The organism is bacterium (assembly GCA_035529855.1).
Classification (GTDB): Bacteria; RBG-13-66-14; B26-G2; order WVWN01; family WVWN01; genus WVWN01.
Window position 1 is genome coordinate 1 of record DATKVX010000011.1, and the last position, 53,139, is coordinate 53,139.

Consider the following 53,139-nt stretch of genomic DNA (forward strand, 5'->3'; position numbering starts at 1 on the left):
GGGGAAGGCGAAGACGCTGGCGCGGGCGCTGCCGTTGGCGGCGGCCTTTTTATTGGCGGGGGTCTCGGTGAACCTCTACACGCCGTTGCGGGCGGCGCGGCAGCCGCTCTTCAACTGGAACGACCCCTCCACCGCGGCCTCGCTCTACGCCCACCTGGCCGGTGTCCAATATCAGGGTAACTTCCTCGAGGAGGGGTTGGCCGGCGTGCGGGAGGCGTGGGCGCAGTATCGCGGCGCGGTCTTGTCCAACGTCACGCCGCTGGCGGCGTTCGCGGCGGCGGGGCTGGCGTGGTTGTTCGCGAAACGCCGGTGGGCCGTCGCGCCGGCGCTTGTGCTGTATTATGCCGGGTACCTCGCCTATTGCGTCGTGTATTCTATTCCCGACATCTGGTACTACTTTATCCCGCTGCACCTCGCCGCGGCGTTCGTGGCCGCTGTCGGCGTCGGCGTCGTCGCGCGCGTTATAGCGGAGAGGTTTACGGCGGCGCGTTTGCCGGTCGCGGCGTGCGCGGCGGCGGCAATCCTCGCGGCTACGGGGTGGGCGTTCGCGACGAATTACCCGTACGGCCATCGCCGCGGCTTCATCTTCGCGGAGACGTACGGCCGGCGCCTGCTGGCGGCGCTGCCGGAGAAAGCCCTCTTCTTCCCCAGCGGCGACACGAACACCTTCATAACCTGGTACAACCTTTACGCGCGGCGCTCCCGGCCCGACGTGGCCGTCGTGGACCAGATCCGGCTCGCGAGCCGCGGGTATTTAACGGCGCTCGCGCGCCGCAACCCGGACCTGGTCGTCCCGGAAGAGGCGGAGGTGCGCGTTCTCGCCGAGCGGGCCGTGGCGCGCGGCGACTACGACGTTTCCGGAATCATCTTCCGCTCGAGCGACGACTTCATTTTACCCGAGGTCATCGCGGCCATAATTGCCGAGAACGCGGGCCGTCGCCGGATGTTCTGGGGGCTGGGCGACCGGAGCAAGAGGTTGCGGAAATATTTCGTTCCGTACGATCTGGCGTTGGAGGTGGTAACGGAGGAACCTCCCCCGGCGGAAGTGCGCCGGCGCGCCGCGGCGTCGATTCGGGCCTTCACGGCTTTGATGGCCGAAATCGAGGAAAAGGGCCGGGGCGAGCTTCGCGACCCGTTTTTTGCGCGGCTCGTCACGATATATTATTCCCGCTTGAGCAATCACCTGGCCGACCGCGGCATCATCCAACCCCAGGAGGAGTTGTTGAAGTCGTACGTCCGTCTTCTCCCGGACGACCCCGACGGCTACCAGAATTTAGCCAGCATTTATATGGTGTCGGGCCGGGAGGAGGAGGCGGTGAAATATTACCGGCGGGCGCTGGAGCTAGCTCCCGGAAGTGCCGCTATCCGCGCCAAGCTGGCGCGCGTGCTGTTCGCCGCCGGCCGGGCGGGCGAGGCCGCGGAAGTGGCCGAAACGCTGGCGGCGGACGAAACCGGCGAGGGCGGGTACGTCGGCGCCGTCATCTTCCGCGAGCGGGGCGACTTGGACAAGGCGCTGGCGGCGTTCGAGGCGGCGAAGCCGCGCCACGTCGACGACGCCGAGTTCTGGTGGGAGTTGGGGTTGACGTACGACGCCGCCGGCGACAGCCGCGCCGCGGTCGCGGCTTTCGACAGGTCGCTCGAGCTCAACGCCTACGCGTCGCGCGCGCATACCGCCCGCGGCGTGAACTTCTTAAAGTTGGAGGACGCGACTTCCGCGGCAAAGGATTTCGAGGCCGCGCTCGAGCTCAACCCGGGCGACGCCCAGGCCCACTATAACCTCGCCTGCCTGCGGGCGGGGGAGGGGCGGCCCGACGCCGCCTTGGGACACCTGGCGCTCGCCCTCGAGCTTAAGCCGGGCCGCTACGGGCCGATGGCGCGGGAGGACCCGGACCTCGCGAGCTGCCGCGACAGGCCCGAATTCCGGGCGCTGCTCGAGCGTTACCCGGCCGCGGGACCGGAGGCGGGACGATGAGGCGCATCGCCGGAAAATCCGCGTTGCTCGTCTTCGGCGCGACGTACGTCGCCGCCGCGGCGTTGTACGTCGCCTCCGCGGCCCGGGCGCCGGCCGGCGGCGACTGGGGCGATTTCGTCGCCGCGGCCTCCGTGCTCGGCATCGCCCACCCCACCGGGTACCCCGTTTACCTGCAAATACTCGCGCTCCCGCTTTCGGTGTTGCCGGCGGCGTGGGCCGCGGCCGCGGCGGACGTCGCCAACGCGTTGGCGGTCGCGCTGGCGCCGGCGCTGCTCGCGTGGGGGGCGTATCGCGTAGGCCGCGGGAACGGCCGGGACGACGTCGGTTTAGCGGCGTTCGCGGTCCTGGCCGGCGTACTTTTCGCCGGGGCGCCGTCGTTATGGCTGGAGGCCACGTCGGTAGAGGTCTACGGCGCGGCCTTCGCTTTGCTGCTCGGCGCGCTTTTAATCCTCGACTTGACGCATCGCGGCGACGGCCGGCCTTATATAGCGGCGGCGTTCCTGGGCGGCCTGGGCGCCGGCGTCCATTTGACGGCGTTCGCGTACGTTTTGGTATTGCTCGCCGTATGGGGCGCGGCCCGCCGGCCGCCGGTTCGCGTCGTTTGGTTGGCCGCGGCCTGCTGGGCGCTGGGGTTATCGGCGGCGCTATTTTTACCCATACGCGCCGTCGCCGCGCCGCCCCTAACCTGGACCTGGACCGGCATCAGCGACCTCCGGACGTTCGTCATCCACGCCACCGGCCGCCAGTTCTCCTATAACTTCAGGGCACCGACGTGGCTGCTCGCGACCTTGCGGCTGCGCGAGCTTTTCGCCGCGGTGTGGCGGAGCGGCGGGCCGTTCGTATTCCTCGCGCCCCTGGGCTTGTGGCTCTTATGGCGGCGGGCCCGGGCGGCCGCGGCGGCCGTCGTCGCGGTGTTGGTTTTGAACACGGCCTTTCTCCTCTGCTACGACATCCCGGACCTGGCGAGTTATCAATTGCCGTTCGTAGGGCTGGTCTTCGCGTGTGCGGCGTGTGGGGCGGCGGCCCTCTTCCGCGCCGCGGGCGGGAAATTGCGCGTCGCCGTGACGGCCGTTGCCGCGGCGGCCGTCGCGTTCTCGTTGGCCCGCGAGTGGCCGCGGCAGCGGCGCGACCCGGAATTCATATCCTATTACGGCCGTCAGATAGTCTTGCCGGTGGGGTATCGGGCGGTTTACGTCTCCGGCACGACGACGTCCAACTTCCTCTATTGGTTCCGCCAGTACACCCTCCGACAGCGCCCGGACGTAGAGCTCTACAACATCAACGACGAGCGCTTCGACATCGACAAACTGTCGGCGTTGATTTGGCGCGAGGTCGGCGCCCGCCCGGTATTCGTGGATTATTTCTTCCTGTACCAGACCCACCAGCGCCGCGCCTTTTGCCGGCGGGGCCGGCCGGCGGGTTTCATACTGGGGCTGGCCGACCGCGAGACCGGGCCCGAGGAGGCGTGGCCGCTGGACGCCGAGGTGTTGGCCCGGGCCGGCGCTTTCGCGACGGCCCGGCGCTACCGCAAAGGCGACCCGGACCAGGGATTGAACCTCGCCGTAAGCGTTTGGGAATACCACGGCCTCTTCTACGAGTACCGCGGCGACCCGGGCCGGACGGCGTACTATCTCGAACGCGCCGCCGCGTTCGACGTCGACTCGTCCGTGCCTTACATCAACCTGGCCCGGTTTTACTTTGACCAGGGCCGGTACGAGGAGGCGCGCCGGGCGGCGCATAAGGCCGTCGCCATCGGGGGGGAGGAGTATATGTCGTATATGGCGTACGCGTACCTGGCGATGGCCGACCAGGCCGAGGGCGACCTCGACGCGGCGCTGAAACACGCCCGCGTGGCCGTGGCGCTCAAACCCCACGACGGCAAGACCCACCGGCTGGTGGCCGCGATTTACCTCGAGCGGGGCGAGCGCGAACGCGCCAAGCGCGAGCTGGAGAATACGCTTGAGTGCGGCTACAACGACCCCGACGTCGTCCTCCTTCTGGCGGCTATGTATCGGCGGGAAGGCCGCGACGACGAGGCGTTTAAGCTGCTGGCCGAGAACGTCCACGAGTATAACGACGTGCGCTTGATGAACGCGTACGCGCTGGCGCTCATCGCCCGGGGGCGGTACGTCGAGGCCAAGGCCGAGCTTGTGCGCGCGGCCCGCATCGCCCCCCATTCGGCCGAGGTCCGCGCCAACCTCGCCCGGCTGGAGGCGATGGGGTGGTAGGGGCGGGGCCGACCGGCTCTACCGGAACAACCCCCTACGCGTTGCGCCCCTACGGCCGGTAATAATCGTCCTCGGGCCAACGGCCGGCGTTGTCGTAAATATACGCGTGGATGCGCGCGGCCTCATCGTCGTCCCTGATGATCCGTTCGTAATAATTACGTTGCCACGCCCGCGCGCCCGGCGTCCCGCGCAATAGGTTGATGCGTTTCGTTACGGCCATTTTGAACCCGGCGACGAACGACCCCAACGACCCCGGCGGCCTGTATGCCGCCGGTCGTTGTGCGTTCGTTTCGGGTAGGGGCGTAACGCGTGGGGGCGCAACACGTTGCGCCCCTACAGCGTCGTCCGTTATAATTACGATGCCGTGGACGTGGTTGGGCATAACGACGAACGCGTCCAATTCGATTTCGGGCCTGTGGGCCGCGGAACGCAACCATTCCTCCCGGGCGACGAGGCCGTAGTCGTTCAAACGGACCGCGTCGCCGTCGACGGCCCCGAACAGACGTTCCGGGCCGTACGTGCATATCGTAATGAAATACGCCCCGGCCGCCGCGTAATCGTAGCCGCGGAGGCGGATGGACCGGCGGTGGTGTTTGTGGCGGTCGAACGTCATAAAACGTTCATCGTAGGGGCGCAACGTGTTGCGCCCTTATGCGTTGCGCCCCGACGCGTTGCGCCCCTACCGGAACAACCCCTTCACCCGCCCCAGCGACGTTGGCGCGGCGGCGGCGCCGGTCATCGTTATTCGCATGTAATGTACGTAATCCTGGACGCGGCCGGCGTCGGGGTAGCCGCATTCCGGTATGCCTTTCGTCACGAAGGACACGACGCACCGCCCCATGAAGTCCCGGCCCCAGTCGGTGTAGGCGTTGGCCTCGTTCTCCTGCCCCGCCCACCACACCTCGACGATGAGGTTATCGCGGCCGTTATAATCGAACGGCGCGTCGCAGGTGAAGCCGAACCAATCGTTGAGTTTGGGGTCGAATTGTACGGGGTCGCGGTAGAAGACTTGCGCCGGCGTGTTGCCGTCGTAGTTGTCGGCGTACTTCTCGGTCAGCGCGCGCCGCGAGGTGTGGCACAGCGTAAGGCGGAACTTGAAATATTTCCCGGCCTTGACCTCCTTGCCGACGCCGAACCACTCCCACCTGGTGACGCGGCCGGCGGGAAGGGCGTCCGTTTGCAGCACGAGGTCCTGCATCCTGCAGGCCTCGCTCCCTCAACAGCCGCGGAACGGGTAGTCGCCGTCGGTCCCGCGCTCGCCGACGAGGAACTGGTCCGCCGCAGCCGGCGCGAGGCAGGCCAATATCATTACGAGGCCGAATACGCTGCGCATCGCACTACCTCCCGTTGGTAAAAGGGTTCGCGCTCTCTATGAAATTTTAAACCTTAGGGGCGGCGGCGTTGTCAAGGAAGCGGGTTGCGTTTCGTAACGGCGCCCGTGGGGCGGAACGCGTTCCGCCCCTACGGCCCGCCGCCCTCGTTCAACACCTCCGCCGTGTGCCGGGCCTCGGCCTTTGCGCCCCGGCGCCGCAGCGCCTCGTTAATATATAAGACGCAGGCCGGACAGCCGGTCGCGACGACGTCCGCGCCGGTGGCTTCTACCGCCGCGGCTTTCTCGCCCCCTATCTTCGCGAAGACGTCGTCGTACGTCAGGCCGTACGCGCCGGCGCCGCCGCAGCACGTCACGGCCCCCGGCGCCTCCAACTCGACGAGCCGGCCGATTTTACTTAAAAGCGTCCGCGGCTCCGCGGTGACGCCCAGCCCCCGCGCCAGGTGGCACGGGTCGTGATACGTGACGCGGCCGTCGTCCCGCGCCTCGATAACGTCGGGCGGGATTAGCTCGGTAAAATCCTTCACCCGCTCCTTGAAAGACGCCGCGCCCGGGACCTCCAGCACGTCGTTATAATAATACGTGAGCATCGTGCCGCAGCTGCCGCAGTCGACGACGACCGGCTCGTCGCCGGCGAGGGCCGCTACGTTCCGCGCGGCGAGCTCGCGGGCCAGGTCGACGTCGCCGTTCGCGAGCGCCGGGATGCCGCAGCACCGGCGCGCGGCGGGTACGAAGACCAGGTAGCCGGCCCGGGTGAGGAGCTCGACCACCGCTCGAGCGGTAGATGGGTAAAGGTACGTCGCCCCGCAGCCGGCGAAGTACGTGACCCGGCCGCGCCACTCGGTCCCCTCCGCCGGTATGAAGTATTGTTCCCGGGAGGCGTCGAACGGCTTCGCCTCCAGCTTGGGAAGCGCCAGCCGGGGCGGTAGGCCGAAGAACCACAGCGCGAAGGGCAGGAGGTGCGCCTGCTGCGCGACGTACAACAGCCGCGTCAACAGCGCCAGGAGCCGGGGACGGCCCAGCGCGAGGCGGTAGGCCCACGATTTGAAGAAGGGGAAGCCGCCGCGGCAGAGCCCCGCCTCCCGCGCGGCGAGGACCAACACGTCGCCGGCCACGCCCGAGGGGCAGCGCTCCGCGCAGGCGCGGCAGCTCAAGCAGTACGCCAGCGACTCGAGGAACGGCGCGCCGAACTCCTCGGCCGGGGGCTCGCCCTCCAGCGCCGCCTCCAGCAGCGCCAGCCGGCCCCGCGGCGAGAAGCGCTCCGAGGCCGTCGCGCGGAAGGCCGGGCACACCTCGCGGCACAGGCCGCAACGAAGGCACCGCGCGAGGTTTTCGCGCCAGCCGTCGATGAGGTTGTCTCGTATTTTCGCGGCCATTTACGGTTCGGCGGCAAAAAACGGTTGCTTTGGCGCGGGGTTAAAACGTAATATACGGCGTACCGAGGCGGATAGGCGTTGCACAATATTACTATAATAACGGTTGCGATAACAGCGCTAACGGCGGCGGCCGCGGCCGGCGAAAAACCGCCGCCGCCTGGGCGGGCGTTCATAGGCCTGAACGCGGCCTTCGGCCGCAGCGCCGCGGCCGGCAACCGCGTCGCGGCGTCGGGCCGGGGCGCGGCCTTCCGCGGCGAGTTCGGCTGCCGGCTCAGCCCCGCCGTCACGCTGCCGTACGTTACGGGCGGCGCGAGCTGGAGCCGGGGCGACGCGCCCGAGTGGGATATAGAGGAGTACCCCGAGCCCGCGCGGTACCTGGGCTTGTACGCGACGCAACTGACCGCCGGCGGCTACTACGGTTACCCGTTCGTGGGCGACGTTCTCGCGGCGTACGGCGGGCCGGCCTTCCTCGCCGCGTGGCCGCGGCGCGAGGTGCAGACCTGGTACGGAGGCACGATGAAGTCGAGGTCCGGCTCGGGCCTCGGTTGGGCGTTGGTGGGCGGCGTCGAGTTCGCGCCCGGCGGCGGCCAGACGCTGAGCCTACAGGTTCTGAACGGCCGGGCGTATTCGGCGTGGTCGGATTTGCCGGCCGGCGCCGACGAGGATTTCGTTTTCGAGCAGCTGCAGGTCGGCGGCGTATTTCGCTTCTTTTTGTTTTAAATGACAGGGGGCCGCGATGCGGCGTTTGACGGTGATATTTTTAATGGCTATGACCTCGGCCGGCGCGGGGGCGTCCGCGGACGCGGACCTTCCGGGCCGCATCTCTTTCGGCTTCAACGTCGGCGGCTGCCACAGCGCGAACGACCACGAGCTCTGGTCGGGGAGCGGAGCGGGGTACGCGTACTTCGGCGAGGTGGCGTACGAGCCGGCGAGCTGGCTCGTCGCACCCGAGCTGCAGTGGGGTTATACCTACGCCTCCGGCGACGCGCCGGCCCGGGAAGGGGAGGAGTATCCCGTCCCCCCTACGGAGTTGAAGGGTGAAGGTGACACCTTTTTAATGGGCGGCCGCGCGCGGGTTCCGCTGTGGCGGATGAGGCTCCGGCCTTACGCCGGCGGCGGCGCGGTTTGGACGAACTACCACCGCATCGTAATGGATAATTCCGACGTACTTTCGGATAAAGGGAGCTTCGGCACCGGCTGGGCGGCGCTCGCCGGTTTGGAGTTCTTCCCGGACCCGGCGACCGGCTTCTCTTTGGTCGTGGAGTACCGGTACGCGTCGACCCGCCAGGAATGGCGGGAGCCCGTCAGGTCGTGGAATAAAGGCGCCTTCGACCCCAAGTTCAACCTGACGGAGAAGCTGGTTACGCTGGGGGTCAAGGTATACACATTATGAACGGGGGATGATGATGGCCGAAGAATGGCAAGGACCGCTGGAGAAGGTTGACGCGTGGCGTTGGCGGCTGCCGAAATCGTACGACGGCCGCATGCGCGTCGACGGCATGATATACGCCGACGAAAAAATGCTGGGGCACTTGCGGATGGACAAGACGCCGCAGCAGGTGGCGAACGTCGCCGCGCTGCCGGGCATAGTCGGTTACTCGCTCGCCATGCCGGATATCCACTGGGGGTACGGCTTCCCCATCGGTGGCGTGGCGGCGACGCGCGAGCGCGACGGCGTCGTCTCGCCGGGGGGCGTGGGCTACGACATCAACTGCGGCGTCCGCCTTATGAGCACGTCGCTTACCGTCGACGACGTACGGGGCAAGGTCCGCGGGCTGCTGCAGGGCCTGTACGACGCCATACCGTGCGGCATCGGCACCAAGAGCAAGCTCCGGCTGAGCGAGGCCGAACTCAAAAGGGCGCTGCGGGACGGCGCGCGGTGGGCCGTGGCGCAGGGCTTCGGCGACGCGGCCGACCTCGAGCGCACCGAGGCCGGCGGCTCGCTCCCCGACGCGGACCCCGGCGCGCTGTCGGCGCGGGCGTTGGAACGCGGCCGGCCGCAGCTCGGGACGTTGGGGGCCGGCAACCACTTCATCGAGATCGGTCGGGTGGCGGAGCTCTTCGACGAGGGCGCCGCGCGAGCCTTCGGCCTCGAGCCCGACGGCGTCACGCTTATGATTCACTCCGGCTCCCGCGGCCTCGGCTACCAGGTGTGCGACGATTGGGTCAAAGTAATGCGCAGCGCGATGGGCCGCTATAAGATATCGGTTCCGGACCAGCAGCTGGCGTGCGCGCCCATAAACTCGGACGAGGGCCGGGGCTACCTGGGCGCGATGAACGCCGCGGCCAACTATGCCTGGGCCAACCGACAGATAATGATGTACTGGGCCGAGGAGGTCTTCGTTAAAGTACTGGGCGCCTCTCCGCGCGGGCTGGGGATGAACCTGGTGTACGACGTGGCGCACAACATCGCCAAGTTCGAGACCCACGACGTCGACGGCCGGCGCGAGGAGTTGCTCGTCCACCGCAAGGGCGCCACCCGCGCCTTCGGCCCGGGCCAAGCCGAGCTGGCCGACGTGTACCGGGACCTGGGCCAACCGGTTATCATCCCGGGGGATATGGGCACCGAGTCGTTCGTCTTGCTGGGCACCGCGCGCGCGATGGCCGAGACCTGGGGCTCGACCTGCCACGGCGCGGGCCGCGTAATGAGCCGCAAGGAGGCGACGAGGCGGGCCAAGGGCCGCTCCATCTCGCGCGAGCTGGAGGACCGCGGCGTCGAGGTCGTGTGCCGCTCGCCCAAGACGCTGGCCGAGGAGATGAGCGACGCCTACAAGGACGTGAGCGACGTAGTCAACGTCGTGACCAACGCCGGCATTTCGAAGGCGGTGGCGCGCCTCGAGCCGTTGGGGGTCATCAAGGGGTAGCGGCCTAAGGCGACGGCTCCCGGGATACGTTTCGGGACGTTCGGGGCGAAGCCGTTTTTGCCGGCCTTCGTGGGGCGTTTGGGGGTCGGACGCCGAAAAAAACCTTGACATTTGAAACCGGTTCTTTTAAAATCACGTTCCGTTTATTTCACCTTCTTAATGGCGCGGATTTAACCTTAGCGCGATTAGTTTTTAGGCGGGTTTGTGAAAAACGTAGCAAATTACTAAAGCTCCCGGGCGGAGTATCCCCTTTGGCCGTAAGGATACGCGATATTGCAGAAAAGCTCGGCGCCGAAGTCTTGACCGGCGAAGACGGCTTGGACCGCGACGTCGGCGTCGTGATATCCTCGGACCTCGTCAGCGACATCCTCTGCTGTAGGGACGTCGAGGCGTTTCTTATCACCGGCCTGGCGAAGATCCAGATATTACGCGCCGCGGACATGATCGACCTTATCGGTATTTGCTTCGTGCGCGGTAAGGCGCCGGAGGCGGAAGTCGTCGATTACGCCCGCGAGATCGGCCTTCCGGTGATACTTACGCCCAAGACGATGTACGAGTCGTGCGGCTTGGTCTACCAACTCGGCGCGAAGAGCGGGGCGTATATCCCACCCGGCAGAGGGGAATAGCGGCGCGCGATGACCGGCGCCGATTTTATCTGGACCCGGGAGGGAATAGACTTCGACAAGGTCAGAGGTTGCGCGGGGGTGGCGGCCGACGAGGCCATCGAGACCGAAAAAAGGATAATGGGGGGCGACTTCGCCACCGCCGGGGCCGGCGCCATCCAGATAAAGCGGCTGATAAAGAAATTGGCCATATCGCCCCAGGTGGTCCGGCGCGCGGCGATAGCGTGCTTCGAGGCCGAGGTCAACGTTACGGTCTACGCCAGGGAGGGTAACATAAAGGCGCGCGTAACGCCGCTGTGCATATACGTGGTCGTCGAAGACCGGGGCCCGGGGATACCGGATATCGAACAAGCGATGCAACCTGGTTGGACCACCGCCACCCCCGAAGTTCGCGAGATGGGCTTCGGCGCCGGCTTGGGCCTTCCCAACATACGGGGTAACGTCGATTTTTTAAAGATAACGTCGAAGGTGGGCGAGGGCACGGTATTAGAGTTTGCCATCTTGCTGAGCTGAAGTTCAACGTGAGAGTTCTAAAGCGCCACGGCGGTTCCGACATCTTTGCAGCTAAGCTCCTTCGTCGTGGCTTAAGAAAAAGCTGCGCAAATCCCAAAATTTCGGAGCTTACCGAACCGTCTAAGGAGGCCTTATGGCCGAGGTAGGCAAAGCTATTTGGCGCGAGACGCCCGACCTGGGCTTCTTGAACGAGATCCTCGCTATGCCGGGGGGCGAGGCGGTGGCGGCGTGCATCCAGTGCGGCACGTGCTCCGGGACTTGCCCCACCGCCCGCGACATGGATTATACGCCGCGCGAGGTGATGGCCCTCACCCGCGCCGGTTACCGCGACCGCGTCCTGGGCAGCAACATGATCTGGATGTGCGCCTCCTGTTACTCCTGCTACGTCAAGTGCCCCAAAGAGATCAAGCTGACCGATTTCTTCTACAAGTTAAAACAGATGGCCATGCGCGAGCGGTACGAGAACCCGGCGTCGAAGCGGGCCCGGGCGCTGGCGAAGAATTTCGCGGGCGTCGTCCGCTGGCTGGGCCGCAGCAACGAGATGTGGCTCTTGATGAGGTACTTCCTGGCCACCAACATCTTCGGCGCGTTCAAATACGCCGGGATGGGTTTGAGCCTCCTCACGACCGGCCGGCTCGAGGTGTTCCCCAAGAAATCCAAGAGCGCGAGCGACGTTAGAAAGATAATAGCGAGGTCGCGCGAAGAGGCGGCGATGCGGCCATGACGACGTACGCGTACTACCCCGGGTGTTCTATCGAAGCGACGGCGAAACCCTACGGCCGGTCGATAGAGGCCACGGCGCCGGCGCTGGGGTTGGATTTGAGAGAGGTCGAGGACTGGAATTGCTGCGGCGCTACGGCCTATATGTCCTACGACCACGTCGAGGCCTTCTCCGTCGCGAGCCGCAACCTGGCGATAGCGGAAAAGATGTCGTCCTCGTCCAACGGCGCGGTCGAGGTCGTCGCGCCGTGCAGCGCGTGCTTCGCGGTCCTCAACAACGCCGTGCACTACATGGCCGAGGACCCGAAGTTGTTCGGCGTCGTCAACGACGCGCTGGCCGCCGCCGACCTTCGCTACGAGGGCAAGGTCCGCGTCCGCCACTTACTCGACGTCTACATCAACGACGTACCGGAGGAAGTCCTCAAGGCCAAGATTATCCGCGATTTGGCGATGGTGCGGCTCGCGCCTTATTACGGTTGCCAGATCGTCCGGCCCAAGAACGAATTCGACGACTACGACCAACCCACGAAGTTCGACGACTACCTGAAGCTGTTGGGCGCCCAGGTGGCGTATTACCCGGTGAAGGCCAAGTGCTGCGCCGGGACCTTCATAACTACCCAACCCGAGATCGCGGCGCGCATGGTCGGCCTGCTGCTCAAGACCGCCCAGGAGCACGGCGCCGACGGGATCGTGACCTGCTGTCCCCTCTGCCAGTTCAACCTCGACAACTTCCAGAAGGAAGCCGGCGATTACTACGGCGAGGAGTTCAACATCCCCGTCTTATATTTTACGCAAATCGTGGGGCTCGCGCTGGGCGTCCCGCCCGGCGAGCTCGACATCGATAACCACAGGGTATCCGCTGACGCCTTGTTGGCAAAGATAGTCTGAGCCGGAGGTAACGATGGTAGCGGAAGAAGAACCCAAAACCGGCGAAGAGGAAGAACCGAGAACCGGCGTCTACGTCTGTCACTGCGGCCACAACATCCTGGGTATGGTCGACGTGCCGGCGGTGGTGGAGGACGCGGTGAAGTTGCCCGGCGTCGTCGTAGCGCGCGAATACCAGTTCATGTGTTCCGACCCCGGCCAGGAGCTTATAAAAAAAGACATCCGCGAGCTGGGCCTCAACCGCGTCGTCGTGGCCTCCTGCTCGCCCTTGATGCACGAGCGGACGTTCCGGCGCACGTGCGCCGAGGCGGGTCTTAACCCGTACCTGTTCGCGATGGCCAACATCCGCGAACACGTCTCGTGGGTTTCGGAGGACCGCGAGCTGGCCACCGACAAGGCGAAGCAGCTCATCCACGGCGAGGTGCGGCGGGTAGCGCTGCAGGAGGCGCTGACCCCCACGGTGGTGGAGGTTACGCCCGCGGCGTTGGTGGTCGGCGGCGGCATCGCCGGCATTCAGGCCGCGCTCGACATCGCCGACGCCGGCAAGAAAGTATACCTCGTCGAGCGCGAGGCCAGTATCGGCGGCCATATGTCGGTATTCGACAAAACCTTCCCCACGCTCGACTGCGCCGCCTGCATCCTGACGCCCAAGATGGTGGACGTCGGCGTCCACCCTAATATCGAGCTCCTCACCTATTCCGAAGTCACCAACGTGGACGGCTTCGTCGGCAACTTCAAGGTGACGGTTAAAAAGAAAGCGCGGTACGTCGACCTCGAGAAGTGCAACAGCTGCGGCGACTGTATGGAGAAATGCCCGCGCATACCGTACCCCTCCAAGCTTATCATCGCGATCGAGGGTACGACTATTAAGGCCAAGAAACTCGAGGAGAAAGAAAAGGCCCGGGCCGCGGCCGGGGAATAACGCCCCAGCCGGCCGGCGCCGCGGTTGCGGGAGGATACGATATGGCTATCGATATGGAACGGGCCGAGACGTTGGTGGAAAATTTCCGCCGGAGTGACGCCAGTTTAATCGAGCTGTTGTTGGATGTCCAGGACGAGTTCAACTACGTCCCGGAGAAGGTCCTCATTATGGCCGCCGAAAGGCTCCACGTTCCGCTGGAGCGTATCCTCGGCCTTTCGACTTTTTACAACGCGTTTTCCGGCGCGCCGCAGGGAAGGTCTCACGTCAAGGTGTGCACCGGTACGGCGTGTATCGTCCGCGGCGCGCAGGCGATTCTGGAGAAGGTCATCGACGAGACCGGCGTGGCGCCGGGGGAGACCTCCGATGACGGCGACGTCTCGCTCGAGAGCGTGCACTGCGTTGGCGCGTGCGCGTTAGGGCCCATCATAGTGGCGAACGAGGAATATTACGGTCACGTGACTACGACGAAGGCCGGAGAAATTATCCGGAAACTGAAAGAGGGCGCCGCGGAAGAGGAGAAGGTAACCGCAGCGTAGGCCGAGGGTCTTACCGGAGCCTGACGGACGGCTTAGGTGGTTGATATGGCGATAGCGAATCTGAAGGACCTCCACGACGCAAAGGAAAGGGGCTTGGCCGCGCTTTACCCGGCGAAGGTGCGCATCGCCGTGGGCTCCGCCACGTGCGGTAAAGCCAACGGAGCGGACCCCGTGATGTTGGCTTTGGTCAACGCCGTGCAGCGGGAAGGCTACGACGCCGACGTCGTACCTACCGGGTGCATAGGGTTCTGCGCGGTCGAACCGTTGGTCGACGTCTGGCGGCCGGGGCACTCGCGCGTAATCTATAAAAAGATTACCCCCTCCAAGGCCGAGAAGCTGGTAGCGGCACTCGCCGCCGGCGAAGACAAGGCTTCGTGGGCGTTATGCCGGCTCGAGTCCGAGGAATTCATTACCGACGGTACTATCAAGCCGTATGGCGTTTCGGCGGGCGACGGCGACCTTGCCGAAGTGCTTACGTACCAGGACCTCCCGTTCTTCAAGAACCAGTTGAAAATCGCGCTGCGGGATTGCGGGTTCATTAACCCGACGGAATTGGAAGAGTATATAGGCCGGGGCGGCTTCTTCGGCCTGTATAAAGCGCTCCACGATAGATCGTCCGAGGAAGTGATCGAGAACGTAACGAAATCGGGCCTCAGGGGCCGCGGCGGCGCAGGCTTTTCAACGGGTAAGAAATGGGATTATTGCCGGGCCGCGGCCGGGGACGAGAAGTACGTCGTCTGCAACGCGGACGAGGGCGACCCGGGCGCGTACATGGACCGCAGCGTTCTGGAGGGCGACCCCTTCGCCGTCATCGAGGGGATGATTATCGGCGCGTGCGCCGTCGGCGACTGCAAGGAAGGGTATATATACGTGCGGCGCGAGTACCCCCACGCCGTCGACGTTTTGGGCGTGGCGCTCGATAAGCTGCGCGGGGCCGGCCTGCTGGGCAAGAACATCCTCGGTTCGGGTTTGGATTTCGACGTCAAGATCGCCCGCGGCGCGGGCGCTTTCGTGTGCGGCGAGGAGACGGCGCTGTTGGCCTCCATCGAGGGCGAGCGCGGTATGCCGCGGCCGCGGCCGCCGTACCCGGCGCAAAAAGGTCTCTTCGGCAAGCCGACCATAATCAATAACGTCGAGACCTGGGCCAACGTCCCGGTCATAATGAACCGCGGCGGCGATTGGTTCGCGGGCATCGGCACGGAGAACAGCAAGGGCACCAAGGTCTTCTCGCTGGTCGGCAACGTCAACAACACCGGCCTGGTCGAAGTGCCGATGGGCATTACGCTACGCGAGGTCGTCTTCGACGTCGGCGGCGGGATACCGCGTCGGCGCGAGTTTAAGGCCGTGCAAACGGGCGGGCCGTCCGGCGGGTGTATTCCCGGGGACAACCTCGACCTCAAGATAGACTTCGACGCCTTGACCACGGCCGGTTCGATGATGGGCTCGGGCGGTATGGTGGTCATGGACAACGACACCTGCATGGTCGAGGTCGCCCGGTACTTCCTCGACTTTTTGCAGGAGGAGTCCTGCGGGAAATGCACGCCCTGCCGCGAGGGCGTGAAGCAGATGCACGACATCTGCAAGCGGATAACGAAGGGCGAAGGCCGGGAGGGCGACGTTGAGCTCCTGGAGGAGCTGGGCCGGACCGTCAAGGAGACGGCGCTCTGCGGCCTGGGCACCACCGCCCCCAACCCGCTGCTCTCGACGATACGGTTCTTCCGCGACGAGTACGAGGCCCACATACGCGACAAGAAGTGCCCCGCGGGAATATGCAAAGCGCTCATTACGTACTCGATATTGGAGGATAAATGCACCGGGTGCGGCGCGTGCGCCAAAGTGTGTTCCGAGGGCGCCATTACCGGGGCGAAAGACCAGCCCCACGTCCTCGACGCCGCCAAGTGCATCAAGTGCGCGGCCTGTTACGACGTATGTAACCAGGACGCCATAGTCCGCCGTTAATGGCAAAAGGAGTCGGTCCATGTTGAACCTCACTGTTAACGGCAAAGCGGTCGAACTGGAAGAAGGGAAGACGGTTCTGGACGCCTGTAAAGCCGCCAACGTCGACGTCCCGACGCTCTGCTACGTGGATTTTCTCGAGCCCTACGGCTCCTGCCGTCTCTGCCAGGTCAAAGTAACCGAGAAGGGCGGGGCGCCCCGGCTCGCCGCCTCGTGCGTGCTCCCGGCCACCGACGGTATGGAGGTCGTTACCGACGACGAGGACGTTCGGCGGGCACGCAAAATGGTTTTGGAGCTGCTGCTGGCCCAGGCGCCCGACGCCGAGGTCCTGCACGAGCTGGCGAAGGAGTACGGCGTCGACCGCTCGCGCTTCCCCGCCGCGGCGCGCGACGGCGACGAGCCGCGCAAGTGCATCCTCTGCGGCCTGTGCGTCCGCTTGTGCGAGCAGCGCGTCCAGGCCTACGCCATAGGCTTCGTCCAACGCGGCCACGAGGCGGAGGTGGCGCCGCCGTACGGCCGGCCCTCGGACGAATGCATCGCCTGCGGCGCGTGCGCCTCGGTGTGCCCCACGGGGGCCATCACGGCCGTCGACCGCCTCGGCCGCGCGATCGTCCACGACGAGCTGACGCTCTCGTCCAATTCGGCGATACGGGTCCCGATAAAGCAGGCCGTGCCCAACGTGCCGTATGTCGAGACTTCCGAGTGCATCCATTTCACGCAGGCCGAGGAGGGTTTGGACGCCTGCCGCATCTGCGAGGACATCTGCCCCAAGGAAGCCGTCGACCTCGACGCGGCCGAGGAGGAGCTCGAGCTCGACATCGGGACCATAATCATCGCCACCGGTTTCAAGACCTTCGACCCGCGGCGCATTCGGGAGCTGGGGTACGGCGTACTCCCCAACGTCATCTCGGGTTTGGAGTTCGAATTGATGAACCGGGCCGACGGCTACACCGAGGGCGAGGTCGTTATGGAGAACGGCGAGGAGCCGAAGTCCATCGGCATCCTCCACTGCGTCGGCTCGCGGGATAAGAATTACAACCGGTACTGCTCGCGGGTGTGCTGCATGTACTCGCTCAAGTTCGCCCACCTCATCAAGGAGAAGACCGGCGCCGAGGTCTTCCAGTTCTACATCGACATGCGGACCTTCGGCAAAGGGTACGAGGAATTCTACGACCGGGTGTTGGAGGAGGGCGTCTTCTTCGTTCGCGGCCGCGGCGCCGAGGTTACCAACGTCGCCGAGAGGCCGGAGGAGGTGGGCAAGCTCGTCGTGTGCTGCGAGGATACGCTCATCGGCGCGTATCGCCGCGTCCCGGTCGACATGGTGGTCCTGGCCACGGGGCTCGAGGCGCGCGAGGACGCCGACGAAGTCCGGCGCACCTTCGGCATCAGCTGCGGCGCCGAGGGGTTCTTCACCGAGAAGCACGCCAAGCTCGCGCCGGTATCGACCACCACCGACGGCGTCTTCCTGGCGGGCGCGTGCCAGGGCCCGAAGGACATTCCGGACGCGGTGGCCCAGGGCTCGGCCGCGGCGGCGCAGGCCCTCGTGCTCATGGACAAGGGCCTCGTCGAGATCGAACCCATTACCTCGGTTATCGACGAGGACGTGTGCTGCGGCTGCAAGATCTGCATCGGCCTGTGTCCGTACACCGCGATCTCGTTCGACGAGGAGAAGAGCGTCTCCGTAGTGAACGAGGCGTTATGTAAGGGATGCGGTACCTGCGTCGCGGCCTGCACCACCGGCGCCGCGAACCAACGCCACTTCAAAAACGAACAGATCCTGGCGGAGATCGAAGGGGTGTTGTCCTAATGGCGGAAACTTTCGAACCCAAGATCGTCGGCCTGCTCTGCACCTGGTGCGCCTACGCCGGCGCGGACCTGGCCGGCACGTCTCGCATCAAGTACCCGCCCAACGTGCGGGGCATCCGCGTTATGTGTTCGGGCCGGGTGGACCCGCAATTCATCTTGGACGCCTTTGCCCACGGCGCGGACGGCGTCCTGGTGGGCGGTTGACACCCCGGCGACTGCCATTACCAGGAAGGTAATTACAAGGCTCTCCGTCGCGTTACGTTGTTGAAAAAAGTATTGCAGCAGATGGGCGTCGACCCCGAAAGGCTCCGGCTGGAGTCGGTAAGTGCCTCGGAGGCTCAGCGCTTCGCCGAGACGGTGAAAGGTTTTACGGAGACGATAAAGAAGTTGGGGCCGATGCCCAAGGGCGTCGAGGACCCGGCCGTGGCCAAGGAGGAAGTCCATGCCTGAGAAATTCAAGTTCGCCTTCATGCCCTCCGCGAGCTGCGGCGGCTGCGAGATAGCCATCGTCGATATCGACGAGGTTATCTTGAAAGTCGCGGAACTGGCCGACATCGTATATTGGCCTACCGCGCTCGACTTCAAGGACAAAGATTTAGAGGCCATCCCCGACGGCGGCGTTACGGTGGGCTTCTTCAACGGCGCGGTCCGCAACGACCACGACGTGCACCACGCCCACCTTATGCGGCGCAAGAGCCAGGTCCTCGTGGCCTTCGGCGCCTGCGCCCAAATGGGCGGCATACCCTCGCTGGGCAACTTCTGGACTACGGAAGAGATCGCGCACCGGATGTACGACACCGTCCCGTCGGTGGTGAACCCGGACGGAACGCGGCCCCAGACGACTTTCGAGGTCCCGGAGGGCGAGTTGACGCTGCCGCGCGCGATGGAGCGTGCCTACGCCCTCGACCAGGTCGTCGACGTCGACTACTACATCCCGGGCTGCCCGCCGCAGCCGAAGTGGGTAATCGCCGCGGTCGAGGCCGTGGCCTCGGGCGAGCTCCCGCCCAAGGGGACCGTAATCGCCGGGACCAAGGCCGTGTGCGACGAGTGCCCGCGCGAGCGGTCGGAGGAGAAACAGGTCACGGCGTTCAAACGTATCCATCTCGTCGAGAACGACCCGGAGAAGTGCCTGCTCGAGCAGGGCATCATATGCTGCGGGCCGGCGACGCGCGACGGCTGCGAGGCGGCGTGCATCGTCGCGGGCCAGGCGTGTCGCGGCTGCTTCGGCCCCACCGACAACGTCAACGACATGGGCGCCAAACTGGCCTCCGCTATTGCCTCGATAGTTGTCGCCGACACCCAGGCCGAGGCCGACAGGATATTAGGCCAATTGGACGACCCCGCCGGTTACTTCTACCGCTTCGGCCTGGCGAAGTCGTTGTTGGGGGTGCAGCGCGGCGAGCGCAAGGAAGGCGACGAGTAGCGCCGCGCGAAGCGCCGCTCGTTTAATATAAGCTCCTAACGGAACCAGCCCTTACGGAGTATAGTTATGAAGAAAATCGAAATCGACCCCATCTCTCGCCTGGAAGGGCACGGCAAAATAGCCATCTTCCTGGACGACAACGGCGACGTCGCGAACGCGTACCTCCAGATCCCGGAGCTGCGCGGCTTCGAGCAGTTCTGCGTGGGCCGGCCGGTGGAGGAAGTCCCCCGGATCACGCCCCGCATCTGCGGCGTTTGACCGCTCGTCCACCACTTCGCAGGCGCGAAGGCATGTGACGCGGTCTACAAGGTAGAGCTGCCGCCCAACGGCGAGAGACTCCGGCGGATGATATACAACTCCTATTTCTTCTACGACCACCTCCTGCACTTCTACTACCTCGCCGCGCCGGACTTCGTCGTAGGGCCGACGGCCGACCCGGCGGAGCGCAACATCCTGGGCGTCGTGGCCAAGGTGGGCCTCGAGATCGGCGCCAAGGTCATCGAGATGCGGGCCAAGTCCATCGACGTCATGAAGTACTTCGGCGGCAAGCGCACCCACCCCATTATCGCGCTCCCGGGCGGCATAACGCGGCCGCTGGACGCCGAAGCCCGCGATGAGATGCGCAAGCACGCCGAGGAGGCCGTGGAGTTCTCCAAGTTCACGTTCCAGCTCTTCGAGGACGTCGTCCTCAAGAACCAGGCGTACGTGGACCTCGTCCTCTCCGATATATACGGCGGCCAGGAGACGTACTACATCGGCCTGGTGAACGACGACAACAAGGTCGACTTCTACGACGGCATGACGCGCATCGTCGACCCGGAGGGCAACGAGTTCGCGAAGTATGAGGGCACGGACTACCTCGACTATATCGAGGAGCACGTCGAGCCCTGGACCTACCTCAAGGTGACGTACCTCAAGGGCGTCGGCTGGAAGGGCTGGGTCACGGGGAAGGACTCCGGCATCTACCGCGGCGGCCCGCTGGGGCGGCTCAACGCCTCGGAGGGGATGCAGACGCCGGTGGCGCAGGCCGAGTTCGAGAAGATGTACGCGACGCTGGGCGGCAAGCCCGTCCACGCCTCGCTGGCCTACCACTGGGCCCGCATCATCGAGGGCGCCCAGGGCGCGGAGCTGTGGCTCGACTACATGAACGACGACGACATCCTCGACGAGCACATCCGCAATATCCCGACCGAGACGCCGAGCCGCGGCGTCGGGACCATCGAGGCCGCGCGCGGCCACCTCATCCACGACTACGACACCGACGAGAACGGCATCGTCACCGCGATGAACCTCATCGTCGCGACGACCCACAACTACGCCGGCATCAACCTCGCCGTGCGCAACGCCGCCCGGGGCGTCATCAAGGGCGGCGACGTCGACGAGGGGAAGCTGAACATGGTCGAGATGGCGTTCCGCGCCTACGACCCCTGCATGGCCTGCGCGACGCACGCCCTCCCCGGCAAGACGCCGCTCGAGTTCGACATCTACGACGCCGACGGGAACCTTCGCCGCACGATCAAGCGCAACTGCTAAAGGCCCTGGTCTGCCGATTAAAAGGCGGCCTTCGGGCCGCCTTTTTTTGTTGCATATTTTACGGCTGATAATATCATAGGGGCGCAAAAGAAGGGGATGCCCGGGCCGGCCTTAGCCGGAGGTAAGATATGCCTAAGGACGCGAGAGTCTTTGTCGATAAGGACCGCGAAGTGATGAGCGCGTATTACGATTTTTGCGATTACTACGACTCGGAGGATTTTGATTACGGAACGGGCGAAAAGCTGTTACGGGAATTCATCGACGAGGACCCGGATTTCCTCGACTCTTATTTGACGCTGAGGGAAATATTATTGGAAAGAGGCAAATACGCCAAGGCGGAACGTTTATTGAACGAAGCTTACGTCCGCGCCTTGCAGCTGATTAGGGACGCCGCCGGCAATTGGCCCGACGAGCTTCCTTGGGATCGTTGGGGAAACCGGCATATTATACGCGCGTTACTCGCGAAGGCCGAGGATTTGTGGGAGGCCGGGGAAAACGAAAAAGCGCTCGATATCCTCCGTCGGCTGCTTCGAACCAACCTGAACGATAATATCGGCGCCCGGTATTATATATTAGCCATTAGACTAGGCATGGATTTTGATACTTTCTACGAGCGGTTCGAAGATGAGTACGGATATTACGACGGGAGTATTTTGGAATGGTTCAATGGAAATTACTCCTTATTCCCGGAAGATTTCTGGGGTGTGTGGGTAGAAGAAGATTTTACGGAAATGGAATGAACGAACGCGAAGGCCGTCCTTCGTCGTCGCCGTGGAAAACGCTGCGTGCTGAAAACGTTCGCGCGAGGTATTTAGCTAAAAGTCGGGACGAGGCCGCTTGCTTTCCCGTTCCGCGCCTACGCCCCCGGCACGGCTTGCGGGGCGCACAGCCTCTCCGGCAATATGCCCCTCGAGTTCGACATCTACGACGCCGACGGCGAGCTCCGCCGCACGATCAAACGCAACTGCTAAGCCAGGATACGTTTAATATAGAAAAGCGTCCGTATGGGCGCTTTTTAGTTGAAAAACTCGAAGGTTTCTATATAATAATAGCGTGAACGGTACAGACTTCGTTAGGCACCCATTCCCCATTCGTAGAGTCCGTCTTTTAACTCCGAGTGAATATATTAAGGCGGCTGGGGAAAGGCTGGACGAAGGAACTTCGTTATTCCGTGCCGGCATATATTATTCGCTAGCTGTTTATTTGGGGGGTGTTTCTGTCGAATGCGTGTTAAGCGCTTTGGTCGTGTATCGGTTAGGACACGTTGCAATACCCGTAGGTGTGGAATATCACAACCTACTAGCATACCTTAGGCACGACCCTTTATCCGTAGGCCCGCAGAGCCCTTTATTATCGCAATTAATAAGTACGAATGTGTCTGCCGTGATACGCCGTTGGAATAATTTTATAAAGTACCTTACGACGAATACGTTGACATCTCTATATCGGGAACGCGAATTAACCGCTACACGTTCTAACGATTTAGAAGGTATGCGCGAGAACGCGGATAGGTTATTGCATGCAGCAGGTAATATCTACGTAAGAAGTAAAAGACTATGCAGACATTACGGGATCGTATAGAGGAAATAATTAAAGAAGCGTTTGGGAACGGCCGCACGGGGGTCGAGCTAGACGAACTCGCCACGAACCGCATCGCGGGTTTCGTAACTTCGACCGTTTTTAAAGGGAAAGACGACCCCGAACGCCAAGAAACACTATGGCGGGTACTCCGAGATGCCGTCGCTCACGGTAAAATAACCGAAGAAGAATTAACTCGCGTTTCTTTTATAATAACGCTAACGCCCGAAGAAGACGAAGCTTATTCGGAGGTGGAAGGCGAGTAACCAATAAGGAAGCCGCGGTATATTAGTATCTTGCGGTACCATCTTACCCGGTATGGTATCGGAGGAGTCGTAATAAACAGGGCGGTTTGTTTTTTGGAGCTCGGCCTATTCGTAACGCGGTAAAATAAGCTTAGCCATGATTACCCGGCCTCGAGCCGGGTTTTTTATTCCCTCCTCGCTGGTACTAATTTTTTATGTTACAATTCACGCCCATGTCCGCCGAAATCGAGGCCAGACGCGGCAAAACGCTGGTATTGGGCATCGGCAACGAGATCCGCGGCGACGACGGCGTCGGCATCCACGTCGCCCGCCGCGTGGCCGAGTTGTTGCCGGCCGAGCTCGCCGCCCGCGTCGACGTCGACGAGGCGTGCACCGGCGGCTTCGACCTGGTGGACTACCTTCGCGGTTACGACCGCGCCGTCGTGGCCGACGCCATCAAGACCGAGGGCGGCGAACCGGGGACGGTTTATCGATTCGCGGCAGAGGCGCTCGAGCCCACGGCCCACCTCGGCCACAGCCACGGCGTCAACCTGGCCTCGGCGCTCGCCATCCTTCGGGAACTTAAACTCGGCGCGCCCCGGGAGGTAAGGGTCGTCGCGGTCGAGGCCGAGTGGTTGTACGAGTTTCGCGAGGACCTTTCGCCTCGCGTCGCCGCCGCGGTAGAGGAGGCCGCCGCAGCCGTGCTCGGAATATTAAAGGATAGCGCCCCGTGAAACCGGCAACGACGACAGCGAGGAAGAGGCTGCGCGTAGCCGGCGTCGTCCAGGGCGTCGGCTTCAGGCCGCACGTCTACAACCTGGCGCGACGCCTCGGCCTGGCCGGCTTCGTCCTCAACGACGGCGCCGGCGTCGTCGTCGAGCTGGAGGGACCGCCGGCCGCGATTGACGAGTTCGTGACGCAACTACAGGCCGCGCCGCCGCCCCGCGCGCGGCTGGACGCGGTGGAGGAGGAAGAGCTCGCCCCCGCCGGCGAGGATACGTTCGTAATAAAGGAAAGCGTCCCGGGCGAGGCGCAGACGCTGGTCTCGCCGGACCTGGCCACCTGCGGCGACTGCCTCGACGAACTGCTCGAGCCGGCGGACCGCCGTTACCGGTATCCCTTCATCAACTGCACCAACTGCGGCCCGCGCTTTACCATCATCCGGGGCGTGCCGTACGACCGGCCCAAGACGACGATGGCCTCCTTCGAGATGTGCCCGGCCTGCCGGGCCGAGTACGACGACCCGGGCAACCGGCGCTTCCACGCCCAACCCAACGCCTGCGCCGCGTGCGGGCCGCGCCTCGCGCTGTGGGACGCCGAGGGCAACCCGCTCGACGCGGACGACCCGCTCGGCGAGGCGAAGCAGCTCCTCTTCGACGGCTGCGTCGTCGCCGTCAAGGGCCTGGGCGGCTATCACCTCGCTTGCGACGCTACCTCCGCCGAGGCAGTCGAGAAGCTGCGCTCGCGCAAGTACCGCGAGGACAAGCCGTTCGCCGTTATGGCGCGGGACGTCGCCGTAGCCCGGCGGTACTGCGAAATGAGTGACGACGAACTCGAGCTGTTGACCTCCGAGAAGCGGCCCATCGTCCTCCTGCGTAAGCGCGAGCCGTGCCACCTCCCCGACGCGATCGCTCCGCAAAACCGCTACCTCGGCGTGATGTTGCCGTACACGCCGTTGCACCATTTATTGTTCGACGACGACGTCGAGATCCTGGTAATGACGTCCGGCAACCGCGCCGACGAGCCCATCGCCTACCGCGACGACAAGGTGGTCGAGCACCTCGCCGGCATCGCCGATTATTACCTGACGCACGACCGGGCCATAGGCCGCCGCGTCGACGACAGCGTGACGCGGGTCTTCCGCGGCCGAGAGTACGCCGTCCGGCGTTCGCGCGGGTACGTGCCGTTGCCGCTCGAGCTGGGCCGCACGTATAAAACGAGCGTGCTGGCGGTCGGCGCCGAGCTCAAGAATACGTTTTGCATGACCAAAGGCTCGCAGGCGTTCGTCTCGCACCACGTCGGCGACCTGGAGAACGTCGCGACGCTGGAGGCCTTCGAGGAGGGCATCGCGCACTTCCGGGAGATGTTCGACGTCGAGCCGGCGGCGGTCGCCCGCGACCTCCACCCCGACTACCTCGCCTCCCGCTACGCGGTCGCGTCGGGCTTACCGGAGGTCGTGGTCCAACATCACCACGGCCACGTCGCCTCGGTCCTCGCGGACGCGGGGTATTACGAGGGAAAAGTTATCGGCGTCGCGTTCGACGGCGCGGGCCTGGGCGACGACGGCGCCGTCTGGGGCGGCGAGTTCCTGGTCGCGGACCTCGCGGGTTACGAACGCGCGGCCCACTTGAGGTACGTGCCGCTGCCGGGGGGCGACGCCGCCGCCCGGGAGCCCTGGCGGATGGCGCTCGCCTGGCTCCGCGAGCTCTACGGCGACGACGCGCTCCGCAGGCCGCTGCCTTTTCTGGACGATATCCCCGAAGGCCGGCGCGAGATGGTGCTGGAGGCCGCGGCCAAGGGCGTGAACGCGCCGCCCACGAGCTCGATGGGACGGCTCTTTGACGCCGTCGCGGCGCTGGCGGGAATCCGCAATTTCGTCAATTACGAGGGGCAGGCCGCGCTGGAGTTTGAGCAACAGGTCGCGTGCGAAGAGGACGGCGCGTACGAGTTCTCGTACGACGACGGGAAACCGCTGGTGATAGACGCGGCGCCGGTAATCGAGGCGGTCGTAGCGGACGTGCGGGCGGGTACAGCGCCCGGCGCGATAGCGGCGCGCTTCCACAACGCCGTCGCGGCCATGGCGGCCGACGTCGCCTCCCGTCTCCGCGACGAGTACGGCCTGAGTGCGGTCGCGCTCGGCGGCGGCTGTTTTCAGAATATAACCTTGTTGCGTAAACTGGTGCCGACGCTCGAGGGCGCCGGCTTCGACGTTTTAATTCACGAGCGGGTGCCGACCAACGACGGCGGCCTGTCGTTGGGGCAGGCCGCGGCGGCGCTGGCGCGTTTGGAGAAGGATTAGCATATAATATGTGTCTGGGCGTACCGATGAAGATAATCGAGGTTAACGGGACGATGGCGACGGTCGAGATGGCGCACGTGCGCCAGGAGTGCGACCTCTCGCTCTCGCCGGACGCGAAGGTGGGCGACTACGTAATAGTGCACGCCGGCTTCGCGATAGAAATATTGGACGAGGAGGACGCGCGCGAGACGCTCGAGCTCCTCGACGAGATAGGGTTCGATACGGGGCGCGGGAGTTGAAATACTTGGAGGAGTTTCGCGACGCCGAACGCGTTCGGAAGGTCGCGGCCGCCGTGGCCGCCGTTGCGCCGGCCGACCGCGCGTTCACGTTCATGGAGGTATGCGGGACGCACACCATGGCGGTGGCGCGCTACGGCTTGAAGAAGCTCCTCCCCGCCAACGTCCGATTGATATCCGGCCCCGGCTGCCCGGTGTGCGTGACGCCCAAGGAGTACGTCGACCACGCCGTCGCGCTCGCGCGCGAGCCGGGCGTAGCGGTGGCGACGTTCGGCGATATGATGCGCGTACCCGGCAGCTCGTCGGACCTGTTGCGGCTGCAGGCGGAGGGCGCCGACGTGCGTGTCGTTTATTCGGCGCGGGACGCGGTGGCCTTCGCCCGGGCCGAGCCGGACCGCCGGGTGGTCTTTCTGGGCGTCGGCTTCGAGACTACCGCGCCCACCGTCGCGGCTACCGCGAAGGAAGCCGCGGCCGCGGGCATCCGGAATTATTTCGTCTTGGCCGCGCACAAGTTGATACCGCCGGCGATGCGGGCGTTGTGCGAGAGCGGCGACGTAGCCCTCGACGGTTTCCTGTGCCCGGCCCACGTGAGCGCGATAATCGGCGCCCGGGTGTACGAGTTCATCCCGCGCGACTACGGCCTGGCGTGCGCCGTGGCCGGCTTCGAGCCGGTGGATATTCTGCAGGGTATTTATTTATTGTTGAAGCAATACGCCGACGGCGAGCGGCGCGTCGACAACCAATATTCCCGCGTCGTCAAACGGGAAGGCAACCTGCGGGCGCAGGAGGTCCAGGCCGAGGTGTTCGACGTTTGCGACTCTCGCTGGCGGGGCCTGGGGGATTTGCCGGCCAGCGGCCTGGCGATACGCGAAGAGTACGCCGCCCTCGACGCCGCCCGGGCGCTCGAGGTCGAGCCGGAGGAGACGGTCCCCGACCACGGCTGCATCTGCGGCGACGTGCTCACCGGCGCCAAGGTCCCGGCGGATTGCCCGCTCTTCGGCGACGAGTGCACGCCGGCGCGGCCGGTGGGGCCGTGCATGGTCTCTTCCGAGGGGAGCTGCGCCGCGGCGTTTAAATTCGAATATGAGTGACGAGTTAATACAAATGGGTCACGGCGCCGGCGGCCTCCTTATGCGGCGGCTGGTGGCGGACGTCTTCGCGCGGCATTTCGACAACGCGGCGCTGCGCGAGCTCGACGACGCCGCGACGTTGACGTTGCCGCCCGGGCAAGTCGCGTTCACCACCGACGCGTACGTGGTCAAGCCGTTGTTCTTTCCCGGCGGCGACGTGGGCAAGCTCGCGGTGTGCGGGACCGTCAACGACCTGGCGGTGATGGGCGCGGTCCCGCGGTATCTGTCGGCGAGCTTCACGTTGGAGGAGGGGCTGCCGCTCGCGACGCTGGCGCGCGTCGTGGTGTCTATGGCCGCGGCGGCGCAGGAAGCCGGGGTGGAAATAGTCTGCGGCGATACCAAGGTCGTCGCCCGGGGCGAGGCGGACGGTCTCTTCATCACCACCGCCGGCATCGGCGTGTTCGACGGCGGCGGGCCGGCGCGGGCGCCGCTGGAGGCGGGCGACGCGGTCGTGCTCAGCGGCACCCTCGGCGACCACGGCGTCGCCGTCATGGTGGCGCGCGAGCAGTTTAAGCTCGAGGCGACGATAGAGAGCGACTGCGCGCCGCTGGGCGGCCTGTGCGCGGCGATGCGCGAGGCCGCGCCGGGTTTGAAGTTCATGCGGGACCCGACGCGCGGCGGCCTGGCCGCGGCGCTCAACGAAGTCGCGGCGGCGTACGGCGTCGGCGTCGAGATATACGAAGAAAATATACCGTTCAACGAGGACGTCGTCGCGGTGTGCGAGATATTGGGGCTCGACCCCCTCCTGGTAGCCAACGAGGGGAGGGTGGTCGCGGTGGCGCCGGCGGCCGAGGCCGAGGCGCTCGTGGCCGCGATGCGCAACCACCCGCTGGGCGCGCGCGCCGCGGTCATCGGCGAAGTCGTGGCCGAGCCCAAGCGCGTCTTCGTCCGCACCACGGTGGGCGGAACGCGCATCCTGGAGATGCCGCTCGCCGACCAGCTGCCGAGGATATGCTAAGATGCACGAGCTGGCGGTGGTCCACAGCCTGGTGCAGCAGCTCCGCGAAGAGGCGGAGCGGCTGGGCGTCGTCGGCGAAGTCGCCGTCGTCCACCTCAAGCTCGGCGCGCTGACGACGTTCGTACCGGAGGCGATGACGTTCTACTTCGAGGCGTTGACGAAGGGGACCGATCTGGAATCGGCGCGGCTCGAGGTAGAGGAGGTCCCGGTGGCGGGTACGTGCCGCCGCTGCGGCGAGGCGGTTACGCTGGAGGGGCTCCCGTTCGCGTGCGCGGCGTGCGGCTCGCCCGACCTCGAGATAACGTCGGGGCGGGAGTTGGTGATAGAATCGCTCGAGGTGCGAGACGACGGTGCGAGGTAGGTCCATATGGAGATAAAAATAGTTAAGAAGGTCCTCGAGGCCCACGAGAAGCTGGCCGACGAAAACCGGCAGCTGCTCGCCGCCGGGGGCGTATACGCCTTCAACCTCATCGGCTCGCCGGGCTCGGGGAAGACGCTGCTGTTGGAGCGTACGTTCGAGGCCGAGGCCGCGGAAATCAAACCCGGCGTAATCGAGGGCGACATCGCGACCACGGCCGACGCCGAACGGCTGCAGCGCTTCGACGTCCCCATCGTCCAGATAAACACCGGCCCCTTCGGCGGTGAATGTCACCTCGCGCCCAACCTCATACGCGCGGCGCTCGAGGACCTCCCGCTCGACGAGCTCAACGTCGTCTTCGTCGAGAACGTCGGCAACCTGGTTTGCCCGGCGGAGTTCTACGTCGGCGAGGACGAGAAGGTAGTCGTGCTCTCGGTCGCGGAGGGGGAGGACAAGCCGCTCAAGTACCCGCTGGCTTTCCGCGAGGCGAAGGCGGTGGTAATAAATAAGCTCGACCTCCTTCCGCATCTCGACGTGGACTTGGAGGTATTGAAGAAAAACGTCGCGGCCGTGAACGCCGGCCTGAGCGTCTTCGAGGTATCCGCGAAGACCGGCGACGGCGTCGCGGCGTGGGTGGATTACGTAAAAGGCCGGCTCGGCGGTTAGCGGTCGGGCGTAATTCGACGGCGCCCGTTCGAAAGGCGCCGAGAAGGGGCGATTATGGAACACGTGGAAGGGACCGTGGACCGGGGCGACGTTAAGCTCTACGCGTTGTCGACCTGCGTGTGGTGCAAGAAGACCCGCGCCTTGCTGGAGGAGTGGGGCGTGGCGTACGATTACGAGTACGTGGACCTGGCGCCGCCGGCGCGCCAGGACGAGATAGAGGCCGAGATAACGGCGCTCGCCGGCCGCGCGAGTTACCCCACGCTGATCGCGAATGAAGGCTGCGTCGTCGGCTTCCGGCCGGATGAGATCAAGGAATTGTTAAAACTTTAAAGGGGGTGTGTTATGGCCGAGCTCGACCCTAAAGAGGTGGACGCGCTGTACGAAAAGCTCGCGCGCGAGGCGGAGGCGAGCGGTTACCACCTAAACCCGGACCGCGAGTTCACCCGGGCGCTGATGGAGGGGCTGCTCACCAACGTCAACCGCTACGGTTACCCGGCGTGCCCCTGCCGCCGCGCGACGGGCACCCGCGAAGAAGACCTCGACGTAATCTGCCCGTGCGACTACCGCGACGCCGACCTGGGCGAATACGGCGCGTGTTACTGCGCGCTGTACGTCTCGAAGGACGTCGTCGCCGGCAAGAGGGAAGCCCGGGCCATTCCGGAACGCAGGCCGCCGAAAAAAGAAGACCGGCTTCAATATAAACAGAGGGCGCAAACGGCCGGCGGGGGGATAAAGGTGTGGCGGTGCCGCGTGTGCGGGTACCTCGCCGCGCGCGACGCGCCGCCGGAAGTGTGCCCGATTTGCAAGGCCGCGAAGGACCGCTTCGAGCCGTTCGCGTTTCCGCCCGCGTGAGCATTTTAATAAAATATCGCCGACGAAGAAGCCGGCCCGAAGGCCGGCTTTTTTCTATAGCGGCTACGTTAGCGTGGGGTTATGCGGTCACGACGTTGTCGCCGGCGTATCCCAGCCGCCGCGCGACGCCCCGGGCGTCGACGACGAGCCGCGCTTCGCGGAACACCATATCGTAATCGACGCCGGTGTGGTCGGTCGCGATGACGACGGCGTCGTATTCCCGCACGGCCTCCGGCTCGAGCTCGGCCGACGTCAGGCCGAAGTCGTACTTGCGCGTTCGGGGCAGCGCCGGCGCGTACGGGTCGTGGTAGGCGACGTCGGCGCCGCGGTTCCGCAGAAGGTCGATGACGACCAGGGCGGGCGACTCGCGCAGGTCGTCGACGTTGGCCTTGTACGCCACGCCCAGCACCAGCACGCGGGCGTCGGCGAATTTTACGCCGCGCTCGCCCAGCGCCCCCTCCAGCCGCGAGACGACGTACTCCGGCATCTCGTCGTTGACGCGGCCGGCGAGCTCGACGAAGCGGCTCTCGTGGCCGAACTGGCGCGCCCGCCACGCCAGGTAGTACGGGTCGAGGGGGATGCAGTGGCCGCCGACCCCGGGGCCCGGCGCGAACTTCTGGAAGCCGTACGGCTTCGACGCCGCGGCGTCGATTACCTCGAACACGTCGAGCCCCATCTTACCGCATATAACTTTGAGCTCGTTCACCAGGGCGATGTTTACGGCGCGGTACGTATTCTCCAGGAGCTTGGACATTTCGGCGGCCTCCGCCGACGATACTTTTATTACCTCGCTGACCACCGGCTCGTAGAACGCGGCGGCGAGCTCCGCGGCGGCGGCGTCCACGCCGCCCACGACGGTCGGTATCTCCTTCAGCGGGAACGCCTTGTTGCCGGGGTCGACGCGCTCGGGCGAGAAGGCGAGCCAAAAGTCGCGGCCCGCGGCGAGGCCTCTCTGCTCGAGGAGGGGCAGGACGAAGCCACGCGTGGCGCCCGGGTAGACGGTGGACTCTACGACGACCAGCTGGCCCGGGCGCAAGTGGGCGGAGAGCGTCTCCGCGGTGTCGCCCAGAAACAACAGGTCCGGTTCTTTATCGGCGGTCAAGGGCGTCGGGACGCATATCGCGACGACGTCGGCCTCGCCCAGCCGCGCCGGGTCGGTGGTGGGCGCGAACGCGCCCTCGGCGACGGCCGCAGCCACCCGCTCGTCGGTCACGTCGCCGATGTAGGACCGGCCGGCCAGAAGATTATCTATTTTGTCGGGGTCAACATCGTAACCGATAACGCGGTAGCCGGCGTCGACGTAGGCCAGGGCCAGCGGCAGGCCGACGTAGCCCAACCCCACGACGGCGGCGCTCGCGTCGCGGCTTCGGATTTTACCCATTAAATCCTCGTAAATCATGGCCTTGCTCCTAAACCTTGCTAATTCTCATAAAGGCTGTAACGTTTTACCGGGCCGCCGCACCAATATTTAGGACGGCAATCATAAATAATTGGTACTTTTCGGCCCCAGGAGGTGCCGATATATATATCGGAGGTATGACATGGAGACAAAGGTTTTTCCCGCGGTTAAACGGCTGACCGAGGAGGATGTTAATAAAGAAAACGTTTCGACCGCTCGAGCTCTTGACGTAGGACAGGAAGAAAAGATTGATGGACTCCAAACCCGTTTGGGCCGATTTCTGGGGCGCCTCGCCGAACGAACGGCGCTCCCTCCCGGAAGAGCGGCGAGCATACTGGAGCGCGTAAGGGAAGCGTCACGAAAATAACGCGGGCCCAATTTCCGCGTCGGGGAACGGCTTAGGCCGTTCCCTTTTTTAAACGTTTACCGGCCGCGGCGCTTTATGTTAGTATACATCAAAAAGGAGGAATTTTCCATGCCGTGCAAACACCTGATTTGGCCCCTCATATTGGCGTTGGGCATATTCTCGCTCTCGGCGTGCAAGACGAAGACGGAAAAACCCGTGCCGCCGGGCGAGGAGCCCCCGACGGCGACCGAGCCCCCGGAAGGTTTCTCGCTGATAAGCGCTTCCGAATTTAAGGTGGAAAATTATAAGGGCCAGGTCCTGGTCCTCGACTTCTGGGCGACGTGGTGCGGCCCGTGCAAGATGGAAATCCCTCACCTCATCGAGCTGCAGGAGAAGTACCGCGACCAGGGCCTGACGGTCGTCGGCATCACGCTGGACGACAACCCGGATAAAGACGTCCCGCCGTACGCCGCCGAAGTCGGCATGAACTACGTCAACGTCCGCGGCGGCGACGAGATGAAGGGCAAGTACGCCGTTATCGGCCTGCCCACCATTATCATCTACGACCGCGACGGCAACGAGGTTATGAAGCGGCCCGGGTTTATCGGGAAGGAGCAGCTCGAGGCCAAGATAACGCCGCTGCTCGCCCCGCCCTCGTCCTGATAGGGGAGCGGGTCGCGGCCCGGCAGGGCTTTTAAAACATAGTGTGAACGCGAAGGCGCCGGCCGTCGGTTTGAACGACGGCGGCGCCGTTTTCGCCGGCGGTGCGAAGGAGCACGCCGGCCTTGCGGTACAACGCCAGCGTCTCCGCGGCGGGGAATTTCGGCGAGCCGGCCTTCACGGGGAAGAAGGCCGCGCGCGGGTTGGCCGCCGCGACGAAGGAAGGGAGCGCGGCGCCCCGCGAGCCGTGGTGCGGTACCTTCAACACGTCCGCCCCCAACTCCCGGCCGGCCTCGAGGATACGTTCTTGCGCCCGGCTTTCGACGTCGCCCGTTAGTAGGGCGGCGAAGTCGCCGTACGTCAGCCGCAATACCGTCGACGAATCGTTGGATGAAAAGGCCGGCGGAACGCCGCCGGCCGGCGGCCACACCCGCGTAATGCCGACGCCGCCGACGTTCACGCCCTTCGGCGCGGCGGCGATGCGGACGCCCTCGGCTCGAGCCGAGGCGGCCAATTCCTCGAGCGCGCGACTCGGCTCCGCGTCGGCCGGGAACCACAGCTCGCCCAAGTCGAAATTTTTTACGAGATAGGCCGCGCCGCCGGCGTGGTCGGCGTCGCCGTGGGTCACGCACAGGTAATCTATTTTCGTTATACCCTTGGCGTGGAGCACCGGCGCCACGACCTGCTCGCCGGCGTCGTATCCGCGGCCGGCGTACCCGGCGTCCACCACCATCGTCTTGCCGCCCGGGAATTCCACGAGCGCGCCGTCCGCCTGGCCCACGTCCAGGAAGGTGATGCGAAGCGGCAGCTCGGGGGCGGCGAGCCTGGGCGCGAGCCACAGGCCGAGGCAACCCGCGGCCGCGGCGGCGAACGCGAACCTTATCCGCGTTCTCCGTACCGCCGTCGCTCCGATTGCGAAGACCACGAGTAAAACTAGAAACGGCGACGGCCTGGCGACCCAGAACTGTAAATCCCATCGCGGCCCCAGGAAGGGCACGCCGGCGAGTATGGGCCAGCGGCCCGCCAGCGGCTCGAGCCCCAGCGAGAAGTAATGCCCCGCGGCCGTTAGCGCTTTGGCGGCGAGCCAGGCCGCGCCGCCGAAGAGCTCGCCGAGGGCGGGCCACACGGCGCCGGTGAGAATCGTGATGAGCGCCAGCGCGACGGCGCACCCGGCGAGCGGGACCATCGCGAGGTTGGAGACCAGCGCCGTCGGCGTGAAGCGATTGAAGAAGTAGAGCTGCAGCGGCAGCACGCCCAACTGCGCGGCGCACGTCACGGCCAGCGACTCACGAACCAAACCCGGGACCGGTTTCAGGAATTTTTCTATGGGGCGGTACAAGGCCGCAATAGCGAAGACGGCGGCGAACGAGAGCAGGAACGAGACGTCGCTCACGTACAGCGGGTTGGCGATCAGGATGATCAAGGCGGCGGCGGCGAGGACGTTATACAGGTCTACGTCGCGGTCGAGCAGCGCCGCGGCGAGCGCCAATATCCCCATCAAGCTCGCGCGGACGACCGGCGGATTGAACCCGGTCAAGAGGGCGTACGCCGGAAGGAACGCCATCACCGTCAGGTTGGCGGCTACTTTCGGCACGCGCGTCCCGGCAAGGACCAGAAACAGCATGAACGCGACGAAGCCGACGTGCAGGCCCGATATCGCGAGCAAGTGCATGGTGCCGGCGCCGCGGAAATCCTCCACGATGGCGGGGTCGATTTCGGCCCGCTTGCCCAACGTGAGGCCCTTGAGGACCGCGGCCTCGTCGCCGCCCACCGCCCGGTCCAATATCGACGCGGCCTTGTCCCGGGCCGCGAACGACGCGCGCAGCACCGGGTTGCCGCGGCCGCGCGCGAGCAGCGTTACGTCTTCGGCGTCGCCGGCCGTGACGAGCGCCGTCATGCCCCGCCGCTTCAGGTACGAGCGATAATCGAAGCCGCCGGGATTGCGCGCCGGCCTGGGCGCGACCAACTTGCCCTTTATCGCGACCTCGTCGCCGTAGCGGAGGGGGACGTTCTCGTATACCGAGACGCGGGCCCGGCCGCTCGCCGGTTCGGCGTCGCCGTCCAGCGCGACGTTTTCGATTGCAAGGGGGAAGACGGTGGCGTAAGGGCGCTGCTCGGGGTCGCCGGCGACGACGCCCGTGACCACGGCCGCGGCCGGCCGGAAGCGCCGGTCCAGTTTGAAAGATATGTCGCTTGGGGCGAGGTAGTCGGCGCGGGCCGCGTACCAGCCGGCACCCCCCAGCGCCAACGCCGCCAGTACGAGCCAGCTCGAGACGCGCCGTTGGATAAAAATGACGGCCGCTAAGGCGAGGGCCGCGGCGCCGGCTATGAGCGGCCACGGCGGCGGCGAGAACAGCGCCGCTAAGACAAGGCCGCCGGCGAAGGGGGCGGCGGCCAGGCAGGCGGGGCGGTGACGGCTCGAGCCGTCCACTCCCGCCCGTTCGCGCGTCGTCGTCGGCATAACGTCAGGCCGTGAGCTCCTCCATCACCGACGTCGGGATGTCGAAGTTGGCGTAGACCGTCTGGACGTCGTCGTGGTCCTCCAGCGCCTCCAGCAGCTTCAGGAATTTGGCCGCGTTCTTGCCCTCCAGCGGGATGACGCTCTTGGGGACGAGCGAGACCTCCGCGGTGGCGAACTCCACTCCCGCCGCGCCTAATGCGTCCGTCACGTCGGCCAACCGGTCCGGCGGACAGTAGACCTCGAAGACGTCGTCGCCCGGGCGGATGTCCTCGGCGCCGGCGTCCAGCACCGCCTCCAGCAGCTGTTCCTCGGTGGCGCGGTCGGCGTCGACGATTACCATCCCCTTGCGCTCGAACATCCACGTTACCGCGCCCGCGTCCGCCATCGAGGCGCCGTACCGGTCGAGGATAAAGCGGATCTCGGGCGTGGTCCGGTTCTTGTTGTCGGTCATGACCTCGACGCACATCGCGACGCCGCCCGGGCCGTAGGCCTCGTACGTTACCTCCTCGAGCTGCGCGCCCTCGCCTTCACCCGTCCCGCGCTTGATGGCCCGGGCGATGTTGTCCGCCGGCATGTTGGCGACCTTGGCGGCCTGGACCGCGACCCGGAGCCGCGTGTTGGCCGTCGGGTCGCCGCCGCCCTGCCGCGCCGCGACGATTATCTCCCGCGCCAGCCGCGAGAAGACCTTGCCGCGCTTCTGGTCCTCTTTGGCCTTTTTGCGTTTTATGGTGCTCCACTTGGAATGGCCCGACATATGCCCCTCCGAAACGCGAAGGCCGCGGCGCCGCTTTCCCTACGCTATCTTCTCCAGGCCGTCCATATAGGGCCGGAGCGCGTCGGGTATCGTAACGGAGCCGTCGGCGTTTTGAAAGTTCTCTATGATCGCTACCAACGTCCGGCCTATGGCCAGGCCGGAGCCGTTGAGGGTGTGTACGAATTCGGGTTTGGCGCCCTTCTTGGGACGGAAGCGCGTGTTCATGCGGCGCGCCTGGAACGCCTCGTAGTTGGAGCAGCTCGAGATCTCGCGGTACTTTTCCTCGGACGGTATCCACACCTCGAGGTCTACGCACTTGGCCGCGCCGAAGCCGAGGTCGCCGGTGCTGAGGACCGCCTCGCGGTAGGGGAGCTCGAGCAGCTCGAGGATGTGCGCGGCGTCGGCGACCAGGCTCTCCAGCTCGTCGTACGAGGCGTCGGGGTGGACGATTTTGACGAGTTCCACTTTTAAGAACTGGTGAACGCGGACCATACCGCGGGTGTCGCGGCCCGGCGCGCCGGCCTCCCGCCGGAAGCACGGCGTGAACGCGGCGTACTTTATGGGCAGCTCGTCCGCGGTCAGGATTTCCTCGCGGTGGAGGTTCGTAACCGGGACCTCCGCCGTGGGTATTAACCAGTGCCCTCCCCCCAGCGCAACAGTTAAATCTTCTCTCCATTTTCGGAAATCGGATTCTTTGGTTATTGCGGGTGGTGATTTTCCATCGAAAGGCGTTAACACATGCCTAAGTTCTTCGGATTCCACCTTATACATATCAGCCGCAAACTTGGGTAGTTGTCCCGTTCCTACCATCGAAGTCTTTAGTACCATAAAAGGAACGTTAACCTCGCGATAACCCCGCTTCCGAGCTTCGTCCAACATCAGGTTTTGCAACGCCCGTTCCATTCGGGCGCCCGTGCCTACGGTCATCGCGAAGCGGGCGCCGGCCACTTTGACCGCGCGCTCGGAGTCTATGATGCCGAGCATCTCGCCCAGCTCCCAGTGGGGCCGGGGTGGGAAGTCGAACGCGCGCGGCTCCCGGCCTACGCGCCGAATCTCGTTGTACGTCTCGTCCGGCCCGACGGGCACGGAGGCGTCGAAGACGTTCGGTAAGTAAAGTAGCCGGTTGTCGAGGTAGGCTTCTTCCAAATATAATCCCGGTGTAAGTTCTTTAATCGAGGCTTTAATTTCTTCGGCTTGTTTTAGGGATTTTTCATTTTCTCGTAAAAGGGTTTTTAATTCCTTTTCTGTAATTTCGAAACGCTCCGGGTTTGCGATTCGTGCCGCTAGTTCGGCGATTTTTTTGCTTAACTTATTCTGCTCGGCCTTTTTAGCTTCGACTTTGCCGATCATTTCCCTTCGACGCGCCGCGAGCTCTAGCACCTCATCCAGGTCGAACTCGACGCCGCGGGCCGCGAGCATCTCGCGTACGCGTTTTTCGTTTTCCTCGATAAATTTCAGGTCCAGCATAAGTTCCCGTCGCCTCGGTAGGCGACCCTTGACAAAGGCCGCGCCTTCGGTTAGATTACTCGCTAATGGCCGCCGCGGAAAACGGTCCCCACTACCGCTGGAACTTCGCCTGCGCCGCCGCCAACGGCGTAATTTTCAATATATCCCTCGCCGTCCTCAACCCCGCGACGGTGGTCCCGGCGTTCGTGGGCACGCTGACGGCCAACCCGGTGTGGGTCGCCGTCGCGGGGCAGCTGGACGCGATATGCTGGCCGCTGCCGCAGCTCTTCGCCGCCTCCCGCATCCTGCACCTGCGGCGTAAGATGCCGTTCTACCGCGGGACTGCCGTCGTCCGCGGCGTCATCGTCGCCCTCCTGGCGGCGCTGCCGTTCGTGCTCGCGCCCGGGCCGGCGCTGTTGGTCGCCTTCCTCGTCGCATACGGCGCGCTTAACTTTACCGCCGGCCTCGCCGGCCCGCCGTTCATGGACGTCATCGGTAATACGATATCGTCCCGAGGCCGCGGCCTGTTGTTCACGGTCCGGCGGTTCGGCGGCGGCGTCCTGGCCGTGCTAACGGGCGTCATCCTGGTCGGGCCGGTACTACGGTCGTTGCCGTTCCCCACGTCGTACGGCGTCCTCTTCGTCGTCGCCGCGGCCGTCAGCGGGTTCGCGCTCCTCGCGATGTCTCTCAGCCGCGAGCCGGAGGGCCAGGCCGTGGTCGAGAAGCACTCTTTCCTCCAGACCGTCAGGGCCGGCTTCGGCCTGCTGCGTGCGGACGCCAACTACCGCCGCTTCGTGACCTCCCGGGTATTCATTTGTTTCAGCCGGCTGGGCGTGCCGTTCTACATCGGCCTCGCGATGTGGAAGCTCCGGGTGGGCGCCGCGGCGGCCGGGCCCTTCCTCGCCGCGCTCATGGCCGGGACCGTAACCTCCAACCTGCTCTGGGGGTACCTCTCGAGCCGGCGCGGCAACCGGGCGCTGGTGCGGGGCGGCGCGCTCCTCACCATCTTACCGCCGCTGTTATACTTCCTCTCGGCCCGGGCGGAGTGGGGCGGCATCTATCTTTTCTACGCCCTCTTCTTCCTGGTCGGCTTCGGTTGGTCCGGCGCCGAGTTCGGCAGCATCAACTACGTCATCGACGTCGCCCCCGCCCACCTTCGGCCGGTTTACGTCGGCTTCAACAATACCGTGAACGGCCTCGCCATGCTCGCGGCCATAGGCGGCGGCTTCATCTTGAAATACTCGAGCTACGACGTACTCTACGGCCTGGCCGCGGCCTTCGCCGTCCTCGCGCTGTGGTTTACGCGCCGCCTGCTCGAGCCCCGCGAGGAGGGCGCGACGCCTTCCCTCGTCGTGGGCGGCACCCGCCTCGGCTAGTTAGGCCGCGCGGCCCAGCGCCAACCCTACCGCCAGCAATATCCCCGTCGCGAAGTGGACGATTATCGTCAGCGCGTTCGCCGCCAGTAGCTTGTACGGCTCGGCGTAGCGGCGCATCAAAACCGTTACGGCCTTGACGGCGAGCGGAAGGGTGAGCAAGCCGAGCAGCGCCCACGTCGGTAGGCCGCCGACGGCGACGAAAGTAATAATCGCGGCGTACGTCAGCGCAATTAATATTATATAACCGTAACGCGCGCGTTTGGGCCCCAACAAAACGATAAGGGTCTTTTTGTTGACTTGCCGGTCGGCCTCGTAATCCGGGAACTCGTTTATGTACAGCACCGCGGCGATGAGCAGCCCCACCGGGACCGAGGCGATCAGCGCCGCCGGCGACAGGCGGCCGGCCTGCACGTAGTGGGCGCCGAGCACCGCCAGCGGCCCGAAGTTTAACCCCACGAAGAGCTCGCCCACGCCGCGGTAGCCGATGGCCACCGGCGTCGCGGTGTACAGGAAGCCGGACGCCACGCCCGCCAGCCCCAGCCACAGGACGACGTTGCCGGGCGTTACGCGCCACAGGTAGAGGCCGCAGGCAATGCCGACGGCGAAGCAGGCCAGCGAGTATACGAACATCGCCCGCGGCGAGATGACGCCGTCCTGTATTACGCGCGAGCCCCCCGAGAACGGCGTCGGCGTCAGGTTGACCCAGTCGTCGCGGGTGCGGTGGTCGAAGTAGTCGTTGGCGAGGTTGGTGCCGCCGTGCAACGCGACCAGGCCCACGAGCGTGAGCGCCGCGTGCCACCAGTTGACGGCGTAACCCTCGTAGAACGCGACGGCGACGCCGACGACCGCCGGCGCGACGGACGCGGTGAAGAACGGTACCCTTATCGCGACGAGCCATTTCTTCATAATACGGGCGGCGTACGCGGCCGGGCCGCGCGAGTGTAAGGATTTTAAATTAAAAACGAAGGCCGGGCAAGCGAAATCCCAAAATCGGGGCCACTTCCCGGCGTTGGAGGCGCAGTTATACTAGGTTACCAACAAATTATTGACAAAAAAGCCGTGGAATATTATGATTAGCCGCCATTTTGACGTGGCGCGTTTTTTTATCTCCGGCGCATGAAGTCTTTTTTACGTAAAATCGGCGGCCCCGGGCCGGCCATTATTTTCATATCGGCGTTGGCGTATCGCCTCGCGTACTTCCTCACCGTGCGCGACGACCCGCTCATGACGTACGTCGACGCCGTACCGGACGCGTCGTTGTACCACAATTGGGCCGTGGATATTATTAACGGCGTTGGCCCGGCGACGGCGTACTATATCGGGCCCGCGTACGCCTTCTTCCTCGCGCTGGTCTACAAACTATTCGGCGTGGACCTTTACGCCGTAATTTTGGCTCAGACGGTCCTGGGCGCGGCTACGGCGGCCTTGGTTTACGTCCTGGCGCGGCGCCTGTACGGCTCTTTGGCCGCGGCGGTCGCGGGCGGCGTTTGGGTCTTCTATCTCCCGGCCGTCTTCTACGATACGCAAATTTTACCGGCGTCGCTCATGCTCTTTTTGGTCACGGCGTCGCTGTTGTTGTTGGCGGTGGCGCTCGACTTCGGCCGGCGGTGGTTCGCGGCGGGCGCGGCCGCGGGGTTGCTCTTCGGCGCCGCGGCGTTAACCCGACCCAACTTGTTGCTGTTCGTACCGGCGTTGGCGTTGTGGCCGCTCCTGCGGCGGGGTGCGGCGTGGCGCGCGGTGGCCGGTTTTGCGGTCCCGGTAATATTGATTATAAGCGCGGTAACGGTCCGAAATAAAGTGGCGGCCGACGAGTGGGTCGTGGTCTCGTCGCAAGGGGGCGTGAACTTTTTTATCGGCAACAACCGCGGGGCGCCGGGGTCGTTTATGTCGCCGCCGGGGACGATTGGGAGGCCCGAGGCGCTGAACGAAATCCAGACGCGGGGCGCTGGCGGAGGCCGCGTTCGGGCGGCCGGTGACCGCGGCCGAGGCGTCGCGGTGGTGGCTCAAACGCGGCCTGAGGTACCTGGTGCGGAACCCGGGCGACGCGGCGCTGCTCTACGGCCGCAAGATTTCGCTCTTGACGAATAATTACGAGGTGACGTTGAAAGCGGACTTCCGCTTTCGGCGCAACTTCTCCTTTTTGCACCGCGTCCCGGTCCCGTACTACGGCCTGTTGTTCGCGTTCGGCGCGGTGGGGCTGGCGTTGGGTTGGCGGGGCGAACCCCGCGGAAGGCGGGCTTGGCGATATTTTTTCTCGCGACGGCGCTGTCGGTGGTGCTCTTCTTCGTCGTCGACTGGTACCGCGTGCCGCTGGCGCCGGTTCTGGCCGTCGCCGCGGGGAACGGCGCCGCTCGTATCCGGGAGGACGCGCGGCGTCGCCGTTGGAAATCGGCCGCTCTCGCGACGTCGGCCGTGGCCCTCCTGCTCGCTTTCTCCTGGGTCCCGGGCGTGGGTTGCGACCGCGACGGCGTCGCGACGCAGTCGTACTTCAACTACGGTACTTACTACCTCTTCCAAGGCGACCTTGACGAAGCGGCGGCGCACTTCCGGGAAGCCCTTACGTACAAAGACGATAATGCGTACGCCCTCGGCTACCTGGGCCTGGTTTACGAGCGCCAGGGGCGCGACGACCTCGCCCAGTACTACTACCTCGAGTCGCTCGAGATAGACCCGTTGGACGCCGAGACGAACTATTTCCTCGGCGCCAGCCTGGCGCGCCGCGGCAAGTATAACCTCGCGGTCCCCTTCCTCGAGACCGCGGTAGGGAGTTTCCCCGGTTACGCCGACGGCTGGCGCGCGCTCGGCGAGTGTCACATCAGGCAGGAGGAATACGGCGCCGCGGCCGAGGCTTATCGGCGGTTGGCAAACCTTACGCCGCGCGACGGCGGGGCGCTCGCGCGCTGCGCCGCGGTTTTGATGGAGACGGGGGATTACGACGAGGGGCTGGCGGCCGCGCGCCGGGCCGTCGAGGTTGACCCGGGGGTAGCGGGCGCCCATTTGTTGCTCGGCAGATATTACCGCAGTAGGGGCGACGTCGCCGCCGCGGTCCGCGAGCTGGAGGCCGAGCGCCGCGTTTCGCCCCGTTCGGCCGTAGTATACGCTTATCTCGCCGAGTGTTATTCCACCCTGGGAGAAACGGCCGCCGCGGAGGCGGCCTATCGCCGGTACGTCGCGCTCGGCGCCGCCGCCGAAGTAAGGCCGGAGGCGCGAAAAGAACCGGATTTGAAAAGCCCGACGGATTAAGTTATAATCGCCGTACGCTATGGTTAAAAACAAGGCCGCAACCGAGAGGAGAACCACGCGGGCGCCGTCGGCGCGTGCGGCCGTCCTGGTCGTCGACGACCACCGCGCCGCGGCGGAGGGATTGGCCGAGCTTTTACGCGCCGACGGCTACGAGACGTACGTGGCCTTCGACGTCGACGCCGGCTTGAAGATACTCGAAGACGAAGCCGTCGACGTCGTAATTGCCGATATGGTCATCCCGGGGATGGACGGCCTGGATTTCTTGATGTTGGCGCGCGAGAAGTGGCCCGCGGTTCCATTCGTCATCCTCACCGGCTACGGGACCATCGAGACCGCGGTGGAGGCCACGCGGCGCGGCGCATACGAATACCTGACGAAGCCCATCGACCCCGAGGGTCTGGGCCGCGTCGTCGATAAAGCTCTCGAGAAGCGTAAGCTCGAGCTCGAGAACCTGGAGCTCAAGACGCGGCTGTACGAGAGGTTTTCCTTCGACCGCATCATAGGCCGCTCGAAGCCGATGCAGGAGATATACGACCTCATTACGCGCATAGCGCCCACCAACGCCACCGTTTTGATCTACGGAGAGAGCGGCACCGGTAAGGAGCTCATCGCCGACTCCATCCATTACAACAGCCGGCGCCGCGACGGGCCGCTGGTGAAGCTCAACTGCGCCGCGCTGGCGGAGGGCGTGTTGGAGTCCGAGCTCTTCGGCCACGAGAAGGGGGCGTTCACGGGTGCCGTACGGCGGCACAGCGGACGGTTCGAATCCGCCGACGGCGGCACGCTTTTCCTGGACGAGGTGTCGCAGATCCCGCCGGCGACGCAGGTCAAGCTGCTGCGCGTTCTGGAGGACGGCGTCTTCCAGCGCGTAGGCGGCGCCGAGGATACCCAGGCCGACGTCCGCCTGATCGCCGCGACCAACGCCCGCCTCGAGGAAGCGGTGAGCGAGGGCCGTTTCCGCGAGGACTTATACTATCGATTGAAGGTCGTAACCGTAGACGTGCCGCCGCTCCGCGAGCGGGCCGAGGATATCCCGCTCCTGGTGAACGCGTTCATCCGCGAGTTCAACGAGAAAAACCACCTCGACATCGAGGGCGTGGACGACGACGTCGTCTGGCTCTTCCGCGCGTATAATTGGCCCGGCAACGTCCGCGAACTGCGGAACGTCGTCGAGAGTATGGCGGTGATGGCGCGCTCGAGCCGCCTGACGCGCGCCGACATCCCGCCCAACGTGCAGAAGTCGGTCGAAGAAGCCAAAGCCGACGGCATCCGGGTCGGCATGAAGTTGGCCGACGCCGAACGCTATATGATCGAAAATACGTTAAACGAGCTGGGCGGCAACCGCACCAAGGCCGCCAAAGTTTTGGGAATAGGGTTGCGAACGTTGCAGCGTAAACTTAAATCGTACGGGGTCAATTAACCGTGGGGCACGCTACCGTAGTCGACGGGAAACAGCTCGCCGCGGCCGTAAAGGAAAAAGTAAAGGCCGCCGTGGCCGAGGCCGCCGCGTCGCCCACGCTGGCGGTAGTGCTCGCCCGCGGCGAGGACGGCGCCGCGGCCTATACCGGTTCCCTCGCCCGCGCCGGCGAGGCCGTCGGCGTTAGCGTCGTCGTGCACGAGCTGGCGCCGGAGGCCGGCGAAGCCGCGCGCGTTATTGCCGACGCCAACGGCGACCCCTCGGTACACGGCATAATACTCCAAAAGCCCTTCGCCGGCAGGGATGCGGACGCCGAGCTCGCCGACGGGATATCCGTCGCCAAGGACGTCGACGGCCAGGCCAGCGCGTCGCTGGGCCTTCTGTGGGCCGGGCGGCCGGCGTTCGTTCCGTCGACCGCGGCCGCGGCGTTGTACATCCTGGACGCGTACGGCGTCGAGCTCGTCGGCGCGGAGGCGACGGTGGTGGGAAGGTCGCCGGTAGTAGGCAAGCCCGCGGCGGGCCTGCTGGTCGCGCGCCACGCGACGGTTACGATATGCCACACGCGGACCCGCGACCTGGCGGCGGCCTGCCGGCGCGCGGACGTGCTGGTCGTGGCCGCGGGCTCGGCCGGCCTGGTTACGGGTGATATGATAAAGGCCGGCGCCGCGGTGGTGGATTGCGGCTACAATTTCCTGGCGGACGGTACCGTCGTCGGCGACGTCGCGTTCGAGGAGGCGGCGGAGGTGGCGTCGCTGGTCACGCCCGCCAAAGGGGGCGTGGGGCCGGTGACGACGGCGTTGCTGCTGGCCAACGTGGCCCGGGCCGCGGGGGCGGGGATATCGTTATGAACGACGAACGCGAGTTCCCGCTTTTCGAGGCGCCCGTCGGCCCCGCCGTCTACACCGTGAGCGAGTTTACGGAAGAGGTGCGGGCGACGCTGGAGGGAGCGTTCGACGCCGAGCTCGCGGTGCGGGGCGAGATATCGAACTTCAAACATCACGCCGCGCGGCACATGTACTTCTCGCTCAAGGACGACGCCGCGGTACTGCGGTGCGTATTCTTCCACCCGGCGAACAACAGGCTGCGTTTTACGCCCGAGAACGGCCTGGAGGTCGTCGCCCGCGGCCGGGTTGGCGTCTACCCACCCCAGGGCTCGTACCAGCTCTACGTCTCCTCGCTCGCGCTGCGGGGCGAGGGCGAGCTTATGGCCGCGCTGGAGCGGCTTAAGAAGAAGCTCGCCGCGGAGGGGTTGTTCGACGAGGAGCGGAAGCGGCCGCTGCCGCGCTTCCCGCGCCGGGTGGGCGTGGTAACGTCGCCCTCGGGGGCGGCGTTCCGGGATATCAGGAACGTATTGTCGCGGCGCTGGCCGGGTATCACCATTATACTAAGGCCGGCGAAGGTCCAGGGGGAAGGCGCCGCGGCCGACGTGGCGCAGGCCATAGCCGACTTCGACCGGGCCGGCGCGGCGGACGTCCTCATCGTGGGACGGGGCGGCGGCTCGCTCGAGGACCTGTGGGCCTTCAACGAGGAGGTCGCGGTCCGCGCGATAGCGGCGTCGCGAACGCCGGCGATATCGGCGGTGGGGCACGAGGTGGACTGGACGCTGGCCGACTTCGCCGCGGACGTCCGCGCGCCCACGCCTTCCGCGGCGGCCGAGCTCGCGGTGCGGGTAAAGGAGGACGTCCGGGCCGAGGTAGAGGAGATGGGGCTCGAGGCGCTCGGCGCCGCTCGCGATTACGTCGCCGCCGCGCGCGAGGGGGTGGCGGCGGCCGGAAGGTCGTACGGCTTCCGCGCCGTTCCCGGCCGGTTGGACGAGAGGCGCCAGCGCGTCGACGAAGCCGCCGCCCGGGCGTCGCGGGCCGTAGGCCACGCCGTCGCCTCTTTCCGGGGCGGGTACGTGGAAGTGTCGCGCGCCTTTCGCGCGCTCTCGCCGGCGGCCACGCTGGAGCGCGGTTACAACGTCGCCGGCCGCGACGGCAGGACCGTCAAACGCGCCGCCCAGGCCGGAGCGGGCGAGAGGCTAACGTTACATTTCGCCGACGGCCGCCGGGCCGTGGACGTCGTCGACGGGGAGGCCGGAGAAGTTGCCCAAAAAAGATAAGCCGACGTTCGAGGACGACCTCGCGCGCCTGTCGGAGATAGTGGCCGCGCTCGAGGAGGGCCCCGAGACGCTTGACGAGATGCTCGCGCTCTACGAGGAGGGCGTCGCGATAACCAAGCGGCTGGAAGAGGTGCTGGACCAGGCCGAGACCAGGATTAAGAAGCTGTCGCGCGACGCGGAGGGCGAGCCGGAACTCGAGGACCTCGACGAGGGGGACTGAGTGAGGCGTTGACCCGAGAAGAAATAATAGAAGCTATCGAAGCGCGGGCGCGCCGGGCGCGCGAGTACCTGGCCGCGGACGACTTCCTGTCGGCGGTGGCGCCGGCGCACCTGCGGGAGGCGACGGCGGCGTACCTGAAGCGCGGCGGCAAAGGCCTTCGGCCCGCGGTGGTAATGTTTTGCTGCGGCGCGGCGGGGGGCGAGGAGGATTGGGCGCTGGCCGCGGCGGCCGCGGCCGAGGTGACGCACAACTGGACCCTTATCCACGACGACATCATCGACCGCGACGAGCTGCGGCGCGGCGGCCCGACGGTTCACAACGAGCTCGCCGCGCGCGGGTCGGCGGAGCTGGGCCTGGAGGGCGAGGAAGCGGAGCATTACGGCCTGACGGTGGCCCTGTTGGCGGGGGATATGGGGCCGTGTTGGGCGGCGCATCTGCTGTCTCGACTTCCCGAGAACGGCGTGACGACGGCCGAGACGGCCTGGCGGCTGGGGACCGAGCTCGCCGCGGCCGCGGTCCCGGCGATCCTGGCGGGCGAGACCGAAGACGTGCGATTGAGCCGGGCCCCGCTGGCGGAAGTAACGGTCGAGGCCGTGGAGGATATGCTCGCCAAGAAGACCGGCGTGTTGTACGAGTGGTGCGCCCGGGCCGGGGCGACGGTGGGCGGCGCGGCGCCGGACGTAATAGCTAAACTTGGGGCCTTCGGCCGGTCGTGCGGGACCGCGTTCCAGCACGTCGACGATACGCTCCCGTATTTCGCCGACGAAGGCAAAACCGGCAAGGCCGCGGCCTCCGATTTGCGGGAGGGCAAGCGGACCGCGGTCGTGCTGGGCGCGTACCGAAACGCCGGCGCGGGCGACCGGGAGTACGTCGAGGCGACGCTGGGCCGCGACGACGCCACCGACGAGGAAGTCGACATTTTAAAGGAGAAGCTGGCCGCGCTGGGCGGCGTTGCGTACGCTCGCGAACGGGCGCGCCGGCATCACGAGAGAGCGTTGCAGGAGTTAGACGGCGTTCCGGCGGGCGACTACCGCGACATGCTCGCCGCGTGGGCCGAGTTTTTACTCGCACGAACGTACTGACGGCGGTCGCGGCGACGTCGGCCGGCAATCGTCGTAAGGAATAGGTAATGGCTGAGATTCTCCCCCGTATAAATTCGCCCGCGGACTTGAAGGGCTTGACCGAAGACGAGCTCGAGCAGCTCGCGGACGAGTTGCGGACTTTCATCATAGAGAACGTCTCGCGGACCGGCGGCCACCTGGCGCCCAGCCTGGGCGTCGTCGAGTTGACGGTGGCGCTGCATTACGTCTTCGACTCGCCGCGCGACAAGATAGTATGGGACGTGGGGCACCAGGCGTACGGCCACAAGATCCTGACGGGCCGCCGCGAGGGTTTCGATACTTTGCGGCAGCTCGGCGGCATTTCGGGTTTCCCCAAGCGTTCGGAGTGCGAGTACGACGCGTACGGCGTCGGGCACGCGTCGACGTCGATATCGGCGGCGCTGGGGATGGCCGTCGCTCGCGACCGCAACGGCGAGGACTTCCACGTCGTCGCCGTCATAGGCGACGGCGCGCTCTCGGGCGGCTGCGCGCTGGAGGGCCTTAACGTAGCCGGCCACCGCGAGGATACCGACTTCATCGTCGTCCTCAACGACAACGAGATGTCCATATCGCCGTCGGTGGGCGCCATCGCCGACTACCTCGCGCGCGTCATGTTGTTCCCCCCTTACGACAAGTTCCGCTCCGACATGCAGGACCTCGTGAAATCGGTTCCGGCGTGGGGCAAGTCGCTCTTCGGCGCGGCCCGCCGCCTGGAGGAGTCGATAAAAAACCTCCTCACGCCCGGGATGTTGTTCGAGCAGCTGGGCTTCCGCTACGTCGGCCCCGTCAAGGGCCACGACATCCCCACGCTCGTTCGAACGCTGGAGGGGGTCAAGAAGCTCAACGGCCCGGTGCTGCTCCACGTCCTGACGCAAAAGGGGAAGGGCTACATCCCCGCCGAGAACGACGCCACGACCTACCACGGCCACCCGCCCTTCGACGTCGCCACCGGCAAGCCGCGCAAAAAGGCCGAGGCCAAACCCTATACCAAGGTGTTCGCCGAGACGCTGGTGGAGTTGGCGGAGGAGGACGAGAGCATCGTCGCCATCACCGCGGCCATGCCGGAGGGCACCGGCCTGAGCCTATTCCGCGAGCGGTTCCCGGACCGCTTCGTCGACGTCGGTATCGCCGAGCAGACCGCGGTCCTGCTCGCCGCCGGAATGGCGTGCGAGGGGTTAAGGCCGGTGTGCGCCATCTACTCCACGTTCCTGCAGCGCGCGTACGACCAGGTGAACCACGACGTGTGCTTGCAGAAACTGCCCGTTACGTTCGCGCTCGACCGCGGCGGCGTGGTGGGCGACGACGGCCCCACCCACCACGGCACCTTCGACCTGGCCTATATGCGCCACTTGCCCCATATGGTCGTCAGCGCCGCCAAGGACGAAGCGGAGCTGGCGCAGCTGTTGTACAGCGCGATTTACTACGACCTCGGGCCGTGGTCGATACGGTACCCGCGCGGCACGGCCGTCGGCGTCGAGATGGCCGGCGAGCGGCGCGCGCTCGAGCCGGGCGTCGCCGAGCTGCTCCGCGAGGGCGACGACGTGCTGTTGCTCCCGGTGGGGCGCCTCGTCTACCCGGCGCTCGAGGCGGCGGGGCTGTTGGCCAAGGACGGCGTCGAGGCGGCGGTCGTGAACGCGCGCTTCATAAAACCGTTGGACGAGGACCTGATACTCGAGTGGGGGCGGCGGAGCGGCGCCGTCGTTACCGCGGAGGACGGCTGCCTGGCCGGCGGCTTCGGCTCGGCCGTGGCGGAATTACTTATGGACCGCGACCTGGCCGGCGATATTAGGCTTGCCCGGCTGGGTTACCCGGACGAGTACGTCGAGCACGGGACGCCGCAGCAGCTGTTGGATAAATACGGCTTGAACGCCGCCGGCATAGCGGCCGCGGCCAGGGGTTTGTTGAAGCGGCGGTGAGGGCGGCGTTGGCGAAACGCAGGTTGGACGAGATATTGGTAGCCAGGGGGCTCGCCCCTTCGACCGCGAAAGCGGCCGGTTTAATTATGGCGGGGAAGGTGACGGTGGAAGGGCGGGTGGAGGAGAAGGCCGGGACGGCCGTCGACGAGCGGGCCGACGTCGCGGTCGCGGCGGGGCGCCGGTACGCGTCGCGCGGCGGCGAGAAGCTCGCCTTCGCGCTGGACCGCTTCGGCGTAGACGCCGAGGGAAAGGTATGTTTGGACGTCGGCGCGGCCGCGGGCGGCTTCACCTCTTGCCTGCTGGAGCGGGGGGCGGCGCACGTCCACGCGCTGGACGTAGGCCGGGGCCTTTTGGCTTGGGAACTCCGCGTCGACGAGCGGGTAACGGTGTGGGAAGGTTTCAACGCCCGGGAATTCGACGGCTCGACGCTCGAGCCGGCGCCGACGCTGCTCGTCATAGACGTGTCGTTTATCAGCCTCTGGAAGATACTCGAGCCGCTGGTGCCGACGCTGGCCGAGCTGGAGGAGATGATCGCGCTCGTCAAACCGCAGTTCGAGGCGCCGCGAGACGCGGTGGAACCGGGGGGCGTCGTGCGGGACGCGGCCGTGCACGGCGACGTTATCGCGAAGAACGTGAGGGTATTCGACGAGCTGGGGTTCGCCGCCGTCGGCGTCGCGGCGTCGCCGCTGCGGGGCCCGGCCGGCAACCGCGAGTTCTTCCTGCGCGGCGTGCGGGGCGCGGAAGGCCGCGACCTCGCCGCCGAGATCGCGGCCGTCGTCGCTTCGGAGAACGCTTAACGCAAACCTTTGAAAGGCGTTTCCAAAGGAGGTATTTCCATGTTAAGACGTTCGTTAACCGCGGCGTTGATTTTCCTGCTCGCCTTCGCGGCGGGGGCCTTCGCCGCCGATACCGCGGCCTACATTTACGGCCTGGTTGGCGTCTTCGCCGGGGACTACGACTCGGGCGACAGTAAAATTTACGAGAAGCTCGTCGGTTACTACGATTACGACATCAAGCCGCCGGTCGACCCCTGGCAGGAGGTCGAACTCTCGAGCACCGATTTCGCGGCTTCGCCTTTCGGCTTCGGCTTGAAGGGCGATACCTGGCGCGCGTCGTTCGCCTCGCTGTGGAACCGCCACGAGATCGACTCGATGACGGAGACGCGCCAGGTCAACAACGCGACGCTCACCGCGACCGGCGGGTACATCTTCAACCGCGGGTACTTCGAGGACAAGATGTTGAAGCCGTATTTCGGCGGGTTCTGGCGCGGCAACTGGACCAAGGCCGAGAACGTGGAAAACGGCATTATAGCCAACGGCTTCGGCCCCGACGTGGGCGCCGTGATGGAGTTCGACTTGAACCGGTCCTTCGCGCTCATAACGTTCGGGTACCAGTATAAGGCGTATATGTTGACCGGTACCAAGACGGACGACCCGACGAACCACGGCGCGGACCCGCCCCAGGCGCCCTACTATAACTACACGTACGTGCCGGAGGACGCGGTCCCGGGTAGCGGCTCGAGCTTCTACGTCAGCGCCAAGAGCTCGCTCCAACTACACCGGCGCGTAGGCGCCGAGGTTGAAGTGCGATACGACCTGGACCTGGGCGACTCCTTTATGAACGGCCTGACCTTCGCCGCCGGCCCGAGCCTCTGGCTGTAGCCGGCGCTTAAATCGCTACCCGGGCGGCGCCTCGTTGCTCCGACTGCCGCGTGGGCGGCAGTTTACCCGATGCGTCCAAGAGAGCCTTAGATGTTCGAACGTTACCGCAACGCCGACCTTACGTCCGGGTCCTTGATAAAGCCGATCCTTTGGCTCGCCGTTCCTACCGTCGCCGGGAACCTGCTCCAGAGCGCGTTCAACATCGCCGATATGTACTTCGTAAGCCGGCTGGGGACCGCGGCCATCGCCGCGGTCTCCTTGGCCGGCCTTGTTATCTGGCTGGTGTGGACGACGATAATGGGCGTCGCCATCGGCTCCCAGGCGCTGGTCACGCGGTTCCACGGCGCGCGCGACGGCGCGAGCCTGCGAAAGGCCATGGCGACGACGCTGGCGGCGGCCGCCGTTCTCGCCGTTTTAATGGCGTCGGCCGGGCCGCTTGTGGGGAAACCGTTATTGCAAATATTGGGCGCCGAAGCCCACGTCGTCGACCTGGCGTACGGATACATCACCATATTCTTCTTCGGCGGATTTGCGTTCGTATTTATGGTGATGATCAGCGCTATGCTGCGCGGTCTGGGCGATTCGGTTACGCCGACCATTATCGTCGCCGGGGCCGTAACGGTAAACATCCTCCTCGACCCGGTTTTTATCTTCGGCCTGGGGCCCGCGCCGGAGCTGGGGGTGCAAGGCGCGGCGCTGGCCACGGTGTTGGCGTACGCCGTCGGGTTGGCGGCGGCCGCGGCCGTGTTCACCCGCCGGCATCTGCCGTGGCGGTCTTTCGTGCCCGCGAATTTGAGCGGCAAGATAGCGTGGCAGATATTGACGATCGGCGTACCGGCCAGCACGCAGATGTTGATCCGGGCGGCGGCGGCGATGGTCCTGGTGGGTTTCGTGGCGGCGGCCGGGACCGGGGCCATCGCGGCCTACGGCATCGGCGGCCAGTTGACGGGCCTGATATTGATGCCCGGCTTCGCGCTGGCGATGTCGGCGGCCATCCTGGTGGGGCAGAACCTGGGCGCCGGCAAGAAGGAGCGCGCCGAGCGCACGGCGATGGCCTCGGTGGGGATATACGCGGCCGTCGCGGCGGTGATGATAGTTGTGCTTTTGGCGTTCGCGCGGCGGTGGGTGGCGATATTCGACCATACCGCCGAAGTGGTCGGGTTGGGCGCGCTCTACATATATATCTGCGCGCCGGCCTTTATATTCGTGCCTTTGGGGATGGTGCTCTCGCGGGCGATGAGCGGCGCCGGCGTCTCGGTGCCGCCGCTCGTCGTGACGGCGGTGGTGTTGCTGGGGGTACGCATACCGATGGCGTACGTGTTTACGAAGGTCCTCGGGATGGGGGTGGCGGGGGTGTACTGGGCGATTACGATCCCGACCGTACTCGAGGGCTGCATTATGTACGCGGTATTCAGGACCGGCATTTGGAAGCACAGGAAACTTTAAGGCGAGCGGCGGCCCGCAAAAGTAAAGCCCGGCTCGAGCCGGGCTTTTTTACGTCGCCCCGTTTTTTATTACGCTAACGTAACGGACGCCCGAAGACCTCCTTCGCGGCCCGGGCCACGCGGCAGTGTTCGCGCGACGCCCTCCGTATGTCCCCCTCCTCCAACAGCGAAAAAGCCGGGCACCGGAAGCAGTAGCGGTCGAGCTCGCACCGGGCGCACTCTTCGGCGGTTTCGTCCACGAGGGCGCGGACGCGCTCCGCCTCCTCGCCGTGCCATATCTCGTCGAACGGCTTTTCGCGGATGTTTCCCAGATCGTACGGAAGCGAAACGCAAGGCCAAACGGTGCCGTAGGGGTCGATGGAGCAGTTGTTGAAGCCCGACATGCAGCTGAGCGCCCGGCCGTTGTAGCGGACCGGCGTCGAAATATCCTCGTCGCACGCGTCCGCTTCGCTGGGCGGCAGGCCCACCCAGTCCTTGACGGCTTGGAAATATTCCCGCAGCTGCTCGTCGGTCATCCGCAATCCGAGCGGCTCCCGGCCGCCGTCGTTCGTGACCGAGACGTACGGCGAGTAGCGGAAGTCCGCGCCGAAGGACTTGGCGAGGTCGTGCAGGGTTCTCACCACGTGGTAGTTGAAGTTCATGACGTTCATTTTAATTATGACGTTGACGCCGAGTCCGGCCAACCGACGAGCGGCGGCCATGGCTTTGTCCCAGGTCCCCTCCCGCCCCACGAAGCGGTCGTGGAGCTCGGGGGTGGCGGCGTGTATCGAGATCTCGACCGCGATGGGGTGGAGGGAGGCGATATCGGCGGCCAGGCCCTCGTCGAGCAACGTGCCGCCGGTAAAGATGCGGACGGCGAAGTGTCGCGCGCGCGCCGCTGCCAGGATGTCGACGAAGTCGGTCCGGCAGAGCGTTTCGCCGCCGGAGAGCGTCAGGAAAAGGGTGCCCGCGGCCGCGAGCTGGTCGAAGAGCGATATGTATTCGGCGAGCGTGAGCTCGTCGCCGCCGGGCCGGGCGTCTACTACGTAGCAGTGTTCGCACTCGAGCGGGCACCGGTACGTCAGGTTGCACATCACCGCGATCGGAATCCGGTCGGCGGCCGCCGCGTAGGTCAATTTCCGGTAAAGGCTCTCTTTTTGTTCCAAGGCAGAAAAAACGCCGACGACTTCCGCCCTCGGCCAATTCGAGAGCGACGGCGGCTAGCCGTCGTTCCGGGTTAATATTCCCTTGGCCTCCAGTTCGGCCAGGAACGACGCCAGGTCGGCCTCGACCTCGGCCGCGGGGGCGTCGTACTCGTCGAGCAGCAGGCGCAGGATTTCGTCTTCGTTCTTGCCCTCGTCGAGGAGCTCTACGACCCGAACGCCCGCGCCCTTTACGTTGTGGAGGGTGCTGTCACTCGTCGTAAGGACGAAGTATTCGTCGCCGATTTTACGGTAAGCGATTTCTTTTTTCTTCAGGACGTAGGTCATAGATCGTCCGTAGCCGCGCTTCTTTTTAAGAGTAGGGGACGGGGGGCCAGGTTAATTCGGGGCACTCCGCGTTCCGGATTTTATACGGGGAATCGCAGAATCCCTCGTACTTGAAGCCGTCGGCGCACACCCCCGGAGAGGCTTCGTTTACGCCGCAGGCCTGCGACGTCAATTTGAACACTTGTTCGCTACCGATGGAGGGTTTATCGTACTTCTTTTTCAATTTTCCCCGTCCTTAACGTTGCGGCGTAGCTTCGCATAGCGCCGGGTTTTTCCAGACGGATTTGATTTGGGGCGAATGACGGGCGTAAAGTACCCCGGCCCTTTTTAATACGGGCGTTTCGACCGCGATCGGTTTTCTATATTACCCCCGAGGCGACGGCCGTACCCGCGGCG

General features: G+C 65.3%; 50 protein-coding genes. 39 read left to right on the forward strand and 11 right to left on the reverse strand.

Translation table 11 applies throughout. From position 1 onward, the window contains the following. The coding region (locus VMX79_01090) for a tetratricopeptide repeat protein (GenBank protein ID HUV85688.1) at window positions 1–1,972 on the forward strand (1,972 nt) is incomplete at its 5' end. Further along, window positions 1,969–4,200: a tetratricopeptide repeat protein gene (locus VMX79_01095; GenBank protein ID HUV85689.1), complete on the forward strand. Its 2,232-nt coding sequence runs from the start codon at window positions 1,969–1,971 to the stop codon at window positions 4,198–4,200. The genes VMX79_01090 and VMX79_01095, both read left to right, overlap by 4 nt. A 49-nt stretch (window positions 4,201–4,249) precedes the next feature. Here the strand turns inward: VMX79_01095 and VMX79_01100 are convergent, their stop codons facing one another. The 3 genes from VMX79_01100 to VMX79_01110 all read right to left on the reverse strand — a co-directional run bounded on the left by VMX79_01100 (window position 4,250) and on the right by VMX79_01110 (window position 6,906). Next, window positions 4,250–4,813: a transposase gene (locus VMX79_01100; GenBank protein ID HUV85690.1), complete on the reverse strand. Its 564-nt coding sequence runs from the start codon at window positions 4,811–4,813 to the stop codon at window positions 4,250–4,252. 66 nt (window positions 4,814–4,879) lie between these two features. Further along, window positions 4,880–5,398, reverse strand: coding sequence for a hypothetical protein (locus VMX79_01105; protein HUV85691.1), 519 nt, complete (start codon window positions 5,396–5,398; stop codon window positions 4,880–4,882). Between the two features lie 263 nt (window positions 5,399–5,661). Then, window positions 5,662–6,906, reverse strand: a complete 1,245-nt coding sequence (locus tag VMX79_01110) for a (Fe-S)-binding protein (GenBank protein HUV85692.1) — start codon at window positions 6,904–6,906, stop codon at window positions 5,662–5,664. A gap of 78 nt (window positions 6,907–6,984) precedes the next feature. Between VMX79_01110 and VMX79_01115 the strand changes: the two genes are divergently transcribed. The 24 genes from VMX79_01115 to VMX79_01230 all read left to right on the forward strand — a co-directional run bounded on the left by VMX79_01115 (window position 6,985) and on the right by VMX79_01230 (window position 29,729). Continuing rightward, the gene (locus VMX79_01115; protein HUV85693.1) at window positions 6,985–7,626 is read left to right on the forward strand and encodes a hypothetical protein; all 642 of its coding nucleotides are present in this window, start codon (window positions 6,985–6,987) and stop codon (window positions 7,624–7,626) included. A gap of 16 nt (window positions 7,627–7,642) precedes the next feature. Further along, the gene (locus VMX79_01120) at window positions 7,643–8,299 is read left to right on the forward strand and encodes a hypothetical protein (GenBank protein ID HUV85694.1); all 657 of its coding nucleotides are present in this window, start codon (window positions 7,643–7,645) and stop codon (window positions 8,297–8,299) included. 13 nt (window positions 8,300–8,312) lie between these two features. Continuing rightward, window positions 8,313–9,770: an RtcB family protein gene (locus tag VMX79_01125; GenBank protein HUV85695.1), complete on the forward strand. Its 1,458-nt coding sequence runs from the start codon at window positions 8,313–8,315 to the stop codon at window positions 9,768–9,770. Between the two features lie 251 nt (window positions 9,771–10,021). Beyond that, window positions 10,022–10,396, forward strand: coding sequence for a DRTGG domain-containing protein (locus VMX79_01130; protein ID HUV85696.1), 375 nt, complete (start codon window positions 10,022–10,024; stop codon window positions 10,394–10,396). A 9-nt stretch (window positions 10,397–10,405) separates the two neighbouring features. Further along, on the forward strand, window positions 10,406–10,906 hold the full coding sequence (locus tag VMX79_01135; protein ID HUV85697.1) for an ATP-binding protein: 501 nt from the start codon (window positions 10,406–10,408) through the stop codon (window positions 10,904–10,906). Between the two features lie 133 nt (window positions 10,907–11,039). Beyond that, complete coding sequence (locus VMX79_01140; GenBank protein ID HUV85698.1) at window positions 11,040–11,630, forward strand: 4Fe-4S dicluster domain-containing protein; 591 nt, start codon at window positions 11,040–11,042, stop codon at window positions 11,628–11,630. Further along, window positions 11,627–12,514: a CoB--CoM heterodisulfide reductase iron-sulfur subunit B family protein gene (locus VMX79_01145; GenBank protein HUV85699.1), complete on the forward strand. Its 888-nt coding sequence runs from the start codon at window positions 11,627–11,629 to the stop codon at window positions 12,512–12,514. Before VMX79_01140 ends, VMX79_01145 begins: the two co-directional genes overlap by 4 nt. Before the next feature lie 13 nt (window positions 12,515–12,527). Further along, window positions 12,528–13,433, forward strand: a complete 906-nt coding sequence (locus tag VMX79_01150) for an FAD-dependent oxidoreductase (protein ID HUV85700.1) — start codon at window positions 12,528–12,530, stop codon at window positions 13,431–13,433. Window positions 13,434–13,474: 41 nt separating this feature from the next. Next, window positions 13,475–13,969: an NAD(P)H-dependent oxidoreductase subunit E gene (locus VMX79_01155; GenBank protein HUV85701.1), complete on the forward strand. Its 495-nt coding sequence runs from the start codon at window positions 13,475–13,477 to the stop codon at window positions 13,967–13,969. Window positions 13,970–14,014: 45 nt separating this feature from the next. Continuing rightward, window positions 14,015–15,928, forward strand: a complete 1,914-nt coding sequence (nuoF, locus tag VMX79_01160; protein ID HUV85702.1) for an NADH-quinone oxidoreductase subunit NuoF — start codon at window positions 14,015–14,017, stop codon at window positions 15,926–15,928. Window positions 15,929–15,947: 19 nt separating this feature from the next. Continuing rightward, the gene (locus VMX79_01165; protein ID HUV85703.1) at window positions 15,948–17,732 is read left to right on the forward strand and encodes a 4Fe-4S binding protein; all 1,785 of its coding nucleotides are present in this window, start codon (window positions 15,948–15,950) and stop codon (window positions 17,730–17,732) included. Next, on the forward strand, window positions 17,732–18,181 hold the full coding sequence (locus tag VMX79_01170) for a hydrogenase iron-sulfur subunit (protein ID HUV85704.1): 450 nt from the start codon (window positions 17,732–17,734) through the stop codon (window positions 18,179–18,181). Before VMX79_01165 ends, VMX79_01170 begins: the two co-directional genes overlap by 1 nt. Then, on the forward strand, window positions 18,174–19,154 hold the full coding sequence (locus VMX79_01175) for an oxidoreductase (protein HUV85705.1): 981 nt from the start codon (window positions 18,174–18,176) through the stop codon (window positions 19,152–19,154). The genes VMX79_01170 and VMX79_01175 overlap by 8 nt, the downstream gene beginning before the upstream one ends. Window positions 19,155–19,220: 66 nt before the next feature. Beyond that, window positions 19,221–20,687: a Ni/Fe hydrogenase subunit alpha gene (locus tag VMX79_01180; GenBank protein HUV85706.1), complete on the forward strand. Its 1,467-nt coding sequence runs from the start codon at window positions 19,221–19,223 to the stop codon at window positions 20,685–20,687. Between the two features lie 128 nt (window positions 20,688–20,815). Then, a complete protein-coding gene (locus tag VMX79_01185; protein HUV85707.1) occupies window positions 20,816–21,427 on the forward strand; it encodes a tetratricopeptide repeat protein in 612 nt (203 codons plus the stop codon). A 1,316-nt stretch (window positions 21,428–22,743) separates the two neighbouring features. Next, complete coding sequence (locus tag VMX79_01190; GenBank protein ID HUV85708.1) at window positions 22,744–23,244, forward strand: hydrogenase maturation protease; 501 nt, start codon at window positions 22,744–22,746, stop codon at window positions 23,242–23,244. After that, a complete protein-coding gene (gene hypF / locus VMX79_01195) occupies window positions 23,241–25,529 on the forward strand; it encodes a carbamoyltransferase HypF (protein HUV85709.1) in 2,289 nt (762 codons plus the stop codon). The genes VMX79_01190 and hypF overlap by 4 nt, the downstream gene beginning before the upstream one ends. An 8-nt stretch (window positions 25,530–25,537) precedes the next feature. After that, window positions 25,538–25,768: a HypC/HybG/HupF family hydrogenase formation chaperone gene (locus tag VMX79_01200; protein ID HUV85710.1), complete on the forward strand. Its 231-nt coding sequence runs from the start codon at window positions 25,538–25,540 to the stop codon at window positions 25,766–25,768. Then, window positions 25,765–26,856: a hydrogenase formation protein HypD gene (gene hypD, locus VMX79_01205; GenBank protein HUV85711.1), complete on the forward strand. Its 1,092-nt coding sequence runs from the start codon at window positions 25,765–25,767 to the stop codon at window positions 26,854–26,856. The genes VMX79_01200 and hypD overlap by 4 nt, the downstream gene beginning before the upstream one ends. Then, window positions 26,849–27,853: a hydrogenase expression/formation protein HypE gene (hypE, locus tag VMX79_01210; GenBank protein ID HUV85712.1), complete on the forward strand. Its 1,005-nt coding sequence runs from the start codon at window positions 26,849–26,851 to the stop codon at window positions 27,851–27,853. The genes hypD and hypE overlap by 8 nt, the downstream gene beginning before the upstream one ends. Before the next feature lies 1 nt (window position 27,854). Continuing rightward, window positions 27,855–28,214, forward strand: coding sequence for a hydrogenase maturation nickel metallochaperone HypA (locus VMX79_01215; GenBank protein ID HUV85713.1), 360 nt, complete (start codon window positions 27,855–27,857; stop codon window positions 28,212–28,214). Between the two features lie 6 nt (window positions 28,215–28,220). After that, entirely contained in the window at window positions 28,221–28,877 is a 657-nt protein-coding gene (gene hypB / locus VMX79_01220; protein ID HUV85714.1) for a hydrogenase nickel incorporation protein HypB, read from the forward strand. Window positions 28,878–28,931: 54 nt separating this feature from the next. Further along, window positions 28,932–29,207, forward strand: coding sequence for a glutaredoxin family protein (locus VMX79_01225; protein ID HUV85715.1), 276 nt, complete (start codon window positions 28,932–28,934; stop codon window positions 29,205–29,207). A gap of 12 nt (window positions 29,208–29,219) precedes the next feature. Continuing rightward, on the forward strand, window positions 29,220–29,729 hold the full coding sequence (locus VMX79_01230) for a ferredoxin-thioredoxin reductase catalytic domain-containing protein (GenBank protein HUV85716.1): 510 nt from the start codon (window positions 29,220–29,222) through the stop codon (window positions 29,727–29,729). A gap of 79 nt (window positions 29,730–29,808) precedes the next feature. On the opposite strand, the gene VMX79_01235 is transcribed toward VMX79_01230, so the two are convergent. Continuing rightward, entirely contained in the window at window positions 29,809–31,110 is a 1,302-nt protein-coding gene (locus VMX79_01235; GenBank protein HUV85717.1) for a nucleotide sugar dehydrogenase, read from the reverse strand. Between the two features lie 460 nt (window positions 31,111–31,570). On the opposite strand from VMX79_01235, the gene VMX79_01240 reads away from it, so the two are divergent. Next, window positions 31,571–32,137, forward strand: coding sequence for a TlpA disulfide reductase family protein (locus VMX79_01240; protein ID HUV85718.1), 567 nt, complete (start codon window positions 31,571–31,573; stop codon window positions 32,135–32,137). Window positions 32,138–32,168: 31 nt separating this feature from the next. Here the strand turns inward: VMX79_01240 and VMX79_01245 are convergent, their stop codons facing one another. From VMX79_01245 to serS, 3 genes are read right to left on the reverse strand one after another with little or no spacing between them, the layout of a single operon-like run. Beyond that, entirely contained in the window at window positions 32,169–34,595 is a 2,427-nt protein-coding gene (locus tag VMX79_01245) for a DNA internalization-related competence protein ComEC/Rec2 (GenBank protein HUV85719.1), read from the reverse strand. Window positions 34,596–34,599: 4 nt separating this feature from the next. Continuing rightward, window positions 34,600–35,349 carry a YebC/PmpR family DNA-binding transcriptional regulator gene (locus tag VMX79_01250; GenBank protein ID HUV85720.1) on the reverse strand — a complete coding sequence of 250 codons (750 nt, stop codon included), beginning with the start codon at window positions 35,347–35,349 and terminating at the stop codon, window positions 34,600–34,602. A 39-nt stretch (window positions 35,350–35,388) separates the two neighbouring features. Further along, window positions 35,389–36,816 carry a serine--tRNA ligase gene (gene serS, locus VMX79_01255; protein HUV85721.1) on the reverse strand — a complete coding sequence of 476 codons (1,428 nt, stop codon included), beginning with the start codon at window positions 36,814–36,816 and terminating at the stop codon, window positions 35,389–35,391. A gap of 65 nt (window positions 36,817–36,881) precedes the next feature. Here serS and VMX79_01260 point away from each other — a divergent pair, with 65 nt between their 5' ends. After that, a complete protein-coding gene (locus VMX79_01260) occupies window positions 36,882–38,171 on the forward strand; it encodes an MFS transporter (protein HUV85722.1) in 1,290 nt (429 codons plus the stop codon). Here VMX79_01260 and menA read toward each other — a convergent pair whose 3' ends face one another. Continuing rightward, the gene (menA, locus tag VMX79_01265; protein HUV85723.1) at window positions 38,172–39,077 is read right to left on the reverse strand and encodes a 1,4-dihydroxy-2-naphthoate octaprenyltransferase; all 906 of its coding nucleotides are present in this window, start codon (window positions 39,075–39,077) and stop codon (window positions 38,172–38,174) included. Window positions 39,078–39,287: 210 nt separating this feature from the next. Here menA and VMX79_01270 point away from each other — a divergent pair, with 210 nt between their 5' ends. From VMX79_01270 to VMX79_01320, 11 genes are all read left to right on the forward strand, one after another. Further along, on the forward strand, window positions 39,288–40,259 hold the full coding sequence (locus VMX79_01270) for a glycosyltransferase family 39 protein (GenBank protein ID HUV85724.1): 972 nt from the start codon (window positions 39,288–39,290) through the stop codon (window positions 40,257–40,259). A gap of 150 nt (window positions 40,260–40,409) precedes the next feature. Beyond that, complete coding sequence (locus VMX79_01275) at window positions 40,410–41,414, forward strand: tetratricopeptide repeat protein (GenBank protein ID HUV85725.1); 1,005 nt, start codon at window positions 40,410–40,412, stop codon at window positions 41,412–41,414. Window positions 41,415–41,433: 19 nt separating this feature from the next. Further along, the gene (locus tag VMX79_01280) at window positions 41,434–42,834 is read left to right on the forward strand and encodes a sigma-54 dependent transcriptional regulator (GenBank protein ID HUV85726.1); all 1,401 of its coding nucleotides are present in this window, start codon (window positions 41,434–41,436) and stop codon (window positions 42,832–42,834) included. 2 nt (window positions 42,835–42,836) lie between these two features. Beyond that, window positions 42,837–43,679, forward strand: coding sequence for a bifunctional 5,10-methylenetetrahydrofolate dehydrogenase/5,10-methenyltetrahydrofolate cyclohydrolase (locus VMX79_01285; GenBank protein HUV85727.1), 843 nt, complete (start codon window positions 42,837–42,839; stop codon window positions 43,677–43,679). Further along, on the forward strand, window positions 43,676–44,932 hold the full coding sequence (gene xseA / locus VMX79_01290) for an exodeoxyribonuclease VII large subunit (protein ID HUV85728.1): 1,257 nt from the start codon (window positions 43,676–43,678) through the stop codon (window positions 44,930–44,932). The genes VMX79_01285 and xseA overlap by 4 nt, the downstream gene beginning before the upstream one ends. Next, the gene (xseB, locus tag VMX79_01295; protein HUV85729.1) at window positions 44,916–45,152 is read left to right on the forward strand and encodes an exodeoxyribonuclease VII small subunit; all 237 of its coding nucleotides are present in this window, start codon (window positions 44,916–44,918) and stop codon (window positions 45,150–45,152) included. The genes xseA and xseB overlap by 17 nt, the downstream gene beginning before the upstream one ends. A gap of 8 nt (window positions 45,153–45,160) precedes the next feature. After that, the gene (locus VMX79_01300; protein HUV85730.1) at window positions 45,161–46,234 is read left to right on the forward strand and encodes a polyprenyl synthetase family protein; all 1,074 of its coding nucleotides are present in this window, start codon (window positions 45,161–45,163) and stop codon (window positions 46,232–46,234) included. Between the two features lie 47 nt (window positions 46,235–46,281). Beyond that, a complete protein-coding gene (dxs, locus tag VMX79_01305; GenBank protein HUV85731.1) occupies window positions 46,282–48,168 on the forward strand; it encodes a 1-deoxy-D-xylulose-5-phosphate synthase in 1,887 nt (628 codons plus the stop codon). Window positions 48,169–48,176: 8 nt separating this feature from the next. Continuing rightward, complete coding sequence (locus tag VMX79_01310) at window positions 48,177–48,965, forward strand: TlyA family RNA methyltransferase (protein HUV85732.1); 789 nt, start codon at window positions 48,177–48,179, stop codon at window positions 48,963–48,965. A gap of 39 nt (window positions 48,966–49,004) precedes the next feature. Continuing rightward, the gene (locus VMX79_01315) at window positions 49,005–49,829 is read left to right on the forward strand and encodes a hypothetical protein (GenBank protein HUV85733.1); all 825 of its coding nucleotides are present in this window, start codon (window positions 49,005–49,007) and stop codon (window positions 49,827–49,829) included. A gap of 90 nt (window positions 49,830–49,919) precedes the next feature. Further along, window positions 49,920–51,275, forward strand: coding sequence for an MATE family efflux transporter (locus VMX79_01320; protein HUV85734.1), 1,356 nt, complete (start codon window positions 49,920–49,922; stop codon window positions 51,273–51,275). 73 nt (window positions 51,276–51,348) lie between these two features. Here VMX79_01320 and VMX79_01325 read toward each other — a convergent pair whose 3' ends face one another. Genes VMX79_01325 through VMX79_01335 form a run of 3 tightly spaced genes read right to left on the reverse strand, consistent with a single transcriptional unit; the run spans window position 51,349 to window position 52,966 of the window. Then, window positions 51,349–52,419 carry a radical SAM protein gene (locus tag VMX79_01325; protein ID HUV85735.1) on the reverse strand — a complete coding sequence of 357 codons (1,071 nt, stop codon included), beginning with the start codon at window positions 52,417–52,419 and terminating at the stop codon, window positions 51,349–51,351. A 54-nt stretch (window positions 52,420–52,473) separates the two neighbouring features. Continuing rightward, the gene (locus VMX79_01330) at window positions 52,474–52,743 is read right to left on the reverse strand and encodes a PqqD family protein (protein ID HUV85736.1); all 270 of its coding nucleotides are present in this window, start codon (window positions 52,741–52,743) and stop codon (window positions 52,474–52,476) included. 25 nt (window positions 52,744–52,768) lie between these two features. Continuing rightward, entirely contained in the window at window positions 52,769–52,966 is a 198-nt protein-coding gene (locus VMX79_01335) for a hypothetical protein (GenBank protein ID HUV85737.1), read from the reverse strand. Window positions 52,967–53,139: the final 173 nt, after the last annotated feature.

Coding starts and splice junctions, on each gene's coding strand:
- VMX79_01095 (HUV85689.1), top strand. CDS start 1,969: ATGAGGCGCATCGCCGGAAAATCCGCGTTGCTCGTCTTCGGCGCGACG.
- VMX79_01100 (HUV85690.1), bottom strand. CDS start 4,813: ATGACGTTCGACCGCCACAAACACCACCGCCGGTCCATCCGCCTCCGC.
- VMX79_01105 (HUV85691.1), bottom strand. CDS start 5,398: ATGCAGGACCTCGTGCTGCAAACGGACGCCCTTCCCGCCGGCCGCGTC.
- VMX79_01110 (HUV85692.1), bottom strand. CDS start 6,906: ATGGCCGCGAAAATACGAGACAACCTCATCGACGGCTGGCGCGAAAAC.
- VMX79_01120 (HUV85694.1), top strand. CDS start 7,643: ATGCGGCGTTTGACGGTGATATTTTTAATGGCTATGACCTCGGCCGGC.
- VMX79_01125 (HUV85695.1), top strand. CDS start 8,313: ATGGCCGAAGAATGGCAAGGACCGCTGGAGAAGGTTGACGCGTGGCGT.
- VMX79_01135 (HUV85697.1), top strand. CDS start 10,406: ATGACCGGCGCCGATTTTATCTGGACCCGGGAGGGAATAGACTTCGAC.
- VMX79_01140 (HUV85698.1), top strand. CDS start 11,040: ATGGCCGAGGTAGGCAAAGCTATTTGGCGCGAGACGCCCGACCTGGGC.
- VMX79_01145 (HUV85699.1), top strand. CDS start 11,627: ATGACGACGTACGCGTACTACCCCGGGTGTTCTATCGAAGCGACGGCG.
- VMX79_01150 (HUV85700.1), top strand. CDS start 12,528: ATGGTAGCGGAAGAAGAACCCAAAACCGGCGAAGAGGAAGAACCGAGA.
- VMX79_01155 (HUV85701.1), top strand. CDS start 13,475: ATGGCTATCGATATGGAACGGGCCGAGACGTTGGTGGAAAATTTCCGC.
- nuoF (HUV85702.1), top strand. CDS start 14,015: ATGGCGATAGCGAATCTGAAGGACCTCCACGACGCAAAGGAAAGGGGC.
- VMX79_01165 (HUV85703.1), top strand. CDS start 15,948: ATGTTGAACCTCACTGTTAACGGCAAAGCGGTCGAACTGGAAGAAGGG.
- VMX79_01175 (HUV85705.1), top strand. CDS start 18,174: ATGCCTGAGAAATTCAAGTTCGCCTTCATGCCCTCCGCGAGCTGCGGC.
- VMX79_01185 (HUV85707.1), top strand. CDS start 20,816: ATGCCTAAGGACGCGAGAGTCTTTGTCGATAAGGACCGCGAAGTGATG.
- VMX79_01190 (HUV85708.1), top strand. CDS start 22,744: ATGTCCGCCGAAATCGAGGCCAGACGCGGCAAAACGCTGGTATTGGGC.
- VMX79_01200 (HUV85710.1), top strand. CDS start 25,538: ATGTGTCTGGGCGTACCGATGAAGATAATCGAGGTTAACGGGACGATG.
- hypE (HUV85712.1), top strand. CDS start 26,849: ATGAGTGACGAGTTAATACAAATGGGTCACGGCGCCGGCGGCCTCCTT.
- VMX79_01215 (HUV85713.1), top strand. CDS start 27,855: ATGCACGAGCTGGCGGTGGTCCACAGCCTGGTGCAGCAGCTCCGCGAA.
- hypB (HUV85714.1), top strand. CDS start 28,221: ATGGAGATAAAAATAGTTAAGAAGGTCCTCGAGGCCCACGAGAAGCTG.
- VMX79_01225 (HUV85715.1), top strand. CDS start 28,932: ATGGAACACGTGGAAGGGACCGTGGACCGGGGCGACGTTAAGCTCTAC.
- VMX79_01230 (HUV85716.1), top strand. CDS start 29,220: ATGGCCGAGCTCGACCCTAAAGAGGTGGACGCGCTGTACGAAAAGCTC.
- VMX79_01235 (HUV85717.1), bottom strand. CDS start 31,110: ATGGGTAAAATCCGAAGCCGCGACGCGAGCGCCGCCGTCGTGGGGTTG.
- VMX79_01240 (HUV85718.1), top strand. CDS start 31,571: ATGTTAGTATACATCAAAAAGGAGGAATTTTCCATGCCGTGCAAACAC.
- VMX79_01245 (HUV85719.1), bottom strand. CDS start 34,595: ATGCCGACGACGACGCGCGAACGGGCGGGAGTGGACGGCTCGAGCCGT.
- VMX79_01250 (HUV85720.1), bottom strand. CDS start 35,349: ATGTCGGGCCATTCCAAGTGGAGCACCATAAAACGCAAAAAGGCCAAA.
- serS (HUV85721.1), bottom strand. CDS start 36,816: ATGCTGGACCTGAAATTTATCGAGGAAAACGAAAAACGCGTACGCGAG.
- VMX79_01260 (HUV85722.1), top strand. CDS start 36,882: ATGGCCGCCGCGGAAAACGGTCCCCACTACCGCTGGAACTTCGCCTGC.
- menA (HUV85723.1), bottom strand. CDS start 39,077: ATGAAGAAATGGCTCGTCGCGATAAGGGTACCGTTCTTCACCGCGTCC.
- VMX79_01270 (HUV85724.1), top strand. CDS start 39,288: ATGAAGTCTTTTTTACGTAAAATCGGCGGCCCCGGGCCGGCCATTATT.
- VMX79_01280 (HUV85726.1), top strand. CDS start 41,434: ATGGTTAAAAACAAGGCCGCAACCGAGAGGAGAACCACGCGGGCGCCG.
- xseA (HUV85728.1), top strand. CDS start 43,676: ATGAACGACGAACGCGAGTTCCCGCTTTTCGAGGCGCCCGTCGGCCCC.
- dxs (HUV85731.1), top strand. CDS start 46,282: ATGGCTGAGATTCTCCCCCGTATAAATTCGCCCGCGGACTTGAAGGGC.
- VMX79_01315 (HUV85733.1), top strand. CDS start 49,005: ATGTTAAGACGTTCGTTAACCGCGGCGTTGATTTTCCTGCTCGCCTTC.
- VMX79_01320 (HUV85734.1), top strand. CDS start 49,920: ATGTTCGAACGTTACCGCAACGCCGACCTTACGTCCGGGTCCTTGATA.
- VMX79_01330 (HUV85736.1), bottom strand. CDS start 52,743: ATGACCTACGTCCTGAAGAAAAAAGAAATCGCTTACCGTAAAATCGGC.